Genomic DNA, 44071 nt, shown 5'->3' on the forward strand with positions numbered 1-44071 from the left:
ATGTAGTCGTAGTCATTTCCAGTCTTCGGGTCGGGCATAGTCTCTCTTCTCGGTCACGAATTTTGTTCGTGTTAGTACGAAAGCAGCCGACGAGCAACGTTGATCGTATAGTCAACAGGCATCACTTGGCGCGAAGCGCGGCAAAACCTACCGCAATCCATCCTCGCCAATCGCCTCTTCCGTCGTCAGTCCGCCCACGCGCGGCAGTGGTCGACCACTATCTGTTACCGCCACGGCCACCATGATCTCATTGGCCCGCGGGGCATCGTTCAGGCGGACCTCGATCCCATCAAAATGACTGCGAACATAGGCAGCATCTTTGTGGCCCAGCGGCACATCCAACACCTGACCGGGGCTGCCCATTTTCTTCGATGACGGAACCAACGCGGCACCTTTTTCAACCGCCTTGCGCAATGGCGCGCCCAGTTGCGGGTGTAGGATGGCAGCGGCATGTTCCAGCTCGCCGTTTTCACCAACCATCGCTGATTTGCCATAACTTTCAGCCTGTTCCGGGGTGATGCCCAGTGCTGCAACGCACTTTTCGCCCAGTAAGCCGCCCAGCTCAGCGCCGATTTCCATCAGGTCTGACAGATCCTCTTGGTATTGCCGGGCAAAGGGGTTTTCGATCACCGCAACAGCCACCGCCTTGCGGGTGGGCGGGTTGATCACACGACCGATTTCGGAATGTACTTCTTCGACGTTCACCGCGATTTTGCGAATTTTGGCAGTCATCGTAACCCATCCTCTCCTTTAATATCCCAGGCCTCTAACCCGCCTGACCGTGAATGCACCCGTGGCCCGGTTGTCATCACCAGCGCAAAGGCCAGTTCATTCGCGCGCGGCGCATCGTTGCAGCCTACCTCCATTGAATCGAAATGGCTGCGCACATAGGCGGCATTCACATGGGTGATCGGCACATCCAGCCGTGCGCCAACGCCGCCTACCTTTTTCGACGATGGCACAATGGCGTTTGCGGTGCCAAGCAATTGCCGCATCGCATAGCCGCCCGGCGCATGCCACAGCGCACCGTGCTCCAGTTCGCCACCTTCACCGACCAGCGATCCCTTGCCGTAGCCCTCGATCTTGTCCGGCCCGCCCAGCATGTCCAGCAACCGTTGTGCCATTTCCAACCCCAATGGCTTCAGATCTTCCATAAAGCCTTGGATTTCAGGCTCATACTTCCCGGCAAAGGGGTTCTGGATGATCGCCATGATAGAGCCACGCAGCAGCGGGGTATCTACGACGGGGCCGCCCTCGTGATAGATTTCCTCACGCGAGGAGATGATTTTGCGAATGATAAGATCAGGCATAAAGCTGCGTCCTAACTGAAGGGGTAAACCCGGTGTTTCCAACCAACCGGCAGTGTCCTTGCAGGTACAGAGCGGCGGTGATGATGTGATTTTCGCGCTGCATTTCCAGCGCTCTGCGTTCTCCGGCGTCTAGCGCCGCGTGAATGTCGCCGTCTGATAAGGTGTCGCAACCAGTCACCACCAACTGCTCACCCAGATCGCTGTCATCTTGCAGGTCACTGGCAGGCTGTCGGTAAATGGCAAGGTGGCCGGGCAGGTCCACTGCATTGGCAATCAATGTGGCGGCGGCATCTGCCTGCGCGGCAGTCTTGGCCAGCACCGTCACACTGTCCGCTATCCCTAGCGACAGGCTGCGCCCATGTCGGCCTGAGGTGGCAATGCCACCAACTCCGCTGGCATGGGAAATGTCGATCCGCCCCAGATCTTGGCCCTGATGATCGTTCATTGCAGTGACAAACGTTTGACCCGGGCCAAGGTGCAGGGCAATGTCGCCGCCATTGTTGACATATGCGCGCTGTATCGGCGTTGCGACACGCATCGCCTCAAGAACAGTATCCGCCACCGCACCAGCCACCGCAGCCATCGGTGTAACAAAGGTCTGGCAATGGGGGCGGATGGCCTGATCCATGCGCCTGGCAATGGTCCCGTTAGGAGAGGGGGAGTGCCTAGTGATCTGTGATTGCAACAAAGGCAGTTCCATCACCAGTTCTTCCAGCACAGTTTCAAACCGAGCCTCCGCTGCAGCAAAGGCAACCTTGCGATCTCCATCCGCGCCAATCACCAGGTCGATTGGCCCATGCTGCAAATGCAGCCGGGTGCCACAGGGCAATATGCGGGCAGCTGGACCCATCACCGGCGCTCCTTGGCCCAGCGATAGTTGGTGTGATCCATCGGGTCCGGCTGGCTTTCGACCTGCGTCACCCGGCGGGTCTGGTCTGACACGATGGATGAGACTTTTTTGATCTCCCCCATATGTCCGCCCAGTGTTTCATAGTCGGCAACCCGCATGGTGAACTCAATCGGGGCCACCAGAGCCGGGGTTGGGACATATCCAAACGACCCGGTTGGCATATCCAGCACATCCACCATCACGGTGATGCCACCGCCGGGCCAGACATAGCTCTCGGCGCCACCGCAGGACACAAAGGTCAGCGAGTCCTTGACGGATCGGGTCAGTCGCACTGGGTTTTCCGTCACCCCAGCGCGTAGACTGCCACCTGCGCCGCCCATGAACAGAACTGAACAGACCGATGGTTCACAGTTTTCTGCGATCAGATCTGCCGAGGCTCTGAGCCGGGTGGGGATTTCAGCCTCTTGTGGCACCAGATCAGCATCCAGAACAAAGTACCCGTACTGCTCGCCGGTGGTCGACACCATCAGTAGGGTCAGCCCTTCCCAGGCCACTTTGGGATTAAACGGCCCCAGAATGGTCAGCGGATCCTCGATATCCGTACCACCCCAGCCGGTGCCGGGACTGGCCACCTGGAAATAGCGACCGGGCGTTGATCGCCGTCCCAATATCTTGATGCCAGTGGGGGGAACGTTCAGTTCCTTGCCGGTCTGGTGTTCGGACAAAACGCCGGTGATATGGTCATCAACCACCACCACCTCGTCCACATGGCCGAGCCATTGTTTGGGGAACATGCCAATGGTGGCCGATCCACAACCAACCCGCATCAATTTCTCGGTCACACCGTTCACGATGGGGGGCTTGCCCGCCTCGACCACCACAGTTGTCTGGTGGTCTTCGTCGCCAATCACCATTTCCACCGGGTCGCGATTGCACAGCCGCAACAAGGCATCGCAGGTCACACGGCCTTCTTTCTTGGACCCTCCGGTCAGATGCTCTACACCGCCCAGCGACAACATTTTCGAGCCATATTCGCTGGTCATCACATGGCCGATGGGTTCGCCATTCACCCGCACCACGTCACGCTCGTGGCCGATATGACGATCAGTGTCGATCTTCACCTTCACCCCGCAGTACGAGAAAATGCCCTCGGTCACCACGGTGACCATATCAACGCCGTCGATTTCCTGGCTCACAATGAACGGAGCGGGTTTGTAATCGGGGTAGGTGGTGCCAGCGCCAACCGCTGTTACAAACGGTCGGTCGCCCTGAACGATGTTACCGTCCCAATCATCGGGCTGGCTATCCTTCATGAACGGCACCAGCTTTTGGCTGGTGTTTTCAATGATGGTCAGCGCATCCAGCCGTACCAGATCACCACCGTGGTTGGCATAGCGATCACAGGCACCGATTTTACCGTCCGCGATAAAACACATCACCGGGCAGGCGTCACAGCGGATTTTCTCGGGCTTTACGCGCTCAGTTGTCATCGGCCAGCTCCTTTAGTGCAGCCCGAACCCGAGCGGGTGTGGCGGGAATTTGTGTTAGGCGCGCACCGGTAGCGTCTTTGATCGCGTTCAAAATTGCCGGAGTGGTGGGGATCAGCACATGCTCTCCCAAACCCTTGGCGCCGTATGGGCCATGCGCATCCGGTTCCTCGATTATGATGGTTTCTATGGGCGGAATATCCCCGATGGTGGGGATCAGATAGTCATGCAGGTTTTCAGTGCGACCGGGGATGTATTCTTCCATCAGCGCCATGCCGAGGCCCTGCGCAATGCCGCCTTCGACCTGACCCTCGACCAGCAAGGGGTTGATCGCCTTGCCCACGTCATGGGCTGCAACAAATTTGACCGGCGTCACAGTGCCCAGCGCAGTGTCTACCTCGACCACAACCAGCTGTGCGCAATAGCCAAACTGGGCATAGGGCACACCCTGTCCGTTTTCATCCAGCGGCTTGGTCGGTGGGTCATAGGTTTCCTGCGCGCCAAACACGTAGCCGTGGGCATCATAGGGCAGCAGTGACAGGTCGATCACATGCTCGCTTGCTGCGTCGATAACCCGGATTGCTCCGTTGCCGAACTCTAGCTTTGCGCTGTCACTGGCGTTGACCCGCTGCAAGATCGCGGCGCGCAGGGCTAGGCCAGATAGCCGCGCAGCACTACCCGACACATAGGTCTGGCGCGAGGCCGAAGTCTTGCCGGCATCTGGTGTGACGTCAGTGTCGGCGCCGATTAGTTTGATTTGTTGAACGTCAATGCCCAGCGCCTTGGCAAAAATCTGGGTGATGACGGTGTTGGCACCCTGACCGATATCCATCGCCCCCTGATGCAGCACCACAGAGCCGTCAGCCCGGATGCCGGATTTGATGGTCGATGGGTTGGGAAGTGAGGTATTGCCACAGCCGTACCAGCCTGCTGCGATGCCAACACCGCGCTTTTGGACCCTGTTTGTCGAATTATAACTAGCTGCGGCGGTACGCTCGCTGTCCCAAGCCGATTGTATCGCGGTCAAACAAGCTTTGACCCCGACACCCTGTTCAAACACCTGACCACAAACCGTGGGTGTGTTGTTTTCCAGCGCGTTCAGCAGGCGGAACTGCAGCCGGTCGATCCCCAGCTTGTCTGCCAATTCATCAAACAGACTTTCCTGTGCGATGGCAGCCTGGGGGACTCCGAAACCACGAAAGGCCCCAGATGGCGGGTTGTGAGTGTGGATTGCGCGGGCTTCGGCCCGGTAGTTGGGGACGCGGTAGGGGCCAGAGGCGTGCACCGGAACGCGGTTGGAAACGGTCGGGCCCCAACTGGCATAGGCGCCGGTGTTGAAATCCCCCGAGAAATCCATGCCCTGAATGCGCCCATCTTGGCTGGCGCTGATTGTAAGGCGAATGTCTGCGGGGTGGCGCTTGGTTGTTGATTGCATCGATTCTGAACGGGAATAGGCGATCCGAACTGGCCGCCCAGTATGCAATGCGGCCAAGGCCAGATAAGGCTGCACCGAAAGATCCAGTTTGGATCCGAACCCGCCACCAACGCCTGTGGGTATGATGCGGATATCTTTGCGGTCCATGCCCAATATGGTCTCTAGCCCTTCTAGGTCCATCACTGGGGCCTGAGTGCAGGCATGTACTTCGATACGGCCATCGACCATCTGGGCAAAGCCTGCTTCGGGTTCGATATAGGCGTGTTCGACAAACCCGGTCTGAAAGCGCCCCTCGACACAGGTATCCGCTGTCGACAGGGCCTGCGATGCATCACCTTGTTGCACAAAACCGGCACACATCACATTGCCCTCACGCCGTTGATGCAGTTGCGGAGCACTTGGGGCGGTGGCACCTGATACGGTCTCAGCGCTGGGCAGCTCGGTCCATGTCACCGGGAATGCCTCGACATCAAAACCCTGCACCGCGTCGGGTGAAAGAACCACGGCTGCAACAGCTTCTCCTAGGAACCGGGTTTCGGTCTCCGCAAATACAGGCTGATCGACAAAGTCGGGAATGACACCAAACAGGTTCTGACCCGGCACATCCGAACTGGTCAGCACCGCCTCAACTCCGGGAGTATTGGCTAGCCAATCGTCAATATGGCCAAAGGTAAAACTCGCCCGAGCATAGGGGGAGCGAATGATCCGCAACACTAATGCATCGGCTGGCGCGACATCGTCGCCAAAATTTTCGGTCCCCGTGACCTTGGCCACGCCATCCAGCCTAGGGATCGAACTGCCGACAGTGCCATCGCCAGCCTCGGCCGTTTGGGTTGACGGACTGGCCACCACCGCGTCAATGATCTTGCGATAGCCGGTACAGCGACAGAGCACACCGCCCAGCGCATCCTTCACCTGATCAGGTGAAGGCGTCTGTGTTTCCCGCAGCAGGGCCACAGCCGAGACCATCATGCCAGGCGTGCAAATCCCACATTGCGCCGCGCCGTGGTTCTGAAAACTCTCGCTCAGGCGCTGGGCGTCGGGGTCGTGTTTTGCCAGCCCACCCAGTGTTTCAACATGCCGCCCTTCGGCCTGATGGGTTGGGGTTAGGCAGGCACAGACCGGGGCCCCGTCGATCAGTACCGTGCAAGCCCCACAATCGCCTGCGTCACAGCCCACTTTGACATCCAGCTGCCCCAGACCCTCGCGCAGGGTCTGCGACAGGCGCTCTCCAGCTAGTGGGGCGACACTGACAGTTTGGGTGTTCAGGCGAAATTCTGTCATCGGGTTCACGATCCGCTTATCCATTTGAAATCGCAGCCTTGCCAACGGCTCGTTTGATCTGCTCGGCAACGGCATCCAACCGATATCCGGCATCGGCGCGAATGTCTGTGATTGGGGCGAGAGGTGCCAGATGATCAGTAGAGATCTGGATCTGCTGCGGCATTTTCCCGATCAGATCTGCCTCTAACCCGGTAAGCTGTTTGGCAACAGGCGAACAGGCCCCCACGGCGACGCGTGCGAAATCAATGCGCCCAGTGGCGTCACAGCCAATCACCACTGCTACCATAGTGATGGAAATCACCAGATAGCTGCGACTGCCCAGTTTTTCGAATGCACCGCGGGTATAGCCGGGTAGGGGAGGGACATGGATTGCAGTCACCAGCTCCCCGGCGCGCAAATGAGTTTGGCGTGGGCCGGTTACAAACTCATCAACTGGCATCCGGCGGACCCCATCAGGGCCGGTAATCTCAACCGTTGCGCCCAGTGTTATCAGCGGTGGCATGCCATCCGCCGCTGGAGAGGCGTTGCAAATGTTTCCGGCAATCGTACCCGAATTCTGGATTTGCACGCTGCCAATGGTGCGCGCCGCTGCCTGTAATCCGGCGTAGCAGTCTGGCAGATCCGCTTTGATTATTTCACTCCACCGGGTGGCTGCCCCAATGCGCAGCCCATTCGGCCCCCACTGCAATCCTGCCAGACCTTCGATACGGGTGACATCCAACAGACTGTTTTGCATAGGAGCCTGTCCCCGTGCCGGAAAGACATCAGAGCCCCCCGCAATGATGCTGACGTCCTCTGAGGCGAGCAGGGACAAAGCGTCGTTCAGCGCGGTTGGGGCAAAGTAAGCCAAAATCGCAGCTCCTCAGGTGAATGAAAATTGTTTGCATGCTAATGGTATTGCGCGACGCCAAACCTTGTCAACGGAAAACCCCTTTGCGACCAGCGGCAAAGCGGGGTTCAGGTTGGGTCAAACGAGAGGAATGGTGGTGCAGTTGGGCCGTTGGCTACTACGCAGAAAAGACTTTGTGCCAGGCTGCATTTGCTGCGGGTACCTGCTGTGCAGGCAAGGCGATTAGCAGGGTCTCTGTCTGATCCCAGGACATAATGACCTTGGTGTCGCCGGAGATCGTCAGTAACATAAAGCTGGGGATCATCTCGGGCATCCGCAGGGCGCGTCCGCTTTTGGCCTTTGCTGCCTTGTCGGCGCGTGCCAGTTCAGTCAGCTTATCGGTCAATGTCTCAGGTCCAGAGCTGCCGAGTTGCGCGCTGTCTTCACCCAATAAAACCCAGGCCTCAGCCAATGCACTAACGCTGGCAAGAACCTGCGATAAACGGCTGCCTTGCGGTGCCTGCGGTACAAGGCAGTCGGCGATCTGTGTCGCCGAGCAGCTTTGTGTTTCGATACCAGTTTCACAGGCCCGCCGGGTAATGTGAAAACCGGTGTTCTGATACATGGCCGACAGCTGTTGTAGCTGCTGCGCATAGGTTTGCGCAGGTGAGATCGCGTCAACCGGATGTGTATTGCCAGTGTCGTTGGTCAGCTCTAGCGACAAGAGCCTGCGATGTCCGACACGCAGTTTGGCAACTGCGTCTTGACCAAAGAACAAGGTCAGTTGCCGGGGCAACATGGTTTCGTCAATTTCAATCAGCAGGCTGTGGAGCAGGTTAGCCCGACCTTCCGCCGCAGCGCGTCGGTCAGCGTGCAGGTCGGCCACATCACCCGATAGCCGAACGAGCGCCTCTCTCAGCGCTACAGAGGCGTCATCCTGTCCGGTCAACTGTTGGGCGGTTGAGTGCGACATCACAGCCCCTCGGACAGATCGCCCAGCAATGCCATTGCTGGAGGGACAAGGGAGCGAGCGCTGTGCTCGCTGTCACAGACGCAAAGGATTGCATCGTTTGCGGTGTCTTGCGAGGCACTCGGATTACGGAGGTACACTCGGGTTTCCTGCGGGGTGACGACGATAACTTCGGCGGTGTCTTCACCGGCTAGCGGCGTTTGATCTGCAAGAGCATCCTGAAGGCTAAACCCATGTGCAGCCTGAGCACAGAGCTGGTCAAGATATTCCTGCGGCTGTTGTCCTGCGGCACTGCTGCGCAGAACCAGCCGGGTGCCGAGATCGCCAAAAGCAACCAGAGCACATCCGGGTGTGGTTTCGCGCAGGGCGTTAAGACGACCAGCTATGTCCATGTCTGGCCTCCGCAGATGCCTAGAAGCATGGGAGAGGGGGCAAGAAAATCAGCCTTGGTCATCCCGAACTTCCAGTCTTGGTTGACGATCAGTGCGCCGTCGGCCACCTCCGGCTGCTTTGACGCGTCGGGGAACAACACAATCACCAGCCGGTGACGAGGCGGGTTTCCTTCGGTCCACGCGGGGCTGTTCGGCGGTTTCGCGTATCTCATCAATTGCGAACACCTCTGCCTGCACGATTTCCTCGGGCGAGCGTTCATCAGGTGTTTGAACTGTCGTGTCCTTGGCTGCTGTCACATTGGTCACGGGTCTGTCGAGCAGCGTTTCAACCATGAATTCAACCAGCTTGTCGGCACCACTGCGCTTCCAGGCCTCTACGTCGTCGCCTGCGTCCATGGCAGTGCTAAGGGACACCGGAAAGATCCTGTCGAACAGACCTTCGGTTTCCTTGCTGATACGGGCAACCACCCGGCCTTGGTCACGCTCGGTGCGCAGTTTGTCGAAATGGGTGATCAGCAGAATGTTGGGGCCAGAGACCGTCTCGGAAATGCTTTCCCAAACGGCGGCCTCGGACTGGCGCCAGGCCTGTGTCGCATGGGTACACCAGATCACCCCGTCCACCTCGGGCATCAGGGATTGCCAAACTGACGGGTCCATATTGGGATCGGATATTCCCGGCATGTCGATCAGATCACATAGTGTTAGCGCGTCAGACGGGAAGAACAGGCGGATCATCGCCGTGGTATCCATATCGACATCACCCAGATCATCGAAGTTGGCCGCTGTCTGGGTGCCGTCAGTTGACACGACAAAAGCCGCGTCATCACCGTATGAAATCCACACCGGAGGCAGCCGTGTTGCGGTCACGCGTGTGGGCAGGATCTGACGGCTGACCAGCAGGTTGGTCAGTGTGCTTTTGCCGGCACTGAATTCCCCCATAAGCGCAAGGCGCGGCTTGCGGTTGGGCGCGGTCGGTTGGCTGTCTGCGCTGGACATGGCTGTCTCTTGCGTCATGCGGTGTACTTTCCAAGGGTGCTCAACGCGGTTTGCGTTATCTTTTGTTGATCTTGATAACCCTGGCCGGTGAATAGGTCGTGAACATTCCGGTCCTGCTGACTGTAATCCGCGATTTCCATTAAGATATTGCGCTGTTCGTCAAAGAAAACTTTCAGGCTTGCAAGTGTGCCCGCGCGGGTGTCAGCCGTCTGTACGTGCTTGAGCTGGTTCATGAAATCCTCAGTCTCGCCGCAGATCAACTGCTGGAAGCTCTTTACAAACGCCTTGTAGCCACGGGTGCGGCGCCACCATGAGCTCCACCAGTTGTCATTGAAATCCAACGCAATTGTCTGGCCCAACGCCACCGGAGAGGGCACCGCTGGCACCTCGGGGACAGAAATCTGGATACCCTCAACTGCTGAACCAAACCCCTCGTAGAGCAGCCCTGCAGTTTCCTGCACGGCCTGTTCATATCGTGCCTGAGCCGTCGATTGTACGCGGCTGCTCATGACGGAATAGGCCGATTTTAGCAGCAGTCGCAGGCCAGCCGGGTCATATTCCCAAACATTGCCTTCGCCCCAACGTTCCAGATGTTCGACCAGCGAATGGGTGGCGCGGCCAATGAATGTTGCGTGGGCCCGATCAGCCCGGTCACGAAAGGCATCAAACACCTCGTCGATGTCATGCTCTAGCGCCGCCATGTTCGAGGTGGCGATCTGTTGGAACCGGGATTGAATGTCCTGCATGCTCAGGGTTGCCCCTTGATCGGGACCGTTGACCAGAACCGCATGCGCGGCCTGTTGTCCGGTGGCCATGGTGATCGCAGAACTGGCAACGCGGGCCAGCAATGGGGTGCCAAGGTCCTGAACAATGCGGTTGGAAATCGACCGGAGCAGGGCAGGCAGGCCGGACAGCTCCCAAGCCATGTCTTGCGGGGATTGATCAGGGTCGGCAGTTTCCAGACCGACTTCGGCCCAGTTCAGCAGGGCAGCACCGCTGGCGCCATCCATTTCTTCTAGCTCACCAGTCAGAACGCGACCGGCCCAATAGGCGCTGCCGAAAATGATTTCAGCGTCCTTGGGGCCATGATGCGTTTCCAGCGTCTGGCGGATGCTGGTTTCAATCTCGGGGATCTGTCGGGCCGGGTCAGCCAGTTCGTCGATGCGGTTCACAAAGATCACCACCTCACGCGATTTGAGGTTCGAGATCATACGGATCAGCCCCATATCAACCGAGGTCAATGCTTGGCTGGCCGACAGAACAACCACGCAGATGCGGCTGTCGCGGATCGCCTGAATGGTCACCTGCTCGCGCATCATGAATGTATCGTTCACACCCGGCGTGTCGCGCAAGCACAGCGGGACGGGCACCGACTGGCTGTTCAGGTACAGGTCGGCAGAACGGGTGATATCGGCAAACCGGCCTTGATTGTCCGTGCCGTCCGTTCCCGGCTCTTGGTCAAAATCATCGCCAAGGCAGATGTAACGTTCGATCAGGTTCTTGTCGAAATACTCGTATTCATGGGCCTGACCCATCAGCAATTCAAACTTGCGGCCCAGCCGGTTGCGTGACCGTTCGCGCATTTGTTCGATCTGGGTCTGGATCTTCTGCAACTCACTTTCGGCACCCGCGCGGCCAGCCATTTCACCAATGCGGCCCCCCTTGGTCAGCAGGCGGTCCCACTCTTTTTCGGTCATGAACTGGAAACGGGCGCTGGTTTCGACACGGTCATCGCCGGGAGTCAGGTGCAGGGAGGTAACGACAGACGTCCAAGGGTTTACATCCGACGGCAACAGGTCAGCCCAGCCGCCCATCGCATTGACCAGCGAGGTTTTGCCGGATTTTACCTGTCCCAGCAGGGTGATGCAGGGCTCAAAACTGGCGAGCTCTTTCTTCAGGCGCGACAGAGTGCGCTGCGTCTTGTCGCCAGACTGATCTACCAGCGCATCCAACGCGCCCTCTAGCTCGGCCATTTGGTCAGCAAGCGCGGCAAGGGGTTCCATCCCGGCGTTCAAATTGGTTGGGCGTGCGGCGGCGCGAATGTTGGTCATTCCGTCGATCTGTGGCTGCATGTTCATAGTGTTCTGCCCGGATGGCGTTGGGGATTATTGATCGATGCCATCTGCGATCTCCCTTTTTAATTGCAGCAATAAAGTAACCGCATCGACGGCTGCATCTTCGCCGCGTTCCAATTGAAACAGGATCAACAGTTCTTCACCGTCCTGCGCAGCATCCAGCGCGGCCTGCACCTCAGGTGAACGGTTTTGAGAGGCGAGCAGGGTCTGGGTTAGGTCTTTGACCGTATCCATGCAGCTCGACAGGATCTCGTCAGCGTTACCGGCGGTGTCGGTTTCAGCCAGCATTTGCTTTGCGCGTCCTTGCAGCAAATTCAACGCAGTGTGCATCAGGTCGTCGGTTGGTGTGTTCTTGGGCTTGGGCTCTGTTTTGGCGGCGGTGTCGGCTTGCTGCTCTTGCTGATCTTCAGTTTTCGGGGCGAACTGGCGCACCAGCATTTCCGCCTGATCCACATCCGAGGCACGCCCTAGTTCGACTTGGCGCAGAACATCGCTGGCCAGTTGCTTGCCACCGCTGGATTGCCACAGCTCGGCGTTGACGGTTTGTCCGGCAGTCTGTGCGGTGATGGCCTGAACGGTGGCCAAGGGATAAACACCAAGAAACTCCTCGGCCGCGAAATCGTCGAGGTCAGTCAGCAAGCCAGTCAGGGTTCCGCGCATGAGCTGGCGATCAGCCATGGTCAGAACCAGAAAGCTGTGGTCTTTTTTCTCATCCGGAACGGTGGCCCACAGGTTTTGCTCTGTCGGGCCAAATGTCTCGCTGCACCATAGAATGACATCCGCATGGCGCACGGCGCGTTGCAGGGTTGTGTGGTTTTGCTCATCCGAGCCGTTGAGTGAAACCTCGACAAAACTGTGGTTCTGCAGGCGGGTGTCTGGCAGTTCTTGGCGCACCCGAACTGTGTCCGGCGAGGTGGGGACGTCGGCGAGAGTGCCGGGGTGTCGGCTTGTCCCACCATCGCGGGTTTCGATTTCAACACAGTCCTCGGGGCCGTAGCTGACTTCGATAATGGGAGCGTCGGCGTGACGTGAAATCACCGATTGCCCCAGCATCATGTCAATCACTGCAGACTTGCCACTGCCGGGATGACCGATGACCATGACTTGCACCGGCTTGTCCAACCGCCGTAATAGCTGATTGCCCCAGTCAAAGTACTCTTGCGGCAGGCTCTCTTGGTTCAGGGCCTGTTCTAATTGGCCGCACAGAGGGCTTTTGGCAGCTTCCGAGTGCCTCATGCGCTGTCCCCATTCACGATATGGAAAGAGGTGGTTCCGTTGGATCTGGAGGCAGAGGCCATGATGGTCAGTGTATTGGATTTGGGTTTTGAAGAGGGCGGCGGGCTGGGTGCCTTGCAGGGGGTAGCAACCTGTTCGGCTGGTTTGAGCTGATCGGATACCTTGATCACGCAGAACGAGATGTTGTCCTGATCCGGGTCGTCCAGGCTGTCTAAGCACCCCATCAGGGCAGAACCAATATCCGTGCTGGACTGGTCTATGTTGGCAGCCAGGACGGCTGAAATTTCGTTGTCCTCGAGGTATTGCAAACCATCGCTAGCGGCGATCACGATGTCACCGTCACGCAGGTTTAGCGGCCTGTTCTGACAATCAATGCGGGCAATGTCCTGACCGGACAGGACCGAGGTAAGGCAGGCCCGGTCAGGATGGTTGTCGGCCTCTTCTGGCGACAACAAGCCCTCGGCGACACGAGCATCCAGATGTGCGGCAAGCGAATGTTCATCATTCAGCCGTGTCAGTTGCCCGTCGCGAAACAGATACAGCGGCGAGTCGCCGATAGAGATCCAATACAGCCGGTCCTGAAACAGAACGGGCGCCAGCAAGGTCGCCCCCATGCCATGGGCATGGTCGTTCTGGTCGGCGTAGTGCCCGACACATTCATTGGCAGCATGTGCCGCAGCGGATAAAGCCTGCGCGATCTGCTGTTCCAGCTGTTCCGGCGCATCGGCGCGGAACTTCAGCTCGCTGAACACCTCGGTGACCACGATCTTGCTGGCGATGTCACCGGCGGCATGACCACCCATGCCATCGGCCAAGACCGCAAATCCCAAACCGGTTCCGGCCAGAAAGTCCGAGGCGACGGCATCTTCCTGCCGTTCGCGCTGACCTTGGCTTATCGCGGTCGAGGCATCATATCCGAACTGAACCTCAGGACGCATGTCCGGCTTCGCTCTGTTGCGCAGTGTTCCAGCCAAACTCAGGCCCGCACAGGGGTACAAACCGCAGGGTTGTCTCGCCAATTCGGATCAGATCGCCCATGCCCATTTCCTCGGTGCTTAGAACCGGGCGGTCATTGCGACGCACCAGATTGGCCTTGCCACCGTGACCGATGTAAAAGCTGTTTTTCTCGGGATCAAAGGCAATGGCGGCATGATTGGCACGTGAAATGCTGTTGTCGCCAAAGTCCAGCCGCACGGTCTGATCTTCGCCGCGGCCGATGATTGTCACGCCACTGTACAGCGTAAAGGTGGCACCACGTCCGGGACCGCTGACAACCGCCAGCCATCCGACGGGGTATTGGGTGTAACCGGTGTCGGCCTTTTCTTCCTTGCGCTCAAAGGGATCTGCGCCTGCTGCCTGACCGGGGTTAAAGCCCAGAAGCCGCGTTTTGACCCGGCCGGCCTTGCTGGATCCGCGACCCATAGCGGGTGAGGGGACATCAATCGGTTGCGCGGGGGCGGCGGCTTGCGGTGCTGGCTCGATCGGGGCGGGCTGCTGTGGTGCCACCGGTGCTGCCTTTTGCGGCGCGGGCTCTACGGGTGCCGGAGCTACCGCTGCCGGTGCAACGGGTCTTGGCGCGACTGGCGTAGGGGCAACAGCCTCAGCTTGCTGACGTATTGGGGCCGGATGTTGAGGTTGCGGAGCAGGCTGGCGGATCTCTTCTGTCGGCTGCATTGCGGGCTCGTCGTAAGCCGCAGCCTCTTCTTCATGCGTATCCGGTTCTGGGGTGTGCATCCGGGTTTGTGATCTGGTGAACCGTTTGAACGGCCGGTCCTGCTGAGGCTCTTCCTTGGCTGCGATGGATCCGGTCAGACGTTCAAAGTCGATATCCGACAAGTCGCTTAACGGATCGGCCTGTTCGGCAGGTTCAGGCGCAGGCTGTTCTGGAATTTCAGGCGTTTCAAATGCGCTAAGGTCCAAGCCGCCAAAATCGTCGGTGTCATCACTTTGCCAGTCATCCTGATCAGCGGTTGGCGCGCTGTCTTCTGCCAGATCCAATGACAGGTCAAGCGATGCAGTTTCTTCGACCTGCGGTTCCGAGACCTGAAAACTGTTGTCCAGCTGAAAGGGTTTTGCCACCGCAGCCGGTTCCTCTGGGCTCGTTTCCGACAGGATCGACGCCATGAGATCGTGTTCTGATCGGTTGTCCGCAACAGGTTCCCCGTGCGGAATGGCTGGGTCACGCTTGTCGGCAATGATGTCTCTGATGAACTTCATGGGTGTTCCTTTTCGCTCTTATCGGCGGGCTAGTCGTTGCGTGGGGAGGGAGCGCCGCCAAAAATCCGACGCAGTGGAAAGGGGATGAATTTGGAAAAGCCGCGTCTACCGGTGTGGCCATTCTGCGGGTCGGCAGTATCGGGTTCGACGGCGTCATGTGTGACGGGTTTCTTGCGTTTGGACGTCTTGTCCTGATCTTTCAGCCAGCGGTCGACATTGCTGATCGGCTCGCCAAAAATATCAACCAGTTGCCGTGGCTGTTCTGGCTTCTCGTTGGTTGCCTCGGGCCGGCGGTTATTCGGTGTTTCCGGACCCGCCGGAACCAGACCGCTGTTGGTGTTTTCAACCAACGAGGCAAGCATGTTCTCAAGGTCGGCATCGACCTTCATCGGCTCGACATCCGGGGTAAAGATCGCGCGCGTTGGCACTGGCCGCGACTGGGGGGCTTCGGTCTCTAGTTCATCCAGCCATTCCGAGGCCGACTGGTAACGGACACCGGGCAGAACCGACAATGCCTTGTCGACGGAAGACAGAAACGCCCGGTCAAAACCGGGGTAGCCATTGTGCAATGCGAGGCTGGGATCAGGATCACCTGCCGACAGCGCGTCGAGCCGGTGCTGGCTGATGGGCGGCGGCGCGCCGGTTATCAGATAGGACAGGGTTGCGCCCAATGAGTACAGATCACTGGATGGTCTGTGGGGCATGTCGGGCTGATACAGCTCGTGGGCCGAATAGCCGTCTTTGACTGACAGCATCGGGTCCAGAACCGCATCCTGATCCGTTTGCCCACCGGTGGCGGCGCCAAAGTCAATCAGTGTTACAGTGCCATCGCTGCTGAGCAGGAAGTTGTCTGGCGAGATGTCCCGGTGCAGAATGCCAAGGTCATGGATAAAGGCGAGGGTGCCGAGTGCCTGTTTCAGGATGTCATGCAGCAGGGTGTCGGTAATGCGTTCGGGCTGCTCTTCACGCAAGGTGACCAGATCAACCCCATCGACGAATTCCATCGCGATGTAGGCAGTATTGTTTTCGCGGAACACCTGATGAATGCCGACAATACCAGGATGAACCGAACGCGCCAGCCACTGGGCCTCGCGCAGAAAATGGCGCAGGACGGTTTTGTATTGCTTGGCATAGGCGGGATCGATTGGCGCAACCAAACCTTCGGTGCGATAGCAGATACCCTCGGCAAAGCATTCCTTGATGACGACGCGACGGTCCAGGCTGTCACGCGCCAGATAGGTGATGCCAAAACCACCACTGCTAAGGGCGCTTTCGATTTGGTACTGACCATGCAGCAGTTTGAATCCGCATTGCAGTTCATCCGCCTGATGCTGACTGTCTGCAATTTCGTTGTGAAGCACGGCCGTGAACTCCTTGTGGCAGCAAGAGTGAGTCCCACCAAGGTGCCGGTCGAATGCGCCGGGATCGTGTCATTTTGCTGGCAAATTGGGCGAAATTGCCCAATTCCTGCCATGATTGCCCGGAAAACCTTGTAAAACAAACCTTTCCGGGCGGCTAACGAAATAGGTAAAAATTGTTTTAGATCAGGGGTCTAATTGAATGTATTTTGACCTGGAAATTTGGGCAGATGGCTGCGGGGGCAGGTGACCTCGGCGTAGACGCCGAGGTTGGGCAGATTTGGGTGAACACAGGTCTTTGCTCAGCCATTTCCAAGAGCACCCTTGGGCAATGAATAGCTGTGTCCGTTTCTGATGCGCCGAACGCGGGTGTTCATCCAATGGCGCAGCAAGTTGCGGAACATGAATCCGCGCAGCCCGGTCAGTTCTTGTGGGTGTTTCGCAAAGAACTGGTCAGGCGTGTCGAACAGGCCAAAGTCCTGATTGATACCTGTTTGCTGGATATAGGTGTCGGCCCCGGTCCAGTTGACCTCGGGCTGTTGCAGCGTGTCAGTGCCCGCGCCAAAAGCACACAGGCTATTGCGGTCCGGGAACTGCTTTTGCAGGGCTGATAGAACCCCATCATCCAGAATGAACCCTTCCAGCTTGACCCAGCGGTTATCAAACCAGACCTCGACCCAACTGTGGACGATGTTCTGCGGGGTGATCGGATAGGCCAGTTCTGGCACCACGCCGCGTTGCAAGGACTTGGTGATGGTGAAGCCGTGCATCTTGCAGGGCAGTCCAAGCGCCCGCAGCAGCGCCATCATCAGCACGCTTTTAGTATTGCACTGACCATAACCATCGCTGAGCACCTGTGACGCCTTGGTGGTGTCGGCGAGGTTATAACCAAATCGGATCTCGTTGCGGACATAGTCATGCAGGGCACCGATCTGATCGAATTGTGACAGTCCCCGCCAGCCGCGATCCCTGATCAGGGATTGAATGGCAGGCGTTTCATAGTCCAGCAGTGGTGTTGTTGTGGTCAGTTCAACAAAAGTTTCTGCGGGGGGGGTTGCGGTGTTGGGCATCTGTTTTGACTCACTTCATCTTGGATGAGTCTTATATGCGACCTCTAGTCACTAGAGCTTCAAGAGGTATTTTGAGATTTCCCGTAGAGCCTGCGCATTAGCACTGCGGTCAGGTACATGGGCACCTGATAACAACCTAGAAAGATCAGCAACGGATCGGTGGTACTGGCGGGCAGGGCGATCAGAAACAGGGCAAAGTTGCGGTTGCCCGATACCACCGCCAGTGGCACGGCTTCGGTGTGATGGCCACGAAAGGTCAGCCAGCGGTAGGTCACATATTGCAGACCCAGATTGGCGACCATCACCACGACCAGCCATTGCAGAACCAACAGTGGGTCTTGGGTAAGGGCGGGGCCAAGGGCTGACATCAAACCAACCACGATCACCGCGAGGGCAAGGGTGGTCAGCCCGTCCAGCGCCATGGCTTTTTCCTGTTTCAGTGTCGGGGCCAACCAATGACGCAATAGGAAAGCGGCTATGACGGTTACGCCGATAGCACCAATCAGGCGTAGCGCGGCGGCCATGACATCGCGGAAGTCCCCTAGTCCGGGGGACAGCACGAATATTGGGATCACTGTGAATGGCATAAGTGCCGTGCCAAGGATCAGAATGCGAAAGGCAGGTTCCGGTGCATGGCCGAGCAACTGGGTGATGTTTGGGCTGCCGGTAACCGATGGCGCGCTGAGCATCAGGATAAGGGCGACGGCGACAGGTGTGTCGGCTACACCCAGTGCCACGAACAGGGCAAGTGCGATCAGCGGCAGGGCCAGTTGCAGTACCAAGGTTGCTTTGAGTGTGGTGATGCCATCCGCCAGTCCGCCAAGCGCCGCCTTGGCACCAATGCGAAAGGCGGTGAGGAACAGCAGGCCTGCGATCATCTGGGGCAGCCAGGGGCGCAGCATTTGGGCGACGCCGGGTAGGATCAGTCCAGCCAGTAAACCCAGTACAAGTGCGACCCGCCCATGTCGGGCGACAAGGGCGAGCGCGATTAGCATATCCAGTTAGCCGCCGGGACGGCTGCGGATGTTTTCGGGTAGCCAAGTGGCCAGTTCCGGGAAGGCCACCAAGATCACAACCATCAGCAGCATCAGACCAACCATCGGAATGGCGGTTTTCGAGATGTAGGAGATCTCGTGCCGGGTCATGCCTTGTAGCACGAACAAGTTGAAGCCGATGGGCGGTGTCACCTGAGCCATTTCAACGACGACCACGATGAAGATACCAAACCAAATCGGATCGATCCCGGCCTGACGGATCATCGGTTCAATGATGGCCATGGTCAGCACCACGGATGAGATCCCATCGAGGAACATGCCAAGGAAGACATAGAAGATGGTCAGCGCCACGATCAGTGCCAGCGGTGACAGGTTCAGGGTGTCGATCCAGTCAGCCAGTGCGCGCGGCAATCCGGTGAACCCCATCGACAGCGACAAGAAGAACGCACCCATCAGGATCAGCGAGATCATGGCTGACGTCCGCGTGGCCCCCATCAAGGACTCGGTGAATGTGCTCCAGCTTAGCGAACCTTGGAAGAAGGCCAACGTGAGCGAGCCAAGCACACCTACCGCTGCGGCCTCAGTCGCGGTGGCAAGGCCAAGGTACATGGAGCCGATAACGACCGAAACCAAGGCCAGTACCGGTGCCAGAAAGCGGCTTTCGGCTAGCATGGTGCGGAAACTCATTGGCGGTTCCGGATCAGGGCGGGGGCCCTTGCCAAAGAAATGCCAGCCCATGATGTAGATCGTGAATAGACCGGCCAACACCAAACCGGGGAAGATGCCGGCCATGAACAGTTTGGTAATGCTCTCGTTGATGGTCACGCCATAGACGATCAGGGTCAGCGAGGGCGGGATCATCAGGCCAAGGGTGGCCGCACCCGCCAAGGTGCCGATGATCATGTATTCTGGATAGCCGCGTTTACGCAGTTCCGGGATCGACATCTTGCCAACGGTGGTCAGTGTCGCGGCGGAGGAACCAGATACGGCGGCAAAGATGGTGCAGCCTGCGATATTCGTGTGCAGTAACCCACCCGGTAGCCAACGCATCCATGGAGCTAGCCCGCGGAACATGTCTTCGGACAATCGGGTTCTGTACAGGATCTCTCCCATCCAGATGAACAGGGGCAGGGCGGTCAGGGTCCAGCTGGACGAGCCGGTCCAGATGGTGGTGATCATCGCGTCACCTGCCGGGCGGGTGGTGAACAGCTCCATCCCGACCCAGGCCACACCCATCAGCGCCAGACCGATCCAGACGGAACTGCCCAACAGGGTGAACAGCACAAAGAGAAAGATGATTGTTGTATAGAGTTCGCTCATTCGACCGCCTCCCCGATGATGCTGGTTTCGCGGTTGACCAATAGGCGTGTGAGATAATCCCAGATCGCGACGGCCAGCAGAACTGTCCCGATAGACATCGGCAGTTGCGGCAGCCAGACTGGAGTATAGACCCAATCAGAACCGGTATCGGCCCAGATCTGTCCCCATTTGCTTGGCGAGTTGGCGAACATGGCAAAGACCGACAGTAGCCACTCGGGCACAAAGTCGGTCCCCTGTGTGCGGTCGTTCAGCATTTCTGACATGATATTTGTCTTGATCGCGTAGCGGGCGAAATAGGTGGCGGTGATAGCGGCAATCCACATCGCCACCGCATCCAGCCAGAAGCCCAGGAATTTGTTCATGTTCAGAAAGATCGAGACCCGGATATGGGCCCCACGGGTTAGCGCATGTGCGAGTGCAAAGAACGAGGTCGCGGCCATGGCATAACCGGCATATTCAGTTGCGCCGGGAAAGGTCAGGTTGCTCCAGCGCATGACCATCTGCGCGACGATCAGCAACAGGATGGTCACCATAAAGCAGGCTGCGATGACGCCAGACCCCAGATAAAATCGATCCAATATCCGCCACACCGGGCGCAGCATACGTTCGGCAGGCCCCCGATTGGTCAGACAAAACACCGCCAAAATGGTTGGAAAAATAAACAGCCAAACCCATAACGGCAGGCCTAGAAAAGGTTGCCAATCACGCAAAACCCTATCCCCCGGTCAGATATGACACGACCCCACACTGGAATGCGCAGGGTCGTGAGATTATTGTGTGAATTTAGTTGGCGTTATAGGCGTCAAGGATGGCCTGACCGTCAGCGCCAGTGTCTTTCAGCCAGTCAGCCTGCATTGCGGCACCAATGGCCTGAAGCTCTTTCAGGAACTCAGGACCGGCGTCAGCAACCTGCATGCCGTTGGCTTCCAGCTGCTCAAAGTACCAACCTGCCAGTTCCTCGGACTTGGCGGCACAGGCTGCGCCTGTTTCGTTGGCTGCTTTTTGCAGACCAGCCTGGGTGTCTGCATCAAGACCATCCCACACACCCTTGTTGACCATCACATAGTTGCGCGGCAGCCATGCGTTGACCTTGTAGTAGTGCGACAGGTGTTCCCAGACTTTACGGTCATAACCGGTGGAACCGGACGAAATGAACGCCTCGGCAACGCCAGTGGCCAGAGCTTGGCTCAGCTCAGCTGCTTCGACCTGAACTGGAACCATGCCGAGATGTTCAGCAAAAGTGGCAGTCGCGGTGTTGTACGAGCGGAACTTGACGCCCTGAGTGTCCTCAGAGGAGCTGACTTCTTTGTTGAAATAGAAGCCCTGACCCGGCCATGGGCAGGTGTACAGCGCAACCAGGTTCAGGTCGGACAGTTGTGCATTCACCTTGTCCTTGGCGATGCCCCACAGTTTGTCATTGTCAGCATATGTTGTTGCAACAAATGGCAGGTTGTCCCAGCCCAGCAGCGGTACTTCGTTGGCGTGCGCCGCCATGAAACGTTCGCCGATTGGAACCTGACCGGTTTGGATTGCGCGTTTGATTTCGCCGCCTTTGAACAGCGATCCGCCGGGGTGCACTGTGATGTCGATGTTGCCGCCGGTGTATTCACGCACCTTGTCAGCGAAAACCACGCCCATTTCTGAATGGAAGTTGGTTGCCGAGTAAGCCATTGGCATATCCCAGCTTTCGGCCATTGCAGCGGAGGCGCTGAGGGCTACGGCAGACACCGTTACGGCGGCCTTTAGTGTTTGTGTCTTAATCATTGTTCTCTCCCTTATTGGTTCTTTGTTGTTGTCTTGACCCTTAGCCAAATCGTTGTGGCGCATAGGGTGTCATATCTATGTTGCTGCGCTTTTCGCTTATTAAGTCTGCGATCATGCGCCCGGTCTTGGGCCCTCCTGTTAGCCCGATGTGGTGGTGACCAAAGGCGGCATAGACGCCGCTGCTGCCCACCTCGCCAATCAATGGCAGGCTGTCGGACGGTGCAGGTCTGAACCCTAGCCATTCTTCTTCACTGTCGGCGGTCAGCTGTGGAAACATCTCTTTGACCTTCTTGCGCAACAGTTTTAGCGGCGCTTTAGAAGGCGTATCCTCTAGTCCGCCGAACTCTACTATACCTGCACACCTTAGCCCCTGATCCATTGGTGTAGCAACGAATTTTCCGGCTGCCATCATCATTGGGCTGTTGGGGGTCTGCGACGGGTTCTTGAACACGATGTGATAACCGCGCTCAGCCTCTAGCGGGACGTTGATGCCCAGTTTCTGCATCAGCGGCTTGGACCAGACGCCGGTTGCTAGGACCGCCTGATCACAAGTGAATCGGCCCTGATCTGTATCGACTGCGCTGATCTTGCCACCGCTCAGGTCAAAATCCTTGACCTCGGCCTGCACAAACTTGCCGCCCATTTCAGTCAGCAACTTAACGAGATCCTGCACATAGTGGGCAGGGTTATGAATGAAACCATGGCTTTTGTTCACTGCCAGCAGCTTGAGCGATTTGGCCAGGATGGGCTCTTTTTCGTGAACGGCGGGGCCCTCGATCAACTCGGGTACAAAGCCCGCCTCACGTCGCAGTCCCCAGACATAGGCATCGGCATCAAAGGCGGCGCGATCTGTGTATGCGAAATTGTATTCACTGGGTTGAACCCATTTTGCTGCATCTGTGCCAACGGTTAGTGCCTGATGTTGATCCAGACTATCGCCAACGATATGGGTAAGTCCCTTGGCAATGCGCCGGGTGTCGCCGTCATTGGCGTTGGACAGGTATCTCATCAGCCAAGGTAGCAGCTTTGGCGTGTAACCCCAACGCATGAAAAGAGGAAAGTCGGGATTTAGCAAATACCCCGGCCCCTTGGGGATCAACCCCGGCGTGGTCACCGGCACCATGCCACAACTGGCCAGAATACAGCCGTTGCCATAAGACGCGCCCATTCCGGGTTCGCCTTTGTCGATCAGGGTTACCTGATGTCCGGCACGGGTAAGCCAGATTGCGGTGGCAGCCCCAACAATGCCTGCACCGACAATGACAGTATGCGAAGAGGTCATATGCGGTCTCCGGCAAGAGGGGGGCGGGTTGAGTTCGGTAAATGCGACACGTTTGTTTCCAATGGTTTTCTGAACCATGCCCGCGACTGGGTATCATTTCAAATACGAATTTCTGGCTATGGTATCATTTCTTGTGATATGGGGTGCTATGCATCTTAGATTTCGACAACTCCAAGCCTTTCACGCCATCATTGAAACCGGCACCGTCACCAGTGCAGCATCGCTGCTGGGGATTTCTCAGCCCGCGATTTCGAACCTGTTGAACCAGTTGGAACAACAAACCGGATTCAAACTGTTTGAGCGTATTAAAGGGCGACTGATCGCTACCCCAGAGGCGCGTTTGCTGTTTCAGGAAATCGACACTGTGGTGCGCGGGTTTGACCACGTCACCCAAGCGGTGATTGATCTGCAGAACAAACAGGCCGGGCAGTTGCAGGTTGCCTCGCAACACTCAGTGTCGTTTGGGTTTATGCCAAAACTGATCTCGCGGTTTGCCAGGGATCGACCGGATATGACGATCTCGTTTCAGTCACAGTATTCCGCCAAGATCCAAGACTGGGTGATGTCGGGGCTTTTTGAGATTGGCGTTTGTGAAATGCCGATCCAGTATGACGCGCTAGAGGTGCACCCAGTAACGGTGGAAACACGGATCGCGCTGCCCGAAGGTAGCCCGCTGGCCGAACACGAAGTGCTGACGCCAGAGCTGCTAAACGGGGTGCCGTTTATCGTGATGGGGCCAGACCATATGACCCACCGTCGGACTCGCGAAGTGTTTCAGGATGCCGGGATACCATTGAAGACAAGGGTGCATTCACATCTGTTCAAGAACCTGCTGAGCTTTGTCAAAGAGGGCATGGGGGTATCGATCCTTGATCCATTTGGGTTGGATTTCGATTTCGAGGGTGGCTTTGTCAGTCGTCCGTTCCGGCCTGCAATTATGATGGAAATGGCAGTGGTTACATCTAAAACCCGGCCCTTGTCTGCAATCGGTCAGGCGTTTCTGGAGCTGCTGTTGGATGAGCTGGAACCCTATCAGGCACAGCTTTGACCCGGTGCAAGGTCAACTTTGCCGGATGCGGTAGTGTATATAGAGCTGTATCAGCACCTTTCGCGATGATCAGAGACCAACCAGCATAAGAAGACGGCGCCGCCCATGCGGAAGCGAACGGGATTTCCACCCGCGTGACGAAAGCTCACATCAGCGCTCCTTTCTTTACAGGAGCCCAGTCCAAGGGTGCCAGAGTGCCAATCTGGCGGGTGCCGCGACTGGTGAGAGAATGGCACAGCGGCGTTAATACGCCGAAAGCAGGGCGCGCGCTGGGGTGGCAACACATCTTTGGCTTTGGTGACATTGAAACGGAATTCGGGCTCCCTATGTCTGGGCTGTAAATTCCTAGGAGAGCTGCTCATGAAATGTCCAATCGACGGAAACACCCTTGTGATTGCGGAACGCTCAGGCGTTGAGATCGACTATTGTCCGCAGTGCCGGGGCGTCTGGCTGGACCGCGGTGAATTGGACAAGATCGTCGAGCGCGCAGCCTCTGCTCCGGCAGCAGCCCCCAGACAACAGCAGTACAAGAATAGCGGTCATGAGGATCGTAGCTACAAGGATCGCGGGTACAAAAAGAAGAAAACAGTCGGTGGGTTCTTAGAGGATCTTTTTGACTTTTAGCAGTCTGGAATGGAGCAGAATAAGATGGTTCAGCGTATGCGGTTGATTTCTTTCGAACAATGGAGCGGTTCTATTCTGTTCCCGGTTCAACGAGGCGCGTTAACCTTTATTAAGCTCAGGGAAAATTTCCCTAAAAATATCGATATGTATCGTTCAAATAAAAAAGAGCGAGGCATCTAGGCATGAGATTTCTGAGAAAAGTTGCGTGTTTTTTTGGTTTCCACCAATTTGAGTTTCAATCCAACCACTGGCCTGTTGGAATTAGTGTCTGCCGCAGCTGTGGGAGGTCGATCTAAGGGATGACCATAGCTATTCAGGTGGGGCGTGGTTTTGGAGCTCAAAAATGGTTGGTGTTTGCTCTTGCCCAACTGTGCGCCTGACACAGGACTTTCGATAGAAAGTGGTCAACCGCATCACTCATAAAGCGTTCGCACCCTCGGTGGCTGCTCTCCATACTCCCACTCCTTAAGCCGTTGCAGATTCCGCATGTAGATTAAAAAAAGCGGATGGAATTTCAGAAGATATTTTAGGTTTTGAATGGTATTGGTCTCTATTCGGTTGATTCTGATCGTCTAAATGGAGAGCCGTGTGAAGTTTTTTGTTTTTGATGATCCCGACATCCTTTCTGGAACTGGCATCCGCTTTTATCCCAAGATCAAAGCAGGGCAGAAGGTAAAGAACCGGAAAACTAAGTTTGAAAGGTTGTCACAGCATTCCCCTCAGGGGTTCATGCCTTTGGGGGCCTATAGTTACACACAAAGTGTTTTTCATGTGGACCGGATTGGGCGCTATTGCTCAATTGCGACAAATGTCTCGGTGATGGGCAACACGCACCCGCATACTTGGGTCACAACAAGCCCAATTACGTATAAAGAGAGACGGCGCAAGTTTTGGGGTGTGCAGGGGGAAAATAGGGGGCTGACCTTTAACGAAACTGTTCCCCCGGTAACCATCGGGCATGATGTCTGGATCGGCCAAAATGTGCTGCTGAAGAGTGGCATAAGCATTGGCGATGGTGCTGTTGTGGCCGCAGGAGCTGTTGTCACAAAAGATGTAGAGCCTTATGCGATCATTGGTGGTAACCCGGCCGCAGTAATAAGGCGCCGTTTCAGCGATGAAATCGTGAGTGATCTCGTTGAGTTGCAATGGTGGCGGTATAAGTACGACTGCCTGCAACATCTCGATTTTTCTGAGCCACAAATGTTCATTGATGAATTTCCAGAGGCTGAGCATCTGGAGGAGCTTGCGGAGGAAAGGCTTAATATCGATGGGCATCTCAACCAAAAACTGATCTCTGATCAGCTCGTAAGTTGAATTGCTCAGATCACTATAAGCCTTTCTCCGCCTGCCTTTACCCCATCCAGCGGCGGACTGGGGCGTTTGTTTCTTCTAGGGCCTGACAGACCACGTCGATCAAGGTGGGGCCGTCGTGGTCAACCGCCTCGCGCATGACCCGTTCAAGGTCGTCGGGGTTTTCAACCCGCCAGCTTTTCACGCCATAGGCTGCGGCCACTGCTGCGTGGTCGATTTGGTCGAAGTCGACGTTGTAATAGCGCGCGCCTTTGTCGGCGTATTGGCTGGCCTTGATCCAGCCAAAGTTGGAGTTGGAAAACACCACCATGGTGATTGGTGCGCGGCAGCGGCAGATGGTTTCCAGCTCGCCCACCGTGAAACCAAAAGAGCCGTCACCCATAAGCGCCACGACCTTGCTGCTGGGGCGGCCGAACCAGGCGCCAAGGGCGGCTGACATGGAATAGCCAAGTGCACCGTGGGCGCGGTTGGTGATAAAGTGGCGGCCTGCTTGCGGCAGTTGGTAATAGGCCGAGAAATAGGGGCAGCTGGTGCCGGGGTCTGAAACCACTGTGGCATCGGCGGGTAGGACCTTCATCAGGCTATCAATGACTCGTTCAGGCCGAATTGGGGCGTCATTACTATTGGCAAAGGTGCGGAAGACATCGAATTTGCGGGCTTTGATATCGGCGATTGCTGCTGCACCGCCAAAGGTTTGCGCGCCCTGATCACGCGCATCCAGAACTGTATTCACGGCTTGCAACGACAGTTTCAAATCCCCAACTACGCCGACTTCGGTGCGGTAATTGGCACCTATCACCATGGGGTCGTTGTCAAAGTGCACTATGCGGGTGTTGGCTGTTGGGGCCTCCCACCGGGATGTGGTGGTTGATCCGGCACGGCAACCCATGAAAATGACAAGATCGGCGGCCTCCATCATCTCCCATGTTTGGTCGGTGCCGCCGTTGGATCCGACTACGCCCAGGCATTGCGGGTGTACTTCGGCCAGTGACCCCTGACCGGAGATCGAGGTGGCAACCGGGATGTCGAGGCGGGTGGCAAGTCGCGAGAGTTCCTCCATCGCGCCGGCAATCACCACGCCGCCGCCACAGACGATCAGCGGATTTTTGGCCGATAGTATGGCGTCCACAGCGGCTTCGGCTGCGCCGGGTTCTGGGGATTGAGGGTAGGCGGGGTAGCTTTGGTGTTTGGGGTCGGCCCAGATGTCCGAGGCGTCGACCTGATCATACTGGATGTCATAGGGTAGGCCGAGATGGGCAGCACCCGACCGGCCTGTGGTCATCGCTCGAAACGCGGTGCGCATCATGCGAGGGATGTGCTGGGCCTGTTTGATCACCGTGTTCCACTTGGTCAGGGGCTGCATTAGGGTATCCTGATCCACTTCGGTCAGGGGATATTTGCCGTATGACCCGACCGAGATATCGGTCGTGATGCCCAGCACCGCATAAGAGCTTTCGGTGGCCTCTATCAGGCCGGGCAGAATGTAAGTAGCCCCGCCGCCGGATGGGCCCTCGGCAACGCCGACCCGTCCGGTCACACGAGAATAGCCATCCGCCATGTAGGTGGCGCTGCGCTCATCTCGGGTCATGACATGGGTGATGCCGTGATCCAGTCGCAGCATTGCGTCGTAGAATGGCAGGGTGGTGTCACCGGCAAGGCCAAACATGTGACGCACGCCGTGTGCTTGTAGCATCTGCACCATGGCTTCGGCGCCGTTTAGTTTCGATGTCATTTCGGTATCCCCCGTGGATGATTCTTTGTTGGCAATCTTGCGTTCAGAATTGTATACAGTTTAGAATGCAAACTTGAACCCATGTCAATTCTCTTATAAATTGTTCAAGTCCAAGCTGGGGAGGGATGTATGGCTAAGCAGGAAAGCAATGTCAGCCGGGTTTACGAAGAACTGCGTCAAATGGCTGCAGACTTTGCCTTTATGCCAGATCAACGCATCAACGAGAGTGAGCTTTCCAAGCGGTTAGGGGCCAGTCGAACGCCGCTGCGTGAGGCATTGAATCAGCTGGTGGCCGAAGGTTTTTTAACGTTTCAAAACAACCGAGGGTTCTTTTGTCGGTCGCTGACACCCAAATATATTCAGGACCTGTACGAGGCGCGCGTTGCCGTTGAGACCGAGGCCCTGCGGTTGTCGGTTCGTCGGGCTGAGGATAGCGAGATAGCCGAGTTGGGGGCTTATCTGGAGCAGACCGAGGCCGAATATGAGACCGCCGATGATCCTGAAGCGCGGTTGGGAATGGACGAGACGTTTCATATGCGGTTGGTGCGACTGTCTGGAAACAGCGAACTGGAGCGGGCGCTGCGCAGTCTGAATGACCGCATCCGTTACATCCGGTTGATTGATCTGAAGCGTATGCATGACAAGGCGGCGACCCGCGTGCCGGGTGAATTGTCTGCCCATAGTCGCATTTTAATGGCGCTGGCCGGGCGGGATGCCGAGGCGGCAGAGGCGGCAATGCGGGGCCATATCGAAAAGCGCAGGGAAGCTGCGACCGAGGCGGTGCGGATCGCGTTCTCGCAGCTTTATGTGCCACATGACTAATTACGAACAAGAGAGGCCTGCGATGCAACACGGCGGTAAAACAGTATTTGGAGCTGCGGTCGGGATCTTGATGCTAGAGACACAGTTCCCGCGGATCGTTGGCGATATGGGCAACGCCCTTAGCTGGGATTTTCCCGTTCAGTACCGGGTGGTGACAGGGGCGACGCCGGACAAGGTGGTGCGCAATGATCCGACAGAACTGGCAGAGCTGTTTATTGATGCGGGTCGTGATCTGGTAAGATCAGGGTGTGATGGTATCACCACCAATTGCGGATTTTTGGCGCTGATTCAGGATGAGGTAAAGCAGGCGCTGGGGGTGCCAGTGGCGACCTCGTCGCTGATGCAGGTGCCGATGGTTCAGGCGCTGTTGCCTGCCGGTAAACGGGTCGGGGTGATCACGATTTCGGCCACGTCCCTGTCAGGGAAACATCTGGCCGCCGCTGGCGCGCCGCTGGATACGCCGGTGATTGGCACCGAGGGTGGCAGGGCCATGACCGAGGATATTTTGGGTGACAAGTTGGACATTGATTTCCAAGCTTGCCGGTTGGACATGATCGATGCGGGCCGGGCCATGGTAGAGCGTCACCCAGAGGTAGGCGCGATTGTGTTGGAGTGCACAAACATGGTGCCCTATGCCCGTGATATTCGCCGAGTGACCGGGCTGCCGGTGTTTTCGATCCACTCATTTGTCAGTTGGTTTCAGGCCGGGCTTTTGCCACGCGGGTTCCCGCTAGAGCTGGATGACCCGCGTTGGGGATGATGGTTTAGTCCTGTTGGACTGTGCTGCGCCACTCGGCCAGGAACCGTTTGCGTTTGAGATGGTCCAGGAACACCAGCAAACCTGGCCCCAATTGAATGGGGCGAAACGGGACATTCTGAGCCGTGCCTGTGGTGGGGTAGCGATGGAATGGGTATTCGACAACTATCGGGCTATTCCAGGCGGCATCTAACAGGTGGTCGATGAAGTCACCGGCCAGAGCTGGTTCTTGCGCGGTGTTCAGGATCACCGCTGTGCGGAGCATCATGTTTGTGTAGTCGTCGGGTTCGATGATTGTGATACGATTGGCCAAATCCTCGCGAGCGCGGGCATAGCTGCCCAGCACATTGTAGGCCACGGCAATTTCGCCACGTGCCACGGCCTCGATCATGTCGCTGGAGCAACAATAAAGCTTGGCCCTTAGACTGCCCATGAGCTCCATCAGGCGCCAATAGGATTCAGAGGTGCGCGCATCCTGAGTGGCAAACAGGTAGCCCAGGCCGCTGGCACCTACGTCGTATGTGCCCAAACGACCCCGGAAGCGGTCAGGATATCTGCGTAGCAAGGTGATCAGCTTTTGCCGGGAACGGGGGATTTCCAGGTCGGAAAATGCTGATGGAGACACCACAATAGAGGCCGATTCCTGCGAGAAGGCAAAAACGTGGTTGCGCCAGTTGCCCCAGGCGGGGATCAGGTCTACCGCCTGCGAGCGATGGGCCTGCGTGAACCCGTCGTTGGCCAGCTTGATCTGCAGGTCCATCGCCGAGGACAGAGCAAGGTCGTAGGGCTGCTTTTCGCGCATGATAGCGGTCATCAGTTCGGCACTGCTGGCGCTAGTGTATTCAATCGCCACACCTGGGTTGTTCGCCAGGAATGTCTCGATCATGGGGGTTAGCAGGGCGGTGTCGGTGGTCGACAGAATCCTTAAGGTGCGGGCCTCACCATTGCCGAAACGGTGGTGTTCTTCGACCTCAAATGCCCGTGCAGGCATCGCGAGTGTCAGAAAGGCTGCAATCAAACCAATGGAAAGCAAAGAGATACGCATGCGCCGGTCCCGGATTTACTGGTTTCAATTTGAAGAGTTCCGCCGTGGGCCTCGACGACTTCGCGGGCGATGGTCAGGCCCAGGCCAGATCCCACAGTGCCGGCAGCGTTTTCGCCACGGGTAAAGCGGTGAGTCAGCGCGTCAGTGTCCATGTCAGCAAAGCCACCGGCCTCGTCTTCGACATGGATAAGGACGGTGCTGAGTGTTTCCTGGGTGCTGACACGAATGGTCGTGTCGTTGGGGGAATACTTGATCGCGTTGTCCAGGATGTTGCGGACTGCGTTCTGCACAAGGATGGCGTCGCCGGTGATGGGGGGGCAGTTGTATCCGGTAAAGCTAAGGTCAATATCTTTTAACTCGGCGATAGGTTGAAGGCGGTCCACCAGTTCCTTGGCCGTTTCCGTGAGAAAAATGTCCTTACGCTCTAGGCTGTCGATGCGAAAGGTGACCATGGCATGGTCCAACAGCTGTCCTGCCGCGCGCGAGCTTTCGTCAATGGCGCGGATCATTTCGCGGATCGAGGCGCGGTTTTCGGGTTTTTCAACACGACGCAGGGTGATTTCTGCCTGAGTTCGCACAGTGGCCAGCGGCGTGCGCACACGATGGGCGGCCTCGGCAATAAAATCTTCGGATCGGGTGAGCGAGGTCCGAAGGCGGGCGATGAACTGATTTAGCGACAACACCAGCGGAATCATTTCACTGGGGACGGGACGTTTTACCGGGCGCAGATCCTTGGGGCCGCGTCGCGATACGGCTGCGGTCAACTGGTTAAGTGGGCGGATACTGGATTGCGCGGTCCAGATTGCCAAAACTGTCGCAACTAAAAAGAAGCCCAGGCCCAGCTGCAGTGCTGACCGGGACAGTTTCGCCAGTTGTGTTGCCTGACCTTCGCGCGTTTGGGCGACAGTGGTTAGAATGTCAGCAGGCGCTCCATTCAACGACAGGCGTCGCGACAGGGTCACCATGCGGATGCCGTCATTTTTATAGGTTAGAGTGTCGAATGCCGACTGACCAGAGCTTGTATTTTGGTCCGTGTGGGGCAGGTCTTCATATCCGGTCAGGATGTTGCCGCGCATAGAAACGCGGTAGAACACCCGGTCGTCACTGACATTTCCCAGCATCGACAGGGCTGCATAGGGGATATCAACGGTGACCTCGTCGGCCTGCACCGAGACAGAGTCCATGATTGAGGTCGCAGAGGCCAGCAGAATACTGTCGTGGGTTTGCTGCGCTGTGTCGCGGGCGAAAGCCAGCACCACAAAGAACAGCAAAGTCGCCAGAATCGCTGCGCTGCCAACCAGTTGCAGTGTCAGGCGACGTCGCAGCGAACCACTGGTCGGCAGTGGGTCACTCATACCAGTGACATCCGGTAGCCCAAGCCGCGCACGGTAGTGATCTCGACACCTGAGTCCGTCAGGTGCTTGCGCAGGCGGCCGACATAAACCTCGATGGCGTTCTCTGAGACGTCTTCATCATAGGAAAAAAGCCGGTCCACCAGTTTGGGCTTGGAATATATTCGGTCAGGGCTGTTCAAAAAGATCTCTAGCAGCCGAAGTTCTTTGTTTCGGAGGGTGATCTTGTTCCCAGATACAGAGAGCGTGCCCGCGAGGGGGTCGAATACAAGATTCCCGAATCGTCTTTGATTGGAACTGTCGCCCCCATGACGTCGAAGAACCGCGCGGCAGCGGGCCTCTAGTTCGGAGAAATCAAATGGTTTGGTGATGTAATCGTCGGCACCTAGATCCAGCATTCCGACCCTGTCGGAGACCTCGGATCGGGCGGTCAGAACAATCACTGGGGTCTCAATCAACCGGCTGCGGTGCGTCCTAAGGAAGGTCCGGCCGTCCCCATCTGGAAGCATAATGTCCAGTAATATCAAGTCATAGTCTGTGGTAGCCGAGAAATCCTCGGCAGCCGCTATATCTGTGGCATGGTCAACGACATGGCCGTCCATCCGCAGTCTGTCCAAGACTGCAGTGGCCAGGCTTACATTGTCTTCAACCAGTAAGAATCGCATCTGGTTCGTTATCCTTTTCGTCGTCGAGACAGGTTTGTGTGATCGTGACAGGTTTGTGTCAGCTTGTCGTGGTCCTCTCTGTGTTGAGCGGCTAAGCCGCGATTTGTCAAATGGGAGGACAAAATGATTAAACTGAAACTTACACGCCGGGCCGTAATGGCTGCTGCTGCCGCAACGCTGGCTCTTGGTAGCCCTGCTGTTGCTGAGAAAACTCTCGACAGCCTGCACTTCCTGATCCCAGGCGGCGCAGGTGGCGGCTGGGACGGCACAGCACGCGGAACTGGTGAAGCTCTGACCAACGCTGGTATCGTTGGCACAGCAAGCTACGAAAACATGTCCGGTGGCGGCGGTGGTAAAGCGATCGGCTTTATGATCGAGAACGCTGACAGCCAGCACGGCACACTGATGGTTAACTCGACACCAATCATCATCCGCTCGCTGACTGGTGTATTCCCACATAACTTCCGCGACCTGACTATGGTTGCTGGTACTATTGGTGACTACGCAGCATTTGTTGTTGGCAAAGACAGCGCTATCAACTCGATGGACGACCTGATTGCAGCATACAAAGCTAGCCCACGTAAAACCGCCATCGGTGGTGGCTCGGTTCCAGGCGGCATGGACCACCTGGTTGCAGCAATGGTGATGAAAGCAGCTGGCGAAGACCCAACTGCTGTTAAGTACATCCCATACGATGCTGGTGGCATGGCGATGGCAGCTCTGCTGTCCGGTGAAATTGCTGCTCTGTCGACAGGTTTCTCGGAAGCTGTTGATCTGGCAAACGCTGGTGAAGTTAAAATTATCGGTGTAACTTCGGGTGACCGCGTTTCGGCCTATGCTGACGCGAAAACCATGAAAGAGCAGGGCATCGACGCTGAGTTCGTAAACTGGCGTGGTTTCTTTGCGGCACCAGGTCTGTCGGAAGACAAATTGACTGCATACCAGACTGCTCTGGCAAAAATGTATGACACCCCTGAGTGGGAAGCTGTTCGTGAGCGTAACGGCTGGGTCAACATCCACAACAGCGGCGACGACTTCGTGAAGTTCCTGGAGAACCAGGAACAGGTCATCGGTGACCTGATGTCCGAATTGGGCTTCCGCTAAATCTTAGCTTGATCCGGGGCAAGTTCGTCTTGCCCCGGATTTTTTTTTTACGACACTCTAATCCAACGTCTTATATCAGTTGGGTAGGGTAAACTACGTTTGGAGGATCCGATGGCGCTTGATCGCTGGATCGCACTGGTCATTCTGATGATCTGCATGGCCTATGGATACGCGGCCTTTTTCACTATCGACGCCGGTCTTCCGCCGTTTATGCAACGCAACGCTATTTGGCCGAGTACTTTTCCAAAAGTGCTGACAGTTCTGGCCATTATCAGCTCAGTGATAATTGTGCTGGGAAAAAGCAAAGGCAGTGAAGAGCTGAAAGATGGCGACATCGACTACACTCGGCTGACCGATTACAAGTTGGGCCAAGCCTTATCACTGCTGGCAATGATGGCAATCTACGCTCTGATGCTTCGCCCCGTTGGCTTCGTTATCTCAACCGTGGCATTCCTGTCTATCAGTGCCGTTATCTTGGGTGAGCGCAAATATGTGTATCTGCTGCCAATCACCGTGCTGGCCACCGGCATCGTCTGGTATTTGGTACAAGTCGTTCTGGGGATCTACTTGCGCCCCTTGCCGTACTTCCTAGGAACCGGAGGCTGATATGCTCGAAGGAATTATGATCGGGCTTTCAACGGCCTTTACACTTACAAACCTAATGATGGTCATCGGTGGCTGTCTGATTGGTACCTTCATCGGAATGCTGCCCGGACTGGGCCCGATGAGCATCATTTCAATCATGATCCCCGTTGCGATCACCATCGGTGATCCATCTGCGGCGCTGATCTTGCTGGCTGGTGTCTACTATGGTGCGATTTTTGGCGGTTCGACCTCTTCGATCCTGATTAACGCTCCGGGGGTAGCCTCAACCGTTGCCACCTCGTTTGACGGTTATCCGTTGGCGCGTGCTGGTAAGGCCGGTAAAGCGCTGACTGTTGCGGCGATCTCGTCATTCTGTGGCGGTTCCATCGGTGCCATCCTGCTGATGATCTTTGCACCGGCGCTGGCCACTGTGGCGCTGCTGTTCCACTCGTCTGAATATTTTGCGCTTATGGTTGTTGGCCTGTCCGCTATCGCAGCCTTTGCCGGAACCGGCCAAGTTGCCAAGGCGATGCTGATGACTGTTCTGGGTCTGATCATGGCCACAGTGGGCGAGGGCGCGCTGTTCAACTTGCCACGCTTTACCATGGGTATCATGGATCTGCAGTCCGGCTTTGGCTTTATTACTCTGGCGATGGCGATGTTCGCGCTGCCCGAGGCGCTGTATCTGGTGTTGGATCCTAGCCGTTCCAACACTGAAGGTGGCGGCGGTGAGATCAAAGACCTGCGGATTACCAAAGAAGAAGCGAAAGAAATCGCTCCGGTGATTGGTCGCCAATCTGTGCAGGGCTTCTTGATTGGGGTTCTTCCGGGCGCTGGCGCAACTATCGCCTCGTTCCTCGGTTATGCGGTTGAGCGCAATATTGCCTCAAAGGAAGACCAAGAGAAGTTCGGTAAGGGCTCTGTCAAAGGTCTGGCTGCACCAGAAGCGGCGAACAACGCTGCCTGTACTGGTTCGTTTGTGCCGCTGCTGACACTGGGTATCCCAGGGTCTGGTACCACTGCGATCCTGTTGGGTGCTTTGATTGCACTGAACGTTAACCCCGGCCCACGTTTGATGATCGATCAGCCAGAGATCTTCTGGGCGGTTATCATCTCGATGTATATCGGTAACCTAGTGCTGCTGGTTTTGAACCTGCCGCTGATCCCTTACATCGCCAAAGTTCTGGCTGTTCCTCGCAACTACCTGATCCCGTTTATCCTGTTCTTTACAATGATGGGTGCCTACATCGGGCAGAACAATGCGACAGAGCTGCTGCTTCTGGTTGGCCTTGGGATCTGTGCGACGGTTCTACGCTTTGCCGACTATCCGCTGGCCCCGCTGTTGATCGGCTTTATCCTAGGCTCGATGCTTGAAGATAACTTTGCCCGTTCGATGCAGCTGTATGATGGTATCGGCTTTATCATGGAACGTCCGATGACTTTGGGTCTGCTTGGAATTGCGGTCATCCTGATCATCCTGCCTAGCTACCGAGCCCGACGCGCGCGAATGCGGGCAAGGGGTATCGCAGACGGCGATTAAGAATAATGTCAGGGGGGCTTAGGCCCCCCTGATTACTTTTGCGGGCAGGCTTTCCTAATGACGATCAATCTACAACTGAAACCGCGGTTCGTGACGGCGGGTATTGCCGCGTTGGGCGTGCTGTTCTTTTGGTGGTTTCACCTGCCATTGCCGTTCCTGCTGGGGCCGATGTTCATGTGTCTGGTGTTTGCACTGGGCGGTGCTCAGATGCTGGGAATGGGCCAGTTGGGAATGGCGTTTCGAACCATTCTTGGGGTGGCCGCAGGGGCATCAATCACACCGGACGTGATGACGGCGCTGCCGGAAATGGCACTGTCGCTGATGCTAGTGCCGGTTTTTGTGGGCTGTGTGGCGCTGGCCTCGTTCCCGATGATGCGGCGGGTGTTCAAGTTCGACAAGGTGACCAGTTACTACTGCGCCATGCCCGGTGGGTTGCAGGATCTGATGGTGTTTGGCGAGGCCGCTGGGGCCAATCTGCGGGCGTTGTCACTGGTGCATGCAACGCGAGTTCTGCTGATCGTGAGTGTAACGCCCTTTGTGCTGGGAATGCTGTGGCAGGTGGATTTGACGTCGCTGCCGGGTAACACGGCCAGTGAAACCCCTTGGCAGCAGGTCGCGTGGATGATCTTTGCTGGTTTGGCTGGCTGGGCGATCGCCAAGCGGCTGAACATTCTGGGTGGGTCGATCATCGGGCCGATGGTGCTGACCGCGGGGTTGAGCCTGTCTGGTGTTATTACCCAGCGCCCGCCTGCAGAGATGATCTGGGCTTGTCAGTTTTTCATCGGCATGGCGGTTGGATCAAAATATGTTGGTGTCACTTGGCGCGAGCTGCGTCGGGTGGTTTTGGCTGGGGTTGCCAACGGCATTTTGCTGGCCACGATGAGTGCGGTGTTTATTCTGTTGGTCAGTGGCTTGGCGATTGCGCCGGCCCTAAATGCCTTTCTGGCCTTTTTGCCGGGCGGGCAGGGTGAAATGGTGGTCTTGGCCATCATTGCCGGTGCTGATCTGACCTATGTGGTGCTACACCATATCCTGCGCATTGCTCTGGTGGTGATGCTGGCGCCAACCTTGATAACGCGGCTGCGATAGGGGCTGACTGTCTTGGCTATCCCAGCACGGACAGCCAGAACCAAACGGTAAACAGACACAGGCCGGTGGCGATCAGCACAGATGAGGCTGCCACGCGTTTGGCGCGACCATAGAGGTTAGCAAAGATATAGGCGTTGAACCCCGGTGCCATCGCGGCGTTCAACACCCCAGACCGGAACAGATCCTGCGGAACAGCCAGTGTTGTGCCGAATATCCAGACCAAGGACGGGTGGACCAACAATGTGATCATGCAGACAAAGGCAATGGCGCGCATGTCGCCTTCGGGGCGGTACTTCACCAGCACACCGCCAAGGGCAAACAGGGCTGCGGGCAGGGCGGCGCGGATCAACAGCAGTAGCGCCTCGTCAATGGCGGTTGGGATGTGCACCCCAGTCAGGTTGACGATGAAGCCCAGCCCAATGGCAAGGATCAGCACATTCTTGAACATCGCCGAGAACACCGAAGTCATGGTTTTCAATCCACCAGAACCCCGGTTGCGCACGATCTCCATCGTTGTGATGCCCAGCCCGTAGCAAAACGGTGCGTGGAAGGCGATGATGGCGAAGTTGCCGGTCAGGTTATCTGCACCGTAGGCGCGCTCGGTTATGGGCAGACCCAGCAGGACAGAGTTGGAGAACAGGCAGCAGAAGCCAATGACGATGCAGTCTTCCCAGTCGCGTTTGAACACCAGTCGAGCACCGGTGATGCCGATGGCAAAGCAGATCGCCGCGCCGGCGTAAAAGCTGGTCAGCAGTCCTAGATCAAAGCTGGCAGCAAGGTCGAGGTTGGCAATGGCGCGAAACAGCAGACAGGGGATGGCAAAGTTCTGCGTGAACCGCATCAGTCCTTCGACGTAGTCCTGTTTGAAAAATCCTGCCTTGGTGGCGGTGTAACCCGCACCAATCACCAGAAAAACCGGCAGGATGACGTCAATCAGGTTCTGGAACATCTACCACCTGAGATCTTGGCAGAGGGCAGGAGCCTCCGGCGGGAGTATTTGGGGCAAAAAGAAACCACCGGGCTAGAGCGGATAGCGGATCACCATGCCGTCATAGGCAGCGGTGATGTGCTCGGGCGTTTCGGCGCAGACCGTTTCGTAGTCCAGGTCGATGTGCATGTTGGTCAGCACCGCGCGGCGGGGCTTTAGCCTGTCGATCCATTCCAGGGTCCGGTCATAGTGGAAATGGGTCGGGTGCGGCTTACGACGTAGGGCGTCGACGATCCAGCAGTCGAGATCCTGCAGTTCTTCTAGGGCGTCGTCGTAGATCTCGGCGACGTCGGGCAGGTAGGCCAGATCACCGATACGGAAGCCAAGTGCGTCGATGGCGCCATGGTTGACCTTGAAAGGTCGCAGAGTGATTTCGCCGCCGGGGCCGTCAACTGTTAACGCTCCGTCGATGCTGCGCAGGTCAAGGATGGGGGGGTAGGATGAGCCCTCGGGCTGTACAAAGGCATATCCAAAGCGCGAGAGTAGACCGTTTTGGGTGTCGCCGTTGGCGTAGACTGGTACCCGTTGCTTCATGTTGAAGACGATCATGCGCAGGTCGTCGATGCCGTGCACGTGGTCGGCGTGGTCGTGGGTGTAGACCACGGCGTCCAGTCGCCCGGTGTTGCTGTCCAGCAATTGGCTGCGCATATCGGGTGAGGTGTCGATCAGCACTGTGGTGGTGCCGTCAGGTCCGTCACGTTCCACCAGCATCGAACAACGACGGCGGCGGTTGCGTGGGTTTGTCGGGTCACAGGCGCCCCAGTGACCGCCAAGGCGGGGGACGCCGCCGGATGACCCACAGCCGAGGATGGTGAAACGCAGTTCTCCCATCAGGCAGGCACCGCGTAGGCGGCTGCTTTGGAGAACAAGCGGTTAAAGTTTTCCTGTGTCTGGGCCGCGAAATCCGCATAGTCCATGCCATAGACCTCGGCCCCGACCCGGGCGGTGTGGGCGGTATAGGCGGGTTCGTTGCGTTTGCCGCGATGGGGGGGCGGCGCCAGATATGGCGCGTCAGTTTCGACCAACACGCGGTCCACCGGCGCGGCGGCAAAGATGTCGCGGATTTCCTGGCTTTTGGGAAAGGCGGCAATGCCGGACATCGACAGGTAGAACCCAAGGTCCAGCGTGGCGCGGGCCAGTTCTGGCGAGGAAGAGAAGCAATGCATGACGCAGGAGAATGCGCCGTTGTTCATTTCCTCGGTCAGGATGCGGGTCATGTCGTCATCGGCGGCGCGCGAGTGGATGATCAGTGGCAATCCGGTGTCGCGGGCGGCGGCGATGTGGATGCGTAGGCTGTCTTTTTGCACTTGGGCGGACTCGGCCGTGTAGTGATAGTCTAGACCGGTTTCACCGATGCCGACGAATTTTGGGTGCTTGGCCAGCGCCAGCAGCTCGTCCAGAGAAGCCATCGGCTCGCTTGCGGCGCTCATCGGGTGAGTGCCTGCTGCGTAAAACACTGGCGCGTGGGCCTCGGCGATGGCGCGCACGGTGGGTTCGTTTTTCAGCTTGGTGCAGATGGTGACCATGCGGGTGACGCCAGCGGTGGCGGCATTGGCGATGACCTCGTCCAGTTTGCCCTCGAAGTCAGGGAAATCGAGGTGGCAGTGGCTGTCGGTGATTTCTGGAACTGTAGTGGTCTGGGTCATGCCTGTCTCTGTCGCGGTAGCGTCCTGGCAGGTCAACGCCGGCCTAGAGGGACGCGGTTTTCTGCATCTTGAAAACGGTATCTAGGACAAGTGCTGCGGGGTCAAGGTTCACCACCTGACCATGGCGCACCCGAGCGGTGACCTCGGCTGCCAGGTCTGCCCAGGCGCGGGCGGCTTGCGGGGTGGGTGACAGGCGGGTCAGCGTCGTTGCCTCGTCCACAGCAGCCTGAGGCACTGGCGGAGTGCCGGTTGCACCTGTACGCGCCAGTCGGGCCAGTGCCACGTCTATCAGGGTAAGCAGCAGTTCGAATTTCTCGGCAGCGCCACGTTGGGCGGCGGCTTCGGCTAGGGCCATGGCGCGGGGGCGGTCAAGTTGCGGCATTGAGGCGAGGATTTGGACCAATTCGGTGTATATTTGCAATCCGCCGAGGTTCAGTAACCGCAGGGCGGATCCGACAGATCCGGCCGCCAGTGCGGCAAGGTGGTCGGGGTCTTCGGGCAGTTCTGCCCCGGATTGGGTCAGCGCATTTTGCATGTCGTCTGGTGAGAGAGGGGACAGACGCAGGGTACGGCAACGGGACCGGATGGTGGGCAGCAGCCGCGAGGGTTGATGTGAGATCAGCAGCAGAGTGGTGCGGGCAGGAGGCTCTTCGAGCATTTTCAGCAGAGCGTTGGCGGCACTGGTGTTCATGTTGTCGGCGGCATCGACAATCACCACGCGACGGCCACCATCGGTGGCTGACAGGCCAAAGAAACGATTGAGGGACCGGATATCATCGACGACGATCTGATCCCGCAACTTGCCTTTGTCGTTATAACTGGGCGTGATGGCGGCAAGGCCGGGTTCGGCCAAGGCCTGAATGCGGTGTGACACCGGGTGTTCGGGGCTGACGTCCAGTGTTTCCACAGGTGGCGGAGCGCCAAACAGGCCATCCTCGACCGGGGGGGTTGCCAGCAGAAAGCGGGCGATGCGCCAAGCGAGGGTGGCTTTGCCGATGCCTTGTGGACCGGTCAGCAGCCAGCCGTGGTGCAATCGGTCGGAGTTGAAGGCAGTCAGAAAGGCCTCTTCAGCTTGCGCCTGGCCGAACATTTGCTCGGTTTCGCGCGGATGCGGTGCGCCGGGGGCCTGATCAGCGCGCGGCAGGTCTTCGTCTGCGGGTTTGCCCTTCATGTCAGGGCGGCCTGCACGGAGGTCAAGACATCGGCGGCGACGGTTTCAACCGGGCGATTTCCGTCGATGACACGGAACCGTGGTGCAAATTCCTGGGCCAGATCCAGAAACCCGGTGCGCATTTTCTGTTGCAGCTCTAGCCCGAAATCTTCGAACCGTTCTTCGGCGGTCTGCCGACCCTTGGCGCGCGATAGGCCAACCTCGGGATCCATATCGACGAGAATAGTCAGATCAGGTTCACGACCAATCATCAGCTGATGCAACTTGTCTACGGCTGGGCGCAGGTTGCCACGCGACAGGCCCTGATACATCCGGGTGCTGTCGGCAAAGCGATCGCAGACGACAATCTTGCCAGCTTCTAGCGCAGGCTCGATTGTGCGTTCCAAATGGTCGCGGCGGGCGGCGGTGAACAGCAGCAGTTCGGTTTCGGCAGACCAGCGATCAGGGTCGCCTTCGAGGACCAAGGAACGGATCTCTTCGGCGCCCTTGGAACCGCCCGGTTCACGGGTGAGTACAACTTCGCGGCCTTGCGCCTGAAGTGCTTCGGCCAATAGGCGGCATTGGGTGGATTTACCCGAGCCGTCGATACCTTCGAATGTCAGAAATAGGCCTTTGGCCGGTCGTGTCGTCACATTGCCCCCTCGGGACCATTGATGAAACGTGCAGCCAGAATGGAAGCGGCGGTTTGTACCCGCACTATAAAGCCACCGCTGGGCACGTCATTTGCTGCCACAAGGGGCAAGCGGATTTCGGGAAGGTCCTCGGGCTGAACCACCAGCTCGGCCAGGTTTTGGCCTTTTGCTATGGGTGCCTCGATCGGGCCGGTATAGACCACTTCGGCATTGATTTGCTTGCCTGACAGGGCAGGCAGCAACACCACCATATCCTCGGCAGGGACAAGACCTACGGTGTTTTGCGCGCCGCGCCAGACTTCGGCCTGAGCCACCGGAACAGAGGCTTTCGCGATCGTTTTTTGGGTAAATTGGCGAAACGACCAGGTAACGAGGGCTTCTGCCTCCTCTGCTCGGGCCGCATTGCTATCCAAACCAGAGACAACAAAAATGACCCGTCGGTCGCCCTGCACGGCAGAGCCAACCAATCCATATCCCGCCTCTGAGGTGTGCCCGGTTTTTAACCCGTCGGCACCAATGCCCAGTTTCAGCAGGGGATTACGGTTGCGAGTGTTTGACGGCGCGCGGCCGTCGAACTGGAACTCAGTTTCCGAAAACAGCGAGTAGTATTCGGGAAAGTCCTCGATCAGGTGTTCGGCTAGAATGGCCAAATCCTGAATCGACATGCGGTGACCAGCAGCGGGCCAACCGTTGGCATTGGCAAAGGTTGAATTCGTCATGCCCAATTGCTGTGCGCGTTTGGTCATGTAACGGGCAAACCCGGCTTCGGTTCCATCTGGGCTAAGCGCTTCGGCCAAGACAACACAGGCGTCATTGCCAGACAATACGATAACACCGCGGATCAGGTCTTCGACGCGGACCCGGTCGGTGGTATCCAGAAACATGGTCGAGCCGCCATAGCTCATCGCGTGCTCACTGACGGGCAACTTTTCATCCAGTGTCAGACGCCCATCGCGGATTGCCTCAAACGCCACATAGAGCGTCATCAGTTTGGACATAGATGCCGGTGGCAGCGGTTGTTCGCCGTTTTTGGCCAACAAAACCGTGTCTGTCAGCTGGTCCACCACATAAGCCGCCCGCGCCTTGGTTTCAAAGGCGGTGGCCGACAGGGTGGACAGGTTAAGTGCAAGCCCCCCCACCGCAATCAATCTGGCAGAGGACTTCAAGATATCGATCATAGCTGTATCCCCTGATGCTTAGTTGGTGACTGCGTAGGCATCCGAGAAGCCAGCAGCCTTGACCTTTTTCAACAAGGCTGAGCGTTCAGATTTGCTTTGGGCAGGGCCAACAACAACGCGCCAGAATGGTTTCCCGTTCGAGGATTGGGCCAGCACTGATGGGATCATGCCTGCATTGCTCATCTGCCCAGCGGTTCTATTGGCGTTGGCCTCGACGCTGAAAATACCAATCTGGATATAAGGCTTCTCGAGCGAGGATGCTTTGGGTGCCGGTTTTGGCGCTGGTGCGGTAGGGGCCGCAGGCGTGGAGGCATCAATTGCGGCAGCGGCTCCGGCGATTGGATCAAGCGCGGTTTGCGAGATTTCCCTGTCGCCTTCAGCGGCAGGGGCAAGAGTGGCGGTTTCAACTGGGGCGGCGTCTTCTACAACTGGGGTCTCATCAACGGTTTCACGGCGCAGGGCGGTGACGTTCAATTCTACCGGAGCACCTGCCACCATTCCCAGCGCTGCGGCGGCATCTGATGACGCCTGTAGGCGTGGACCGGGAATTTCACGTTCGCGGCGGAACAGGGCGCCGATCACGAATTTTCCATTGGCATTGTTGCGGATGATCACACGTTCGGGGTCTTTTGCATCTGGATGAGCCACCCAAACGCCACCAAGCGAGGGGCGTCCGTCCCATAGACCGGCGGTGGTGACCTGAAACACTTCGGGTGCTTCGACGTCGCGTTCGACGAGTCTTGTGCTGCTGCTAGCGACCGGTCCGTCTGTGTTGGCGCCGTCTTTCGTTGCCAAAAAACTAAGAGTGGCCCCTTCCTCGCAAGCGGTTAACAACAATAGAGAAACTGCCGCAACTGCCAAGCCTGCAGTGCGAGTTCTCATTCCCATGGAGTCGCGCATGTTTTATTCCTTGCCTGTCTATCGGACGTCATTGCGTCGCCTGTCGGTTGTCCCGGTTTGCCTAGTGTTGGCGATAGCATAGCGTGTGCAGGTAATCATGGAAAGTCTGTCACTTAGCACTAGGCAATAATTCCCCAATAGAGGGTATATTGAGATGGTCGCAGATTTCCTCTTGCCAGCGTCGCGCGCAGGGCCTAAACCCCGTTTCGACCGGGGAGGTGGCAGAGTGGTCGAATGCGGCGGTCTTGAAAACCGTTGAACGTGAGAGCGTTCCCAGGGTTCGAATCCCTGTCTCCCCGCCACTAAATCAATGACTTAGCTGGAACTTGAAGCCGCTCTAAATGTGGTGTGAAATTTGGGTTTCCCAAAAAGTTTCCCACGTTCATGATCCGTTTTTGTTCTGTTCGCGAAGGTTTTGGGCCTGTTTTGCAAGGCGCTTCTGGCTTGCCCCTTTGGAGTACTTCTGAATCATTGATAGGCTCTTGTGGCCTGTAATCGCTGCGATCTGCTGATCCGTGCAGCCTGCCTCGGCCAACTCACTTGCTGCGCTGTATCGCAACCCGTGCAAAGTGAACTCTGTGAGCCCGGAGCTCTTTCTGACTGCCATGACCTTCTTTTGTATCTGGTCATAGTTCAGCTTTCGGCCAAATTCGTCGTTCAAAATGTGACTAAGGCTAGTGCGTTTTGTGGTTCCTAGCACTGCTTTCAATGCTCTGGTAAAGGGTATCCAAAGGCGAGCTTTGGTTTTTCCCTGTGTCACCCAGATCCCATCGTTTTCGATGTCAGCCCATTCCATCCTTGTAAGGTCGGATGCTCTTTGTCCTGTACCCAGAGCAAGCTCAAATATCAGCAGCGCTGTGCCTTGGGCCTCTTTGCGGTACGCCGCAATTGCCCAGGCTGGCCAGGGCTTGTGGCCGTGTCCGTCGTCATATAAAATGGAACATCAGAGGGGCTTGACCATTGGAGGCTCTGGTTCGTTTGTGTGATTGATTATGCAGCCTGTTTTTGATGT

At 57.2% G+C, this 44071-nt stretch carries 42 protein-coding genes and 1 tRNA gene (1 of these 43 only partly in view); 10 read left to right on the forward strand and 33 right to left on the reverse strand.

All coding sequences use genetic code 11. The annotated features are described in order from the left end of the window. From DL239_RS11045 to DL239_RS11145, 21 genes are all read right to left on the reverse strand, one after another. On the reverse strand, positions 1–38 hold the beginning of the coding sequence (locus tag DL239_RS11045; RefSeq protein ID WP_167684155.1) for a MarR family winged helix-turn-helix transcriptional regulator. The gene continues 400 nt to the left of window position 1, outside the view; the window shows 38 of its 438 coding nt (coding positions 1–38); its start codon is at positions 36–38; its stop codon lies off the left edge, out of view. 109 nt (positions 39–147) lie between these two features. Then, positions 148–732, reverse strand: coding sequence for an amino acid synthesis family protein (locus DL239_RS11050; protein ID WP_167684156.1), 585 nt, complete (start codon positions 730–732; stop codon positions 148–150). After that, positions 729–1310 (reverse strand): amino acid synthesis family protein, encoded by a 582-nt coding sequence (locus tag DL239_RS11055; protein ID WP_167684157.1) that lies wholly within the window; start codon positions 1308–1310, stop codon positions 729–731. Before DL239_RS11055 ends, DL239_RS11050 begins: the two co-directional genes overlap by 4 nt. Then, positions 1303–2160, reverse strand: a complete 858-nt coding sequence (locus DL239_RS11060) for a UPF0280 family protein (protein ID WP_206188427.1) — start codon at positions 2158–2160, stop codon at positions 1303–1305. Before DL239_RS11060 ends, DL239_RS11055 begins: the two co-directional genes overlap by 8 nt. Next, positions 2160–3650: a 6-hydroxynicotinate reductase gene (locus DL239_RS11065; RefSeq protein ID WP_167684159.1), complete on the reverse strand. Its 1491-nt coding sequence runs from the start codon at positions 3648–3650 to the stop codon at positions 2160–2162. Before DL239_RS11065 ends, DL239_RS11060 begins: the two co-directional genes overlap by 1 nt. Then, a complete protein-coding gene (locus DL239_RS11070; RefSeq protein WP_167684160.1) occupies positions 3640–6390 on the reverse strand; it encodes a molybdopterin-dependent oxidoreductase in 2751 nt (916 codons plus the stop codon). Before DL239_RS11070 ends, DL239_RS11065 begins: the two co-directional genes overlap by 11 nt. Next, entirely contained in the window at positions 6383–7216 is an 834-nt protein-coding gene (locus tag DL239_RS11075) for an FAD binding domain-containing protein (RefSeq protein WP_167684161.1), read from the reverse strand. The genes DL239_RS11070 and DL239_RS11075 overlap by 8 nt, the downstream gene beginning before the upstream one ends. A 157-nt stretch (positions 7217–7373) precedes the next feature. Continuing rightward, a complete protein-coding gene (locus tag DL239_RS11080; protein WP_167684162.1) occupies positions 7374–8168 on the reverse strand; it encodes a hypothetical protein in 795 nt (264 codons plus the stop codon). Beyond that, positions 8168–8557 carry a hypothetical protein gene (locus DL239_RS11085; protein ID WP_167684163.1) on the reverse strand — a complete coding sequence of 130 codons (390 nt, stop codon included), beginning with the start codon at positions 8555–8557 and terminating at the stop codon, positions 8168–8170. Before DL239_RS11085 ends, DL239_RS11080 begins: the two co-directional genes overlap by 1 nt. Positions 8558–8605: 48 nt before the next feature. Continuing rightward, positions 8606–9571 (reverse strand): dynamin family protein, encoded by a 966-nt coding sequence (locus DL239_RS11090; protein ID WP_167684164.1) that lies wholly within the window; start codon positions 9569–9571, stop codon positions 8606–8608. Continuing rightward, positions 9568–11631 carry a dynamin family protein gene (locus tag DL239_RS11095; RefSeq protein ID WP_167684165.1) on the reverse strand — a complete coding sequence of 688 codons (2064 nt, stop codon included), beginning with the start codon at positions 11629–11631 and terminating at the stop codon, positions 9568–9570. The genes DL239_RS11090 and DL239_RS11095 overlap by 4 nt, the downstream gene beginning before the upstream one ends. A 27-nt stretch (positions 11632–11658) precedes the next feature. Then, on the reverse strand, positions 11659–12864 hold the full coding sequence (locus DL239_RS11100) for a hypothetical protein (protein ID WP_167684166.1): 1206 nt from the start codon (positions 12862–12864) through the stop codon (positions 11659–11661). After that, positions 12861–13802 (reverse strand): PP2C family protein-serine/threonine phosphatase, encoded by a 942-nt coding sequence (locus tag DL239_RS11105; protein WP_167684167.1) that lies wholly within the window; start codon positions 13800–13802, stop codon positions 12861–12863. The genes DL239_RS11100 and DL239_RS11105 overlap by 4 nt, the downstream gene beginning before the upstream one ends. Then, the gene (locus DL239_RS21670; RefSeq protein WP_240931840.1) at positions 13792–15081 is read right to left on the reverse strand and encodes an FHA domain-containing protein; all 1290 of its coding nucleotides are present in this window, start codon (positions 15079–15081) and stop codon (positions 13792–13794) included. The genes DL239_RS11105 and DL239_RS21670 overlap by 11 nt, the downstream gene beginning before the upstream one ends. Before the next feature lie 29 nt (positions 15082–15110). Beyond that, a complete protein-coding gene (locus tag DL239_RS11115) occupies positions 15111–16442 on the reverse strand; it encodes a serine/threonine protein kinase (protein WP_167684168.1) in 1332 nt (443 codons plus the stop codon). A gap of 299 nt (positions 16443–16741) precedes the next feature. After that, positions 16742–17509, reverse strand: coding sequence for a transglutaminase-like domain-containing protein (locus DL239_RS11120; RefSeq protein WP_167684169.1), 768 nt, complete (start codon positions 17507–17509; stop codon positions 16742–16744). Between the two features lie 59 nt (positions 17510–17568). Continuing rightward, the gene (locus DL239_RS11125; RefSeq protein ID WP_167684170.1) at positions 17569–18504 is read right to left on the reverse strand and encodes a hypothetical protein; all 936 of its coding nucleotides are present in this window, start codon (positions 18502–18504) and stop codon (positions 17569–17571) included. A gap of 6 nt (positions 18505–18510) precedes the next feature. Beyond that, a complete protein-coding gene (locus DL239_RS11130) occupies positions 18511–19824 on the reverse strand; it encodes a TRAP transporter large permease (RefSeq protein WP_167684171.1) in 1314 nt (437 codons plus the stop codon). Beyond that, positions 19821–20534 (reverse strand): TRAP transporter small permease, encoded by a 714-nt coding sequence (locus tag DL239_RS11135; protein WP_167684172.1) that lies wholly within the window; start codon positions 20532–20534, stop codon positions 19821–19823. Before DL239_RS11135 ends, DL239_RS11130 begins: the two co-directional genes overlap by 4 nt. A 73-nt stretch (positions 20535–20607) precedes the next feature. After that, complete coding sequence (locus DL239_RS11140; protein WP_167684173.1) at positions 20608–21588, reverse strand: TRAP transporter substrate-binding protein; 981 nt, start codon at positions 21586–21588, stop codon at positions 20608–20610. 40 nt (positions 21589–21628) lie between these two features. Next, positions 21629–22870, reverse strand: a complete 1242-nt coding sequence (locus DL239_RS11145; RefSeq protein WP_167684174.1) for an NAD(P)/FAD-dependent oxidoreductase — start codon at positions 22868–22870, stop codon at positions 21629–21631. A 148-nt stretch (positions 22871–23018) separates the two neighbouring features. Between DL239_RS11145 and DL239_RS11150 the strand changes: the two genes are divergently transcribed. The 3 genes from DL239_RS11150 (at position 23019) to DL239_RS11160 (ending at position 25856) form a co-directional block, all read left to right on the forward strand. Beyond that, positions 23019–23918 (forward strand): LysR family transcriptional regulator, encoded by a 900-nt coding sequence (locus DL239_RS11150; protein WP_167684175.1) that lies wholly within the window; start codon positions 23019–23021, stop codon positions 23916–23918. 360 nt (positions 23919–24278) lie between these two features. Then, entirely contained in the window at positions 24279–24542 is a 264-nt protein-coding gene (locus DL239_RS11155) for a TFIIB-type zinc ribbon-containing protein (protein ID WP_167684176.1), read from the forward strand. Between the two features lie 588 nt (positions 24543–25130). Further along, on the forward strand, positions 25131–25856 hold the full coding sequence (locus DL239_RS11160; RefSeq protein ID WP_167684177.1) for a CatB-related O-acetyltransferase: 726 nt from the start codon (positions 25131–25133) through the stop codon (positions 25854–25856). A gap of 37 nt (positions 25857–25893) precedes the next feature. Here the strand turns inward: DL239_RS11160 and DL239_RS11165 are convergent, their stop codons facing one another. Further along, a complete protein-coding gene (locus DL239_RS11165) occupies positions 25894–27585 on the reverse strand; it encodes a thiamine pyrophosphate-binding protein (RefSeq protein WP_167684178.1) in 1692 nt (563 codons plus the stop codon). 129 nt (positions 27586–27714) lie between these two features. On the opposite strand from DL239_RS11165, the gene DL239_RS11170 reads away from it, so the two are divergent. Both DL239_RS11170 and DL239_RS11175 read left to right on the forward strand, forming a co-directional pair. Further along, the gene (locus DL239_RS11170; RefSeq protein ID WP_167684179.1) at positions 27715–28407 is read left to right on the forward strand and encodes a GntR family transcriptional regulator; all 693 of its coding nucleotides are present in this window, start codon (positions 27715–27717) and stop codon (positions 28405–28407) included. 22 nt (positions 28408–28429) lie between these two features. Continuing rightward, positions 28430–29167 carry an aspartate/glutamate racemase family protein gene (locus DL239_RS11175; RefSeq protein WP_167684201.1) on the forward strand — a complete coding sequence of 246 codons (738 nt, stop codon included), beginning with the start codon at positions 28430–28432 and terminating at the stop codon, positions 29165–29167. Between the two features lie 4 nt (positions 29168–29171). Here DL239_RS11175 and DL239_RS11180 read toward each other — a convergent pair whose 3' ends face one another. The 3 genes from DL239_RS11180 to DL239_RS11190 are packed head-to-tail and all read right to left on the reverse strand — an operon-like array spanning position 29172 to position 32226. Continuing rightward, on the reverse strand, positions 29172–30209 hold the full coding sequence (locus DL239_RS11180; protein ID WP_167684180.1) for an ABC transporter substrate-binding protein: 1038 nt from the start codon (positions 30207–30209) through the stop codon (positions 29172–29174). Further along, positions 30179–31564, reverse strand: a complete 1386-nt coding sequence (locus DL239_RS11185) for a sensor histidine kinase (protein WP_167684181.1) — start codon at positions 31562–31564, stop codon at positions 30179–30181. Before DL239_RS11185 ends, DL239_RS11180 begins: the two co-directional genes overlap by 31 nt. Then, positions 31561–32226 carry a response regulator transcription factor gene (locus tag DL239_RS11190; protein ID WP_167684182.1) on the reverse strand — a complete coding sequence of 222 codons (666 nt, stop codon included), beginning with the start codon at positions 32224–32226 and terminating at the stop codon, positions 31561–31563. Before DL239_RS11190 ends, DL239_RS11185 begins: the two co-directional genes overlap by 4 nt. Before the next feature lie 123 nt (positions 32227–32349). On the opposite strand from DL239_RS11190, the gene DL239_RS11195 reads away from it, so the two are divergent. From DL239_RS11195 to DL239_RS11210, 4 genes are all read left to right on the forward strand, one after another. Beyond that, positions 32350–33330 carry a Bug family tripartite tricarboxylate transporter substrate binding protein gene (locus DL239_RS11195; protein ID WP_167684183.1) on the forward strand — a complete coding sequence of 327 codons (981 nt, stop codon included), beginning with the start codon at positions 32350–32352 and terminating at the stop codon, positions 33328–33330. Between the two features lie 111 nt (positions 33331–33441). Next, entirely contained in the window at positions 33442–33936 is a 495-nt protein-coding gene (locus DL239_RS11200) for a tripartite tricarboxylate transporter TctB family protein (protein WP_167684184.1), read from the forward strand. A gap of 1 nt (position 33937) precedes the next feature. Then, entirely contained in the window at positions 33938–35455 is a 1518-nt protein-coding gene (locus tag DL239_RS11205) for a tripartite tricarboxylate transporter permease (RefSeq protein WP_167684185.1), read from the forward strand. 57 nt (positions 35456–35512) lie between these two features. Next, positions 35513–36544: an AbrB family transcriptional regulator gene (locus DL239_RS11210; protein ID WP_167684186.1), complete on the forward strand. Its 1032-nt coding sequence runs from the start codon at positions 35513–35515 to the stop codon at positions 36542–36544. A 16-nt stretch (positions 36545–36560) separates the two neighbouring features. On the opposite strand, the gene DL239_RS11215 is transcribed toward DL239_RS11210, so the two are convergent. The 7 genes from DL239_RS11215 to DL239_RS11245 all read right to left on the reverse strand — a co-directional run bounded on the left by DL239_RS11215 (position 36561) and on the right by DL239_RS11245 (position 43041). Then, positions 36561–37493: an AEC family transporter gene (locus DL239_RS11215; RefSeq protein ID WP_167684187.1), complete on the reverse strand. Its 933-nt coding sequence runs from the start codon at positions 37491–37493 to the stop codon at positions 36561–36563. Positions 37494–37565: 72 nt separating this feature from the next. Beyond that, a complete protein-coding gene (locus DL239_RS11220; protein ID WP_167684188.1) occupies positions 37566–38363 on the reverse strand; it encodes an MBL fold metallo-hydrolase in 798 nt (265 codons plus the stop codon). After that, positions 38363–39178 (reverse strand): TatD family hydrolase, encoded by an 816-nt coding sequence (locus DL239_RS11225; protein ID WP_167684189.1) that lies wholly within the window; start codon positions 39176–39178, stop codon positions 38363–38365. The genes DL239_RS11220 and DL239_RS11225 overlap by 1 nt, the downstream gene beginning before the upstream one ends. 43 nt (positions 39179–39221) lie before the next feature. Beyond that, positions 39222–40349: a DNA polymerase III subunit delta' gene (locus tag DL239_RS11230; RefSeq protein WP_167684190.1), complete on the reverse strand. Its 1128-nt coding sequence runs from the start codon at positions 40347–40349 to the stop codon at positions 39222–39224. Then, positions 40346–40981, reverse strand: coding sequence for a dTMP kinase (tmk, locus tag DL239_RS11235; RefSeq protein WP_167684191.1), 636 nt, complete (start codon positions 40979–40981; stop codon positions 40346–40348). The genes DL239_RS11230 and tmk overlap by 4 nt, the downstream gene beginning before the upstream one ends. Beyond that, on the reverse strand, positions 40978–42159 hold the full coding sequence (locus DL239_RS11240) for a D-alanyl-D-alanine carboxypeptidase family protein (protein WP_167684192.1): 1182 nt from the start codon (positions 42157–42159) through the stop codon (positions 40978–40980). The genes tmk and DL239_RS11240 overlap by 4 nt, the downstream gene beginning before the upstream one ends. An 18-nt stretch (positions 42160–42177) precedes the next feature. Next, complete coding sequence (locus DL239_RS11245; RefSeq protein ID WP_240931841.1) at positions 42178–43041, reverse strand: SPOR domain-containing protein; 864 nt, start codon at positions 43039–43041, stop codon at positions 42178–42180. A gap of 230 nt (positions 43042–43271) precedes the next feature. Here DL239_RS11245 and DL239_RS11250 point away from each other — a divergent pair. Continuing rightward, positions 43272–43361 (forward strand) — tRNA-Ser (locus DL239_RS11250). Between the two features lie 80 nt (positions 43362–43441). Here the strand turns inward: DL239_RS11250 and DL239_RS11255 are convergent. Further along, complete coding sequence (locus DL239_RS11255; protein WP_167684202.1) at positions 43442–43996, reverse strand: tyrosine-type recombinase/integrase; 555 nt, start codon at positions 43994–43996, stop codon at positions 43442–43444. Between the last annotated feature and the right edge of the window lie 75 nt (positions 43997–44071).

Origin of the sequence: Parasedimentitalea denitrificans (assembly GCF_011813015.1) — a bacterium.
Lineage (GTDB): Bacteria > Pseudomonadota > Alphaproteobacteria > Rhodobacterales > Rhodobacteraceae > Parasedimentitalea > Parasedimentitalea denitrificans.

Bases quoted from the DNA above. Each gene is read 5' to 3' on its own strand.
- DL239_RS11060 (WP_206188427.1), bottom strand. From the start codon at position 2,160: ATGGGTCCAGCTGCCCGCATATTGCCCTGTGGCACCCGGCTGCATTTG.
- DL239_RS11215 (WP_167684187.1), bottom strand. From the start codon at position 37,493: ATGTTCCAGAACCTGATTGACGTCATCCTGCCGGTTTTTCTGGTGATT.
- DL239_RS11095 (WP_167684165.1), bottom strand. From the start codon at position 11,631: ATGAACATGCAGCCACAGATCGACGGAATGACCAACATTCGCGCCGCC.
- DL239_RS11080 (WP_167684162.1), bottom strand. From the start codon at position 8,168: ATGTCGCACTCAACCGCCCAACAGTTGACCGGACAGGATGACGCCTCT.
- DL239_RS11230 (WP_167684190.1), bottom strand. From the start codon at position 40,349: ATGAAGGGCAAACCCGCAGACGAAGACCTGCCGCGCGCTGATCAGGCC.
- DL239_RS11050 (WP_167684156.1), bottom strand. From the start codon at position 732: ATGACTGCCAAAATTCGCAAAATCGCGGTGAACGTCGAAGAAGTACAT.
- DL239_RS11220 (WP_167684188.1), bottom strand. From the start codon at position 38,363: ATGGGAGAACTGCGTTTCACCATCCTCGGCTGTGGGTCATCCGGCGGC.
- DL239_RS11055 (WP_167684157.1), bottom strand. From the start codon at position 1,310: ATGCCTGATCTTATCATTCGCAAAATCATCTCCTCGCGTGAGGAAATC.
- DL239_RS11205 (WP_167684185.1), top strand. From the start codon at position 33,938: ATGCTCGAAGGAATTATGATCGGGCTTTCAACGGCCTTTACACTTACA.
- DL239_RS11105 (WP_167684167.1), bottom strand. From the start codon at position 13,802: ATGCGTCCTGAGGTTCAGTTCGGATATGATGCCTCGACCGCGATAAGC.
- DL239_RS11100 (WP_167684166.1), bottom strand. From the start codon at position 12,864: ATGAGGCACTCGGAAGCTGCCAAAAGCCCTCTGTGCGGCCAATTAGAA.
- DL239_RS11130 (WP_167684171.1), bottom strand. From the start codon at position 19,824: ATGAGCGAACTCTATACAACAATCATCTTTCTCTTTGTGCTGTTCACC.
- DL239_RS11190 (WP_167684182.1), bottom strand. From the start codon at position 32,226: ATGCGATTCTTACTGGTTGAAGACAATGTAAGCCTGGCCACTGCAGTC.
- DL239_RS11210 (WP_167684186.1), top strand. From the start codon at position 35,513: ATGACGATCAATCTACAACTGAAACCGCGGTTCGTGACGGCGGGTATT.
- DL239_RS11085 (WP_167684163.1), bottom strand. From the start codon at position 8,557: ATGGACATAGCTGGTCGTCTTAACGCCCTGCGCGAAACCACACCCGGA.
- DL239_RS11150 (WP_167684175.1), top strand. From the start codon at position 23,019: ATGCATCTTAGATTTCGACAACTCCAAGCCTTTCACGCCATCATTGAA.
- DL239_RS11170 (WP_167684179.1), top strand. From the start codon at position 27,715: ATGGCTAAGCAGGAAAGCAATGTCAGCCGGGTTTACGAAGAACTGCGT.
- DL239_RS11120 (WP_167684169.1), bottom strand. From the start codon at position 17,509: ATGCCCAACACCGCAACCCCCCCCGCAGAAACTTTTGTTGAACTGACC.
- DL239_RS11070 (WP_167684160.1), bottom strand. From the start codon at position 6,390: ATGGATAAGCGGATCGTGAACCCGATGACAGAATTTCGCCTGAACACC.
- DL239_RS11245 (WP_240931841.1), bottom strand. From the start codon at position 43,041: ATGAGAACTCGCACTGCAGGCTTGGCAGTTGCGGCAGTTTCTCTATTG.
- DL239_RS11065 (WP_167684159.1), bottom strand. From the start codon at position 3,650: ATGACAACTGAGCGCGTAAAGCCCGAGAAAATCCGCTGTGACGCCTGC.
- DL239_RS11165 (WP_167684178.1), bottom strand. From the start codon at position 27,585: ATGACATCGAAACTAAACGGCGCCGAAGCCATGGTGCAGATGCTACAA.
- DL239_RS11185 (WP_167684181.1), bottom strand. From the start codon at position 31,564: ATGAGTGACCCACTGCCGACCAGTGGTTCGCTGCGACGTCGCCTGACA.
- DL239_RS11155 (WP_167684176.1), top strand. From the start codon at position 24,279: ATGAAATGTCCAATCGACGGAAACACCCTTGTGATTGCGGAACGCTCA.
- DL239_RS11175 (WP_167684201.1), top strand. From the start codon at position 28,430: ATGCAACACGGCGGTAAAACAGTATTTGGAGCTGCGGTCGGGATCTTG.
- DL239_RS11180 (WP_167684180.1), bottom strand. From the start codon at position 30,209: ATGCGTATCTCTTTGCTTTCCATTGGTTTGATTGCAGCCTTTCTGACA.
- DL239_RS11145 (WP_167684174.1), bottom strand. From the start codon at position 22,870: ATGACCTCTTCGCATACTGTCATTGTCGGTGCAGGCATTGTTGGGGCT.
- DL239_RS21670 (WP_240931840.1), bottom strand. From the start codon at position 15,081: ATGAAGTTCATCAGAGACATCATTGCCGACAAGCGTGACCCAGCCATT.
- DL239_RS11125 (WP_167684170.1), bottom strand. From the start codon at position 18,504: ATGCTAATCGCGCTCGCCCTTGTCGCCCGACATGGGCGGGTCGCACTT.
- DL239_RS11090 (WP_167684164.1), bottom strand. From the start codon at position 9,571: ATGACGCAAGAGACAGCCATGTCCAGCGCAGACAGCCAACCGACCGCG.
- DL239_RS11200 (WP_167684184.1), top strand. From the start codon at position 33,442: ATGGCGCTTGATCGCTGGATCGCACTGGTCATTCTGATGATCTGCATG.
- DL239_RS11225 (WP_167684189.1), bottom strand. From the start codon at position 39,178: ATGACCCAGACCACTACAGTTCCAGAAATCACCGACAGCCACTGCCAC.
- DL239_RS11240 (WP_167684192.1), bottom strand. From the start codon at position 42,159: ATGATCGATATCTTGAAGTCCTCTGCCAGATTGATTGCGGTGGGGGGG.
- DL239_RS11195 (WP_167684183.1), top strand. From the start codon at position 32,350: ATGATTAAACTGAAACTTACACGCCGGGCCGTAATGGCTGCTGCTGCC.
- DL239_RS11140 (WP_167684173.1), bottom strand. From the start codon at position 21,588: ATGATTAAGACACAAACACTAAAGGCCGCCGTAACGGTGTCTGCCGTA.